Raw genomic sequence first — 57,671 nt, 5'->3', positions numbered from 1 at the left:
GAGAGTTTGGCTTAAATACCGCCAAGCAAGTGTATTTTGACTCGATGTTATTTGCCAACGATGAGTTAATACTTGGCGCGCTAAAAGCGGTGACAGATACATATCCACTTAGAGGTAAACTTACTTTAAGAGATAGCCTTAATGGCGAGAATTACCAAGTTCAAGCCGCTCCGAAAAAGGGCAATGTATGGCTCAGCGAAGGCTTGTTTTATTCCCTTGGCCTTAAAATTGGCGATGTGGTAGAAATAGGGGCAGGGCTGTTTACAGTGAGTAAGGTGCTTATTAGCGAGCCTGATGCCCCTTTCTTCTCGCTGGCGGGGAACAAACGCGTCCTTATTAATCATGATGATATTGCGGTGACTAAAGCCATTCAACCCGGGAGCCGAGTATTCTACCGACTATTATTTTCGGGCTCAGAGCAGCAGCTGGGAGAGTACTACACTTGGCTCAAGCCACAACTCAAAAGCAACCAATCTTGGCAGGGAATAAAAGATAGGCAATCACCTTTAGGTGAAAACTTAGCTCGCTCAGAGAGCTTTTTGCTCCTTGCTGGACTATTTGGGATCATGCTCGCTGCCGTAGCGATGGCGGTTTCTGCAAAGCGCTACTGTGAGCGCCAATATGATCCCGTCGCCATGATGAAAACGCTCGGAGGTAGTCGCAAAACCATCCGCCGTATTTATCTTTTACACCTTTCTTTAGTGACCTTTTTTTCCGTTGTAGTCGGTCTAGCTATCGGTTACGGGCTGCAAAGTGTTGGGGCCGCTTACCTGATTAACTTTATGGATACGGCCCTGCCTGAAGCAGGGTTTAGGCCTTGGCTGTTGAGCATTGCCGTGGGTGTGGTATGCGCAATGATGTTTTCATTAAAACCACTATTAGATTTATTTGACATCCCGCCGCTGCGCGTCCTAAGACGCAACCTTGGAGACACCATCGCGATTAGTCGAATTCATATGGCGCTTTCAGTATTAACAATTTTCGGGTTAATGTGGCTATTTAGTCGCGATATTAAGATCACCGCGATTTTATTCGGCGCAACCTTGCTACTCATGGCCGTGCTATACGTGATCTCACGACTATTATTTTCAGCGGGCAGAAAACTAGGGTTGAGTCCGGGCTCAAGTTGGTCTCTTGCCATTGCCACACTGCAAAAACGTGCCAATGCAAATGCGGTACAGCTTATTAGCTTTGCTCTTGCTATCAAATTAATGTTGTTTTTAGTGGTGCTGAAAAATGACATGATCTCGGATTGGCAGATGCAAGTGCCTGAAGACGCACCCAATGCATTTTTTATCAATATAATGGAACAAGAAATTCAGCCAATGCAAAGCAAACTTGATGAAAGTGGCATCAAGCATGAACATTTTTATCCCGTCTTTTTGGGTCGTGTAAATGCGCTAAATGGCGAAGAGTTTGCACGCAGGGTCTCACTGCAAGAGGGTGAAGAAAAAGACGAAGATGCACGTGATGGGGTAGGGCGCGAGCTCAATCTTACTTGGTTAGATGAATTGCCAGCGGGTAATGAAGTAGTCGATGGCGAGTGGTTTGATGACTCTGATGCGCTTCAAGTTTCCGTCGCTCAAGGGCTTGCCGAGCGGGTAGGGATAAAAGTGGGGGACACGCTTAGCTTCCTAATCAATAGTCAAACAATTGAAGCCAAAGTGACGAGTTTACGTAGTGTCAATTGGGGCTCGCTGAAACCTAACTTTGTGATGATATTCAACGATAAAATCGCCGGCCAATTCCCTGTGACTTACTTTACTGCCGCCAAGCTTGAAATAGCAGACACTAAGGTTATTAGTCAGTTTTTGAAAGCGTATCCAACAATTAGTATGATCGACATTCAGAGCCAGCTCAAACAGGCACAATCGATGATTTCTCAAGTCTCACTGGCGATTAGCTTTGTACTTAGTATCGTGCTTATCAGCGGTTCTTTGGTGCTCATTTCTCAAGTTCAGGCAAGCCTTGCCGAACGTATGCAGGAAATCGTTATCTTGCGCACACTCGGTGCCAGAGGTCGTTTGATAAAACTCGCCACGCTTTATGAATTTTTATTACTTGGCGGATTAGCAGGACTGGTAGCTGCCGTGGTCAGTGACATTGCACTGTTGGTGATCCAAGTTCAAACATTCGATGTGGATGGCCGTTTGCACCCCTATATTTGGCTATTAGGGCCTGCAACTGGCGCAACATTCGTCGCTGTGATTGGTTACTTTATGGTGGCGAACACCATGAAACAAAACACGCAAGGGCTACTACGCAAACTCGCATAAAACTTCGAAAAGACTAAAAAGTGGCTCACCGTTACCATCAGTGAGCCACTCATCTCGCAAAAGCAAAACTCCATCGTCTTGATCTTTACAAACTTCAATTACGTACCTACCTTTAAGTAGGGCTACGCAGTACACATGCGAAACCAAAGGATATTAAAAATGGATAGGATACCGGTTAAAGGCATTATTTTTGACCTAGATGGCACACTAGTGACATCTGAACTCGACTTCTCACTTATTCGGGCGCAAATTGGCTGTCCGGTAGGGCAAGACTTACTCAGTTTTATCAGTACATTGCCTTCACCTTACATGCGTGAAGAGGCTATGAACATCGTCCACCAACATGAATTATGTGACGCACAGCACTGTGAAGTTATTCCTGGGGTTAAGGAGTCTGTTGCGCACCTTTCGAGAATGGGGATCCCGCTTGCCGTTGTGACCAGAAACTTTGCAAAAGCGGCGCGATTGAAGCTTAAAACAGCGGGATTGCCAATTCCATTGATTTTAACGAGGGACGATGCGCCAGCCAAGCCAGACCCAGCCGCGCTGCTGCAAGTTGCTCAGACCTGGCAAGTGCCACCTTATCAATGTGTTTATGTTGGCGATTACCTCTACGATATAGAGGCGGCACATAACGCCAACATGCCGTCATGCTTGTTTGCCCCTAATGACAAACCTCACTACGCAGAGCAAGCAGATGTTGTCATTAGTCACTTTGCGGAGTTAGTGGATGCGCTGTACACGCTAGACATAAGAAGACACCGCTACTTAGCCTAGCGCAATAACATTGAAGCTATCAGTTATGTGTTATTTGGTAGTTTGCCCTTTTTCCCTCAGTCGACTCAAACGACCCTTTATCACCCACGGCAATAGCATCAACATCGCTTTGTACCACTGTAAAATTACTATGTGCTTTACCGTGCTTAAAACGACCATCGTGCATCAATACAACCTTGCCTTGTTGCCCAGAAAAGCACCCGATTACTGCTTCAAAGCCATTAAACTCAACATCTCCTTCTTCGGCATAGTGAAGCTGATAATAAACTTCGCTACTGCCTTCAATTTCGCCTTCGTAACTGAGGCTCACCACGGCTTTGGAGAGTTTGGCACCATCATCAAATTGTTTTTCTGTGGTTTCTTGCCAATTGATAATTTCGTACACACCTGTTAGTTGCATCGCATTTCCCTTAATTTTATAGTAAAAGAGTTTGATCTTGCTCTGCAGTTTCATGCAGCTTGTTTTAAATCTAGCACGCAATTTAAAATTGGTATTGTAAAAACGCGACAACAAACAATGAGCTCTATCCATAACAAGGCAGCGATGAAATCTAACCTTAGTCCAGTCACCGGTGTACTCCACCAACAACAAAGCGCTCCAAACTACCAGCTTAGACGGTATTTCCCATGCACAGAGTTAAAAGGTCTTGTCGAGCAATTTTGGTTTGTCGACTGGTGTTTGCCGGATAATAAAACCCATACACAACGAAACTTACCAGATCCCAACTTTCATTTACTGCTAAGTACCGATGAGATAAAAATTATTGGCCCTGTAAGCAAAGTATACGATTACACAATGCATGGAAAAGGGCAGCTCTTGGGGGTTAAATTTAGGGTCGGTGCCCTAGTAGAACAATTTGATATCACTCCTTTGGCATGTGTCGATAAAACCTTTTCTTTGCAGCATCTTTGCGATATGCCATCGAGTTCGCTTGTTTCTTCATTAACCATGGCAAGTGATGATGCAGAGCGGGTAAAAGTGCTATCACAATTTTTAATGTCGTTTACACTCTCTCAAAGCACAGGTGCTGCTATGGCCGAAGGTATTCTCAACACCTTGCAAGATCACAGCGATATTTTTACGGTTGAGCAACTTGCCAAACAATGCGACATGCCAATACGACAAATACAAAGGCTTTGCCAACACTACATCGGTTTTAGTCCTAAATGGCTAATTCGAAAGTACCGCTTGCACCAAGCACTTGCACTGCTTGAATCCAAAGCGACTACAATGGCAGACATTGTTGCTCAGTTGAACTATACCGATCAGTCACATCTTATTAGAGATTTTAAAGAAATAATCGGTACCACTCCCAATCGTTATCTCAAGCGTCCCTAACAGGTACTTCGCCTCTATGTGTTGTAATGCCCCTTTACAACGCCACAACGCAATGACATTAAGCCTCAATCGCTTTACAAATTAGTGCAATTGTACCGTTTGTCATCGAGACATTTAACGCTTCTCTATCTGGGTGACACTCCATTGCAAGTGCAAAACCATGTAAATAATCAACCAGTAAGCAAATCGCATCTTGTTGTGCCTGCCCCTGTAATTCAAGCGTTTGAGTGATCACCTCAAATCGGGTTTGAAACACTTCAGCTGGACCTACTGAGTCCATTGATAGCAGCACAGTTAACAGCCCTGGATAGTCGTCGAGTAGCTGTAAATAACTTACACTGAGCTTTTGTAGCTCTGTTTGCCACTGTTCATCGCAGCTAGGTTCATATATTTCATCGACTAAAGAGCAGGTCAAAGCTTCGAGCAAAGCCTGTTTGTTTTTAAAGTAGTGATAAATTGCCATCGCATCGACATTTAGGCTGCTCGCCAACGCTCGAATACTAGGCACTTTTCTACTTTCCTTCATCTGCAATTTGGCTGCTTGTATGATCAGCTCCTGACTTAGTGCTTTACCTTCCGCTAACGGTCGGCCACGCTTCTTATCCTTGACACTCATTGTTTACTCTCGCTAAGATAAAATAAATTCTACAGTGTAGAATTTATTTTATCTTGAAATAGTTTAGGGTTCAATTGGAGTATAAAATGGCAAACATCGTCTATATTGGGGCAAGCCTAGACGGCTTTATCGCGGATAAAAACAACCACTTAGATTGGCTACATGATTTACCCAACCCTGAAGGTTCAGACTTGGGGTTCGCCGATTTTATGGCCCGCGTAGATGCCATCATCATGGGACGTAATACCTTTGAGACAATCCAAGGATTTGATTGCGACTGGCCATACAATAAACCTGTTTTTGTATTAAGTAATACGCTTAAAGAAGTGCCAAAAGTTTTTTCAGATAAGGTATCGCTTGTACGGGGTGAACTGACAGATATCGCCGAACAACTGGCTCAGCAGGGCTTTAAAAACCTTTACATTGATGGCGGAAAAACCATACAAAGCTTTCTTCAACAAGATCTCATTGATGAGCTAATTATCACGACCATTCCAACTATTTTAGGTGGCGGAATACCTTTATTCGGAAAATTAAACGAACCGCTTAAATTTAGACATGTGAATGCTGTGAGATATTTAGATTGCGTGGTAAAAAATTACTACGTACGCCAAAGATAACCCTAAGAAGGCGCTTAAAATAAGCGCCTGCAGTATGCAACTAAGCGCACAGCTTATCACCTGACGTAGCTTCCATATCTGCATGCTTTAACTGATATAAATCACGCCAAAGCAGAGGGATGATAATAACGGTTAACGTGATGTTTGAGATAGGCACCGCAAGCCACACCCCATCGACACCAAACCAGAATGGCAATAAATATAAAAACGGCAATTGCACCAACATGTTTCCAAGTGAAATAACCAACGCTTTACCGCCTTTACCTACCGCAACAAAGTACATCGAGGTAAGAAATATAAAACCATCCAAGAATAACGTGGATAGATGCAGCTGCAAACCACGCTCGGCCGCGTTGAGCAAAGCCAAATCCTCACTGAAGAGCCCAAGTACATCCTTCGGAAACAGATAAAACATAGTTACCATCATCACACCAAAACCCAAGCTCACTTTGAGCGCCAGCTTAAACATAGTGTGAATGCGCTGGTAAAGGCCTGCTCCATAATAATAACTGATAGGCGGCTGGACACCATTCGCTACGCCTTCTGCGATAAAATAGTAAATAACGCCAAGGTAACCAACCACAGCGAAGGCCGCCACCTCAACTTCACTGGCAAATATCAGCAACTGCTTGTTATGTAACGCAACGATAAAGCCAAAATACAAAAACATCACCAATCCTGCTGCGCCTTGCTTTAGTATTTCTAGGGCTAGGGGCTGATTAAACGCACCTTTGGGTTTATTTTCTTCACCAGAAGTGAGTAAAAAGTAGAGCGCTGCAAGTGCGACTATCCCTTGTGAAATCAGCGTAGCAAGTGCAGCACCGGGAAGTTGCCATTGCATTTCCACAATCATAAAATAATCGAGCACTATGTTGCCGAGCGCCCCTACAATCAGCAAAGCCGTTGCCAATTCTGGTTTACCATTGTTTCTTAGTAGTAACGGCAACGCACCTGCCGCAATGGTAACCCCAGCTCCCCAATTCAATACCTGTAAGTAGGCCAAACTGGAATGTAAAAGTTCACCCGATGCACCTTGAAGCTCAAGCAAAGTAGGTCCGAATAATACAAGGACAGTCATTGCAACCACAGTCAAGATAGCGATGAGCCAAAAGCTAGTGCCCATCAGCTGCTGCACATCGGTATTGTCGCCAGCGCCACGATATATCGACAGCAAACTGCCAGATCCCATCCCGATTAAAACGCCAAAACCAATAATGATCCCTATAATGGGCCAAGCAAGGTTTACAGCAGCCAACCCCTGAGCACCAAGGTAGTGACCAATAAAAATACCATCGACGATTTGGTACAATCCATTGACCATCATTGCGACAACGGCAGGGATGGTATAACGCCAAAAAGTGCGGGTAACGTTGGTGTCTTTTGTGGGGGTTTTGCTCGCTGAATCTAACAGCATGATGAAATCCTTAAGCAAGAAAAACCGTTATTATCCTTGTAATTGAGATTGGTCAAAGTTAGTATCCATCCGAAATTCGGATAGGTTAATCATTATGCATTGGACACTCGATCAACTTGAAGCCTTTGTTACCGCCGTCAGGTTGGGGTCATTTTCAGCTGCAGCAAGACACTTGGGGAAGGCACAATCTCGGGTCAGCACCGCAATTGCCAATTTGGAAGCCGATCTAGGTTTTGCACTTTTTGACCGCTCCGCCAGACTGCCAGTGTTAAATCAAGCTGGTCTCGATCTGTTTAAAGAAGCTGAAGCGGTGCTCATGCAGTGTCAGCGCCTGCAATCAAGAGCCAATTCTCTTAATAATGGCGAAGAGGTGTCTCTCACCGTTGCCATGGATGAAGCAGTGCCCATCATCGCATTTGAATCATTGTTTGAACGATTAGCTCAGCAATTTCCGCTATTAAAATTAGCCATTATTAATGGTTCCCAAGACGACATTGCACAATGGGTGAGCGCAAAAAGGGCAGAAATAGGCATTTTATTTCACCAAAAACCATTGCCAGAATCGCTGGATTTCACCTCAATTAGCAGCTTTAAACAAATCTTGATCTGCTCCCCTCACCACCCGCTTGCACAACATTCTGCTCCAAGCATTGAGGAGCTAAACCAACATCGGCAGCTCGTTATACGTGACCGCATTGGTAATACTCAGTCACAAGCCATATCTACAAGCCACTGGCATATTGACAGTTACTATTACATCATGGGTTTAGCTATTAGAGGGGTTGGTTGGGCATTAGTACCTGAACATGTTGTCAACACGCCATGGTACATGAACGAACTGGTCGAGCTATCAACCGAACATATTCCTAACCCGCTGGTCGTCGAAATGGGTATCGTGCAACGCAGAGATCAAAGCAAAGGGCCTATCGTGCGATGGCTATACAACGAAACAGCAAGCTTATTTTGACTAAACGTACACTGTCAATTTAAAGCCATATTGGCTCGGCAGAGACTGGCATTTTTTCTACACTGGTGGTTAAATTAACCTGTTTTGGATAAATTACCTTTTAGCAAACGCCAGTAACAAAAGTTCACATTTACATAGTAGAGTGGAATTAATACTGAGAACAAATATAGGAGCACGTAGTCTTAGCATTTAAGACCGCAGTTAGGATACATTATGTTTGATAAAAATACGCTTATTGAAGCTTACGAAAACGTTTTAATTACACTTATTAAAAGGCGCATCAACGAACTAAAATTTTATGTAAATCAAAGCGCTTATTCTCATATGTCGTTATCTGTTGAGTTTTGGCATTACGATGTAAATTGGAATATCTATAGCCTGCCAGAAAGCCGTTTTGAACAACATAAAAACGTTGCCTCAGACGAGTTTATCATCTTATCTGACTTTGAAGATGACTGCGCAGAAGTCAGTAAACTGAGAGACATTTTCGAGAGCTGGGAAGATATAGAACTCGTTGAAGACGAGGACGAGAATATGGATCTGTTGTTCAAGCTTTCTCATGAAGCACTCGCCAAGGCGCTATGCGGAAACGCAGTAAAACCACTATTGTTAGACATCTTTGCTGAAAATAAGGCATTAAAAAACAAACCGCTTAACGAGCTTATCAAAGTAGAAGATCCGGACGGACGTTTCGACCTCAACTTTGTAGAAGCTGTTGCTTAGTAAGCCTAGATAATATGTTTTCCAGACTACTTTGAATAAGCCCCGTAAAGGGGCTTTACACGCTAGTTCATCTTACGTGCTTTCGTGATTGCAGCTTGAATGGCAGCTTTTGCCTGCGGGCTGTTTTTCCAACAAGTTGTTTGCAACATAGAAGCGACCCGCTCAGCTATTTCTTCAACTTCATAAGTCGCAAGTTCACTCAAACTGCAAATACCGATTTCTTCAAAACGCTTTATTACCGTAGGGCCGACTCCTTTGAGGGCCAGTAAGGTGTTCTTTTCACTTTCAGAGAAAACCATAGATCAGCTATCCTTTTCTTTATCAAAACAGTCAACATTAGCGCGATAATATTGAAATCCTATCACTATCTTGGCTTGAGAAGTCTGGATCAACGTAAATATGCATTCTTGTGATCAAGTTATCAGAGAATTCGAACACACTACAAAAACGGCCAGATGAAATTTGATTATCAGGCCAGTGCGTACCATCACGCATCACACCGCCTTCGCGCCCTTCAACAACAACTGTTTTTCCAGACACAATGAAATTAAAATGCGCAATATCGTGCCAAATGCTGTTGAGTGAGCTGCCAATTTTATCGCCAAACTCAAGTAATGCTTGCTTACCAACAGCGTCACCAAACTTTGGAAAAAAGAAAGTCACTTCATCATGAAATAGGTCTAAATAGCTTGAATCTCCAACATCAATCTTTTTAAAGTACTCAGTCACCAATTCAATTAAGGTATTTTTATCCATCGTTTTTTCTTCCTAATCCTTTGCAATTAATTTGTAATCTCACTCTCTTTATTAGGGCAAACAAAATAAAAACAATATAGGTAAGCTGAACTTAGATATTTTAGTAACTTAACTAACCTGAGGTTTGGATAAGGAATGTTCCAACTCATTGTTGCTAAAGCACAACTTAGTTTTCTCCTTATCTAGCCAGAGAGTTTTAGGGAAAACAAGGCGAATTTACGCACCAATAGCTGGCTATTGGAAGTGAATTCAACGCAGTTAGCGCTAAAACTGGCTGCTAGAAAGGCATTAATTATCCGCAGCTCAGGTTAACTAACTTCTTATCCCGAGTTCAGGTTAGGTAATCTCAGTTGAAGAATTTGCGGTGCAAGGCTTGAAGTTAGTATTGTGCATTCCTCGTCTATAAAATAATTAACGTTATTTAATGCAATCAAAATACGCAAAATAAAGTCCGATGACGACAATCAACCTCAGCTTACTTTTCTCTACACAAAGCACGCATTGTATACCTCGAAAGGGAATGGTAACTTATTGATGAATTTACGTTTAAATTTATTGAAAGAGAGCTCAATGTTCAAACTAAGACCGTTCCAAGCCAATGATGTTGACAATATGGTCGTGATTTTGAACGATCCCGATGTCGTTCGGTATTTATCAACAAAAATTCCGCAACCTTACACCGAGCAAGATGCCATGTGGTGGGTAAATGAAGGCAGTAAACAAGGCTATGTTCGGGCGATTTGCGATGGTCAGCAGCTTATCGGCTGTATAGGTGTTAACCCTGGCGGGTTTGAATATGAGCGTTCTGGTGAAATAGGCTATTGGCTCGCAAAAAGCCATTGGCGTAAAGGAATTACTCATAAAGCCATTTTACACATTACGTCAGAGGTATTTAACGAGACCAATATTGAACGGATCTTTGCCGCCGTATTTGACGACAATCATGCATCAATGAAGCTACTAGAGAAGTCAGGTTTTGAGCAAGAAGCGGTGTTAAAACGCGCCATATTCAAAAATGAACGTTTCTATAACAATCATATTTTTACCTTATTAAAACCTTAGATATGTAGCTGTTTAGCTCGACCGTAAGTCGGCTACCCTAGCTGCTAAGTAGCCGATATAAACTTGTTAACCTAATGCAACTAACCTAGACCAAAGTAAGCGCTATCTCTAGCGACTCAATCTGCTTTTTTAAGCTTGGATTGATTTCTTCATCGGTAATAATTGTGTCAATTTCGTTGGCTGTAACAATCTGATAAGTAGCGACTTTATCTAGTTTATGACTCGGTCCCATAATCACAGTGTGGTCGCTCTGACGAATAGTAGCAGAAAGGATCTCCGCTTCTTCTATATAGCTCGCGCTAAAACCGTGGTGAATATGGAACGAGCAAATCCCCATAAAAACAATATCAAAACGGATCCGTTTCACCATTTCGATCGCCGTCATGCCTACCACCCGCATTGCTGGTTTAAACATAGGACCGCCTAATACAATCACATCCACCAGCGAATGATAGGCCAACTCTTTGGCGATCAGTGGACAACCCGTAACCACAGTCAACGGCATATTTTTAGGTAAGTGTTGTGCTAAATAACGGCACGTCTCGCCAGAATCAATCACTATCGTTTGTCCAGGCACGAGCATCGCTAAGGCAGGTTCAATATAACGAATTTTACTGGTATCGGGTTTATCTAAACGCTCGATATAGTCAGGAGTATTATCCTGCAGCGCTAAAGCGCCACCATGAACACGCCGCAGGAGCTTAAGCTCAGCCAGTTTGTTTAAATCCCGACGGATTGTGTCTTCGCTCACATCAAGCGTTTGCGCCAAGGACACTGAGGTGATCCGCCCTTGTAAATTAAGCTGATCGAGAATGAATTGATGACGTTCTGCCAATAGCATTGCATGTTCCTGCATGTTTTTGCGTAATTTTACTTGAAAAAGATCGAGATACAAGCGTATTATTTGCACACACATGCACGGTAAAGCCGATTTAATATCAACAAACGCCTGTTTATGCATGAAACATTATCATAAGGAGTAAAAATGGCACTTAATTCACTCAACCTGAACCATTATCAGGGATTGATATTCGATATGGATGGCACACTTGTTGATTCTGAAGTTGCAGTACGACAGGCCGTCGCGCCTTGGTGTGAGAAACATCATGTCAATTTGGAAATGGTATTAACAACGGGCCGAGGTGCACGTTTCAAAGACTTTATAGAACAATTTACTCCGCATTTAGATAGCCAGCATGAAGTCGAGCTGTTGGAACAAGCTGAAGCCAACCTTGCCCATACCGTAGCAGCCATTCCTGGAGCTAAATCGTTTTTAAGCGAAATAAAAGCACAGCAACGCAAATGGGCCATTGCAACTTCTGCAAATCGCCACAATGCTATTGCACGACTCACCACAGCAGGTTTACCTATTCCTAAAATATTAATTACCGCAGATGATGTTGGGCAAGGTAAGCCTCACCCTGAGCCATTTTTATTGGCGGCCAAACGATTGGGAGTGGCAGCCTCTAAATGTCTTGCATTTGAAGACTCAGATCAAGGGGTAAGATCCGCACTTAGCGCAGGCTGTGACGTAGTCGTGGTTAACCGTTTTTGCACAATTCACCACGACCATATTGTTGCCCGTATCAATCACTATCAGGATATCTACTTATCAGAGGAAGTAAGCGAATGAAAACATGGCTGACAGGCTTTTATCAAACGAAAGATACCTACTGGGATTTCGCCGGTGTATTCTTCGGCGGTATCGGTTTTATCGCATTATTCGGCCAGCTACTTAGCGAACTTGAGCGCCAAGGCCCAACCAACTTGTCCTTTACGTTTTTAATCGGGTATGTGTTGGTGTTTAGTTTTTGGCTGATGTATGGGCTGAGATTTCAGCGAATGGCAATCATTGTTACTAATGTACTTTGCCTACTTTTACAGATCTTAATTTTACTAACTGCGATTTTGCGTTGAGTAGTTGGCAAAGGAGAGAACCTTTCAATAAAAAGGGGGTGGGTGAGTGCCTACCCAAGAAATCACCGATAAAATGTTTAAAAATGGTGAATAAGAAATATAGGATACATTTTGATATCAGCGACTGAGGGCTAGATTACCTTATTACCTCACAAAGCTAGCTTATTAATACTTGTATTGACTAAACTATTCTTTTGGCAAGTTTTACGTGACTATTTAAAAATTCGAGGATCAAATCCAAACTCAAGTTTCTCATGGTTTTTAAAACTTGCTTTCATTGCAGGGTGATTCGGGTTAACAACATAGTTTTTATCTCTTGGTGAAATGGTTGATGGAACCTGTAGGGCAGCGTATTGAGGCTTTACTGCATTTAGAAACTCATCACCAATTTCCTGTGTTTCTTCACCTGCAGGAATGCTTCTCCAAGTTTTAGGTAAATCCTCTTCGTCAAGCTTTACAATAAGTTCATCCGGCACCTCTATACAGTAAAGATCGTATTGATCTACTATCTTTGGATCATTATTTACATGCACAAATACTTCTAGAGAGCACAGCGACTCTGATTCAGCGAAATACAAAGCTTCTGTTCCCTTAGAGTTCCATCTACCGCCATATAGCTTCGCGCCTTCGGGACTAAAAGGCGTGTCCGCAAACTTTTTTTGAGTTAAACGGTAAAGCTTCATTATGAGAAAACCCCGTGTTTAATTCTTCCTATAAGGTCCTTTACAATCTCAAAGTCCACCGTAGTTGACACCATATCGAGCGGTCTCTTGCCACTCAATCCATAGACATTTTCACGAATCCATTCTAATGCTCTTTTCTCATCATTGAATAACTCGGTAGCTAACTTGATTAACATAGCCAACCTATAAATCGCGTCGCTTTCTTGGGTGCTAAAGCGTTCTTCATTTTTAAGTCGGCGCTTGATAGTGCTAACAGGTATATGAGTTACGGTGTGAAATTCATTTTGAGAAAGCTTTGTCATTTCTATAATATTGCGATACACCTTTGGCTTGAATCCCTGATGTACCGCTTCTGTCCGCGCTATATTTGCGTCTTCAATTCCAAGACTAATCCAAAAGTTTGTTTTGCTACTACGCTTGGGCTTAAAGCTTTTTAATTGGGCTGTAGCCATCCTACCTCTCTCATTTTTTCGGCTCATATGACCTAATAATATTGGCTCAAATGAGCTGCATATGCAAACGATAAATTACACCGAACTGTATTAAGTAATCCAAAGTGATGTATGAGATATCGTACTGATAGCTTATATGGTGCGAGCAAAGAGCATAATTGCTATGAGTTAAAAATAGGCATAGGCGACATTGTTTGGTTCATTCTCTATGTAGGTTCAAAAGAATGGACGAGAAGTGGATAAATAAAACAGAGGTAGATTATTTATTGCTAGACTTCCGATATAAGGAGAAAAGTCCTGAATGATATGTCTGTAATAACTGAGCAAAAGCTAGCATGTAAGATCAGACACCACGAACCCTCACCAAATACAACCCAAGCCACACACTTCAATCCAACCACAACTTAGGAGATGCTCGCTCCGATGCAATGGCAAATTGCTCAACCCAATCAATTAATCCCTCAATCGCCATTGGTTTGGCATAAAAGTATCCTTGTACATACTGACAACCAAGGTCTTTTAAGCAATCTAGTTGTCCTTGTTGCTCTACGCCTTCGGCTATCACTTTGAGCGATAAACTCTCCGCCATCGACAAAATCGCGTTGACCAAAACGGCCGCATCTTGGTTTTGATCTATATCTTGAATAAAACCTCGGTCGATCTTTAATATATTGATGGGGAAGCGTTTAAGATAGCTAAGCGAAGAGTAGCCAGTGCCAAAATCGTCAATTGCTAAGTTGACCCCCGTTGCCCGTAGGCTTTGCAGCCAAGCAGTTACGGCTTTATCATCTTCAAGTAAGATGCTTTCTGTGATTTCAAGCGTTAGATTTTCTGGAAGAAAGCCTGATTGCTGTATGATTTGTTTAATGGTAGTGGCGTTAAAGCCAAGTCGATATTGCTGACTCGAGACATTTACCGTCAAATAACAATTCATACCAAGCGCTTTATTTAATCTGCGAATATCATTACATGCCTTAGCAAGTAACCACTCACCTAGAGGAGCAATTAGGCCGCTTTCTTCAGCGACTGGAATAAATTCAGCAGGGGAAATATACTGGCCGAAATCAGTTGGCCAACGCATGAGCGCCTCGACACCATATAATTTACCCGACACCGTATCGACAATAGGTTGGTAATGTACGGTTAAGCGCTGATGTTCAAGCGCAGCTCGGAGCAGCTGCTCCAGCTCAACTCGCCGATTCACCTGTTGCTGCATTTCTTGCGCAAAAAAGTGATACTGATTGCGCCCCGCTTCTTTTGCTTTATACATGGCTAAATCGGCAAGTCGTAATAACTCTTTTTGATCTTTTGCATCACTTGGTAAAATCGCGATCCCGATGCTTGCCCCGGTAAATACCTCAAAGCCGTTGATCACAAATGGTTCACTCAGTGCTTTGACAATTTTATCGGCTACTTGAGCAGCATGATCCGGATGCGCAATTTGGCTCAATAACAATACAAATTCATCTCCCCCAAAGCGGCTCAAGGTATCGCTTTTACGCAGCAGGCCGTTTAAGCGCTTAGCTACGGAGATAAGTAAGGCATCTCCGGCCTCGTGACCCATGGTGTCATTGACACGCTTAAACCTATCTAAATCAATAAATAATACTGCACTTTGATGGTGAGTACGGCTCATGCGTTTAATATCTTGCTCAATGCGCTCAAGTAATAACGTTCTATTCGGCAGTCCGGTCAACACATCGTAATAGGCTTGATATTCAATCTGCTCTTCTTGCGCTTTGCGCTCGGTCATATCAGACAATATGGCAACGTATTGCTGCACAAGCCCTTTGTCATCATGCACGACACTGATTGCTAGCCACTCTGGATATAAAGTACCGTCTTTACGCTTGTTCCAGATCTCACTTGCCCACTGTCCGTGCGAGTTGAGGGTGCTCCACATCTGCTCATAAAAATGTTTGTCATGCTTACCTGAACTTAAAATATTAGGTCGTTGACCAAGCACTTCATGTTCTTCGTATCCAGTAATTTTGGTGAAAGCTGGATTGACCGCGGTGATCTCAAGTTTTGCGTTGGTGGTCATGATCCCTTCTTGCGTTGCATTAAATACCGCCGCTGCGGTTTTAAGCTGTGCACTTGCGCTTTTTTGTGCAGTGATATCTTCTTTGATCGCAATAAAGTTAATGATTTCCCCTTGCTGGTTTTTAATCGGGGAAATAGACGCGTACTCCCAATAGTAATCTCCAGACTTACGGCGATTGTAAAACTCACCACGCCAGACTTTGCCTTGTTTGATGGTTTGCCACAGCGTTTTGTAGTCGGTAAATCCTTGTTTGGAGCCTAGTACTTTGGGTGTTTGTCCTTTCACATCCTCAAGTGAATACCCAGTAACTTGTTCAAACTTAGGGTTAACGTATTCAATGCGAGCACGAGGATCGGTGATCACAATAGAAGAGGGGCTTTGCTCAATGGCATGGCCCCACTTGCGAAGCTCTTCTTCCGCTTGTTTAAAAAGGGAAACATTAACACTCACAAACACTTGGCCATTGTTGTGTGTATTCGTTTGTTTTACCTGTAACCAAGCGCCAGATTCGGTTTGATGCAAATTGGCGTCGGAGTTAAAAATTTCTCCAAACTGCTGCTGCCACTCTTCTAACTTGCGTGGCATTTTTTCGCTATCGGCAATTGCAAAATGATTACGCCAAGCACTGTTACAGAGCAGCAAATTGCCACTGCGACTAAAAAGAGCAAAGCCTTCGGTTAAACGCGCAACGGCATCAGACAAAGTTTGGCTGGTGCTCAGAATTTTATTTTTGGCCACATAAAGCCGATTTGCAAACACAATCAAGAGCAAAAATAGCACAATGGTCAGCAGTAAAAGCAATTCACTTTGATGCTTGGTTTTTTCTATGGTTTCACTGTGATGCTGGCTATATGCCGCGTAAAGGGCTGAAAAAGCTTGATCACTCGGCAAAGACAAAAAGCGTTGTTTTGCCTTTTTTAATTCTGCACTGTTAGCAAGCGCGACGTTAAAATGCTGATAGATAAGCTGCTCTAAGCCACTTTCAGAGTTGATGGTCATTAAAGGCTCTGCGACAAATTCATAGAGCTGACCCAACATTAAATTAGCAAGCATTCTATTGGCGTGGGTTGCCAGTTCGGGCTCACTCTGCTCCAGCTCGATTAGCAACTCGGGGAGATAAAGCAGGCTGTTTTTAATATTTGCTGCCGCTGTTTTAATGGATTCGACTTGCAATACTTTATTGCTGAGTAGCTGACGATAGGCATCAAATTGCTGTCGAATGTCGGGCGTGGCTTCTGCAAATAATGCATCTCGCTGTGGTGTATTCAAAGCGTCGATTGCATGTGCTAATCGCGCTAACTCATCATATTGATTGAGCTGTGCACTAAGCATTTGTAACACCGCGGCATCCAGTTTGGCATCAATACTCTTGGCTTCAAAGAGCAGGGTAACTCGTGCTTGGTGTGTTTGACTGCTGAGCTCTTGTTGCGAGTAAAAATACGCAAACAGCGCAATTGGCGCGCACAGCAGTAACGCTTGCACACCAATGAAGGCCTTATTCTTCATTCGTGGTTTTCCAAATCCATTTCGTGGTGATGTCCTGCTAGGCTGTCAATAAAGGCAACTAGCTTGTTTATATCTGAGTCTGAGATATTACGACCAAGTTGGTATTTGGCCATGGTCGCAACGGCGGCTTCTAGGCTGCTATGACTAGCATCGTGAAAAAAGTATGCTTGTTTGCTAGCAAGTCGCAAGCTCGGTACTTTGAACACAAAGCGATCTTGCTCATTGCCAGTGACATTAAATCGACCATAATCCGCTTTTTGAATTGGTGTATTTCTATCGCCAAAATAATCACCAAAGGTGCCCATTTTGGCAAACATATTGCCACCAACATTGCGCCCTTGATGACAGCTAATGCAACCATACCGTTTAAATAACTCATAACCGGCAATAGCCGACTTAGGTAATCCTATGCTGTTATCCTTAAGCCATAAATCAAACGGTGCATTAAGCGTGATTAACGACCCTTCAAAAGTCGCTATTGCGTCTTTTACCGTGTGTTTCGTTACGCCCTGCGAGTACACTTTAGTAAATTGCGCGACCAGCGTTTTATCTTGATTTAACTTGGCAACGACTTCTGGCCAAGTCATATCATGCTCTTTTGGGTTTAAGATGGGTGAGTCGATTTGATCATAAAGCGATTGCGCACGGCCATCCCACGCTTGACGAATATTTAAAGCCGCATTGTAAACAGTTGGAGTTTTTAGCTCACCGAGTGCGCCATTAACGCCACTGGAAAGGGGCTTTACATCCGCGCCATGACTGGGTAATTGGTGACATGACGCACAGCTGACTTGGTTTCCTCGGGAAAGCCGCTTATCAAAAAAAAGTGATCTGCCCAAGCTGACTTTATCGGCATCAAGCCCTATTGCAGGCTCAAGTGGCAGAATTGGCTCATTTGCAGCTCCCAATAATGGAAACGCAAAAAGTAATAAACTCCAAATTCGCATACACCCCGCCCAAGTTGCCATCTTGGTGTAAAAGATAGCAACATTCGGCATTGCAAATTTTGATTTAAAATAAGCTTAGCAATAGAAGTTATGTGTTTTTATTCACTCACCCCGCACGGCTAGACTTGTCACTTCACTCAGCCAGTTATCAATTACCTCAGGCGTTGCTAAGTGCACAGGGCCAAATAGCGTATGTTGAGTTGGCTCTATACCACAAAATCCTAGTGTCCCATGTTCTAGCTGAGCCATAAGCCCAGCGGCAACTTCTTGCAAATAAGTTTGCGGCGTGTCTGAGGTGAGAATGACTCTTGCGGTTTTATGCGGTAGAAGCTTTTCAATTTCAGTGCCGGCCTCACTGTATTTAAAAGCAAAGCCTGGAAGTAATGCTCTATCTATCAGCCCTTTGAGCTTGGCTGGTAACGCCAACCACCAAATTGGGCTTACTATCACAATGTGCTGCGCCCACAGTAAGTTCTCTTGGAATTGCTTAAGGCATGGCTCTAATGGTTGGCTCGCTTCATAACCATACATCAAATTGATTTCAAAGTGCATCTCACTAAGATCCATTCTGCGTACTTGATGTTGGGTGCTTGCAGCTTGCTCATAACTTGTGGTGATAGCGTGGCACAGGCCTTTGGTTTTGGGGTTACCGTTTAGTAGCAGTATTTTTTTCATCGTCGTTTCCTTATCACATGACTGAGAAACGAGTGTACTGTCTCCCCTTAACGGGAGAGTCAAGTTACTCTACCTGAGACTAGGATAACCTGAGCTGCGGATAATTAATGCCTTTCTAGCAGCCAGTTTTAGCGCTAACTGCGTTAAATTCACTTCCAATAGCCAGCTATTGGTGCGTAAATTCGCCTTGTTTTCCCTAAATCTTGCTGGCTAGACAAGGAAAAAACTAAGTTGTGCTTTAGCAACAATGAGTTGGAACATTCCTTATCCAAACCTCAGGTTAGGATAGTTTTATCTGTGGACATTCATCAAGTGATGCGATGCAATGTTCAATACGTTGTATTTTTTGCTGAAGCTGCGCAACTTGCTCTATGCAGGATGCTTTGAGTTCGACTAAAAATGTGTTGATTTCGACCCAGTTGACTTGCCGCCCTTTAATTTCAATCACTTGCTGTAATTGCTTAATCGACACACCGAGCGATTTTGCTTCTTTTATTAATAACAGCAGATCGACATCCACCTGCGAATAGACGCGATATTTACCAACACGCTCCGGGGTAGGAATAAGCCCTTTCTCTTCATAAAAGCGAATGGCCTTGACTGACAGCCCAGTTTGCTTCGACAGCTTGCCAATATACATTTTTGATTCTCCCAGCTAAAAGCAAAATAACGGTTTACAGCCTCCATAAAAGTTGCAACCATCTAATACCAATTGCACGCTAACAAAAAGTATCGTCAAGGAATAGCAAAAGATGTATCAGTTGTTTTACTACCCTCGTAATGCCAGTTGGGCACCACATCTCGTACTTGAGCACCTACAACTAGAAAAAGAACTGCTCTTGGTCGATAGAAAAACGCAACAACAAAAGTCTGCGACCTATTTAGAACTCAATCCTACAGGACGGATCCCGACATTGGTCGACGGTGACCAAATCATCTTCGAGAGTGCAGCAATTTGTTTGCATTTATGCGAAAAGCACCCTGAAGGAAAACTTATCCCAGCGCCAGAAACCCCACAGAGAGCCACGTTTTATCAGTGGCTTTTTTATTTAACCACGACGGTTCAGCCAGAACTCATGTTGTATTTCTATCCTGAAAAATATCAGCTGTCACCAGAGAGCAGCAAGACCATGTCTCAAGCCGCTGAGCAACGAGTCAGCGACATGTTTGCACTTATCGACAAGCAGTTAGCAACAAACACCTACTTAGTTGGTGAACATCTCACGCTTTGTGATTATTATTTATTTATGCTGGCCCATTGGGCAAGTGGGTTTAATACTGCGCCAAAAGACTATGCACATTTGGGCCGATTTATGCGAATGATGGCACAGCAAAAAGTGGTAAAAAGAGTGTGCGAAATTGAACAAACCGATCTAAATTTTTATTAGCATCCATTACACCAAGGAGGAAAAAATGGAAACCTTAGTGAAAAACTATATCTCTGCCTACAATCATTTTGATATTCCGGGAATGCTAGCTCAGCTCACGGATGATGTCGTGTTTGAGAATCTTGCCAATGGTGAAATTACAACGCGTACAACCAGTAAAATGGAATTTGCAGAATTAGCAAATCAGTCTGCTAAGTTATTTTCAGAACGCAATCAATCTTTAACCGCCGCCACGCAAGACAATGATCTGTTTATTGTTCATGTGACCTACAAAGCTAAATTAGCCCAAGACTTAGCCAATGGCATGAAAGCAGGACAAAGCATCTCCTTGCAAGGCCGCTCAGAGTTTGCGTTCCGCGATGGCAAAATTTGTTTAATAAGAGATATAAGCTAACTCCTTACTCCAAACTCAGGTTATTTAACCTGAGGTTTGGATAAGGAATGAGCTAATTCATTGTTTTAAACTCACCTTAAATAACTTTCTTATCTAGCCAGAGAGTTTTAGGGATAACTAGGCGAATTTACGCACTAATAGCAGGCTATTGGAAGTGAATTCAACACAGTTAGCACTAAAACTGGCTGCTAGAAAGGCATTAATTATCCAAACTCAGGTTTTTAATTTGGCAAAATCAGCGCGCTTTTCTATGCTGGTTTTGCACTTTCATCATTAATTCATTTCGACCTAAGCACTATCTTGAGATCAGCCTAAGACGAATTGAAATAAAACGGAGAACAACAATGGGACTATTAAGTGGTCTGCTCGGTAATGCAAGCGAAGTAGACAGTAGCGAAGTAGATAAGTTATTAGCAGATACATTAATTGCTGGAGAAGAAGTTGCACAAGCTTACAAGGTGATCCGCGACTTGTTTATTTTTACCAACAAGCGTCTAATTTTAATCGACAAGCAAGGCATGACGGGCAGCAAAGTAGAAATGCTCAGCATTCCGTATAGCAAAATCACAAAATACAGCAAAGAATCTGCGGGTCACTTCGACCTTGATGCGGAATTAAAAATCTGGATTGGCTCAGACCCAACACCAATTAGTAAAGAATTTAAAGCGGGCGACAATATCAACCAAGTATATCAGATCATTTCACAATATTGTTTATAGCCGCGCTTGCTGTAAAAAGGCACATGCGTGTTGTGCCTTTCTTTTCAGTAAGTAAATTAAGTTGGTTTTCGCTCTGCACGCAGGTAAAAAACCGCAGAAAAGAGCAAGGAAACAAATACTTGATTCCAAAAGTTAGAGACAAAGGGATCAGCTACAAACTGAGATGCAATATGCCAAATACTGAGGTTTAGCAGAAAACCAAGAGCTAATTTGCTCATTTTGATACTCCAGTTATTGATTCGCAACCGTAAGCTCTACCACTTCTTTCTTGGCCGATATTCGATTTATCAAAAGCACATCGTTGTCGTTAATGTCGGTGAGATAGTCGACACTGGTAGGCACTTCGCCGAGTATGGTAAACGACGTTTTGTCTAAATCATAGGACCAAAGTTGATTGTCTTCATTGACGCCATATATCCCATTGCCGCGCATTACAAAAGATTTTCCTCTGCCGCCTTGATTGTTTAGTGCACTGATCCGCTGAGGTTCAACAGCGCCTATTTGCCAAAACTGATCAAGTCTATCCTTATACACAACTTTACCGTGTTCACTTTCAAGTGCCCACAGCACAGGTTGCTGCGTCAATATTTGAAACGATTGTTGAGCAAAATCATAAGCAGCTAACTTCATTTCTCCCTTTACCCGAATCTGTGTTAGTGCACGTTGTGTTGCACTTTTCCATTGATATAAGCGTAAAACAGGGTAGGCGTGCGGGTAAGATGCCAAGCTGCCATCTAAAGCAATTTGTGTCAGTACACCACTGGCACTGACCAATATGCTTTGGCCATCCTCAGCCCAGTGGATCCCACGAATAAAAGTATCTAACGGGAAGTTAGTCAGTTGTCGCGTGTTATTACCATCGCTTAGCCACACCTGTTCAGTACCTGAGCGTTCCGACCAAAATGCCACTAAGTCTCCATCAGGCTGAAAAACAGCCTGATCTTCACCAAGGTTGGTTCGTGCAAAGCTGGTGTATGTTTGAGCGCCTTGTGCTAACTGTGTCAGTGGTAATTTTACGATATCACCGTCGTAAGGTCCTTTGATCATAAGTACACTTTTGCCATCAGGGCGAAATTCAGGCTGCCTCATTCGATCCGAAAACGGCAATTGAATTTTACTCACAAGCCCGTCATAAGTCAGACTAAATAGCTGACGTCCGGTACTAAAAATCAATTGCTGGTTGAGTGGGTCAAAACTTGGGTAGATATCGTGAAATTTAGTAATTTCCGGCGGCCGCTGGATCTGATGACTAGAGAGCAACTCACCGTCAGGTTTTAGCATATCGATATAATGTAGGCCATCGGCATGAATACTACTGACCGCGATTAAATCATCTTGAGGAGAGTAGGCGTAATCAATCAACGTCCCCTCTTCTACGATATAAAGATCGACACCGCTGTCGTCGTCAATGGAGTAATTAATCAGCTTCCAGCGCTCGCCTTGTTTTTGCTTCAATACCACATTGCCATCATTCAGCCAGATAGGCTTATCAACCACCGAGTTTTTACACTGGAGAATAACTTTTGGCTGCTGAGGGCTTTCCAATGCCTTAGTAAAATCGAGAGTTACAAGGTCGTAGCAGCGCTTTTGTGTAACTGGTTCGCCACTACAAGCGTCGGTGGCCAAAAACAGCAACTGCTCACCATCTTTTGAGAAACTATGCCTGCCGTATGCTCCAAAGCGCTCTGTGAGCAGGATCTCTTGTTGGGTATCCGCCTTTTTAGCCCATATCTTATTATCGCAAAACTTATCTAAATAGCGATGAAAAACAATGTACTGGCCATCTGGGGAATAGCTTGCATCAAATTCTTTGTCGTCAGTTGCGGTCAATGAGCGCAAAGTATCAAAGAACAGTGGTGAAGGTTTTTTGGTGGAAAAATATTGATAGCCAATAGCCCCAAGCAAAATAGTGAAGGCGAGTAAAACAAACACATAAAGGTGTTTATTCCGACTTTGAGTGAGGTGTTTATCTTGTTGCACTTCAGGTTCAAGAACTGGCGTCACCTCGAGTTGCGGCTCAGCATTCGTCAGCTCGCTCGTTTGCCCTCCCCAACGTACTTCACATTCTAAGCTATACCCTTTTTTAGCATGCGTTTGGATGTAAGCTTGCACCTTACCATCATCCCCAAGCGCCTTTCTCAATTGCGCAATACTACGCTGCAAAGTATTAGGAGAGACCACTGTATCTGGCCATACTGTATCAAGCAAAGTATCAAGACTCATCACTTTGCCTTGATTCTGAGCCAAGCAAGTGAGCACCGCCAGAGCCTTTGGTGCAAGCGTTTGACATTCACCTTGGTGTGAAATCTGGTTACGTGATAAATCGACAAAAAAATCACCAACCCAATATTGTTCTACCATAAATCCCCAGTATGCCTAGCGCACGCGCTAACAATGCCAATTATTATAATTATCAGTATAAGGACAAACAGGGTAAAAATAAACAAAATCAAAAACTTAAGATTTAGCGACCTGTAAGCTTAAGGACAGTTAATAAACGTCTATTTCTCACATATGCAGGAGCTTTGTCTACCTCCATACCTGCGTTCGCTTTGGTAAAATACTACCAAAGCGAACAAACCTTAGCGGCTGCTTGCTTTTTATCCAGCTTCATACCAAAATCAATGTAACCAATATTAGTTACTTACTTAAATGTAACCAAATTAAGTTACCTTTATGATATCAATACCTCAAGGTGCGGTGATCACAGCAGACATTGTCGGCTCACAGTCGCTGTCACAACTACAACTTACAAGGCTGCAAAGCGAGTTAAAGAATTACTTAGCTGAAATAGCGACTGCGGAGCAGGGCTATTATAGTTTTTACCGCGGCGACGGCTTTCAGCTTGTGTTGCCAGATGCTACGAAACTGTTCAATGTGGCATTACAGCTACGGTTGTTTTTAATTAGCCGACATAGCGATGCCAGACTCAGCCTTGCGGTCGGTGAAGTTAATATCACAGCAGCAGATTTATCAACCGCGACAGGTGCTGCGCTGGTACTTGCGGGCCGAGGATTGGACGCAATTGGACAAGCAAGACTCAGGTATAACAATGACAGTAATGCCCACTTTGCACTAAATCTGGCATTTGTGGATTTATTACTTTCGAACTTAACCCAAAAACAAGCAGAGGCCGCTTTTATTCATATTTCACACCCTAAGTTGAGCCATGCCGATATTGCAAAACAACTCAACACCAGTCGGGTGAACGTAACTAAATTACTCAATAGCGCACACTACGCTTTATTAGATCAATTTTTAGCAATTGCACGCTCACACCAATAGTCGAATGCTCAACACTTAAATATCACGAGGTGGACTTAATGAACGAATGGCAAGTATTGTTATTGTGGTTAGTAATAGGCCACACAATCACTGACTTTTACCTCCAACCTATGAGCTGGGTGCATGACAGAAATACCCGTCACTATAAGTCCATCAAGTTGTTGTGGCATAGTGTCGCGCATGGCGGGGCTGCACTTGCAATCATCCTACTTTGGCAGTCGACTTTGTTTTGGGGAGCACAGTGGAATGCGCTGCTCTTTGCGCTAGCGGTAGGTATTAGCCACTATTGTATCGACTTAGCTAAATCCTATTCTAGCAAAGGTGTTATTCCTTTTGTGCTAGACCAATGTGCACATATTGCCATATTAGTGGCCGTCACTTGGCACATTGCTGAGCCTGAAATTGCGCTCAGTGCCTTTGCAAAGCCTTTTGCTAATGTCCAGCTGCTAATATTGGTTGTGGGCTATTTAATGGTATTGCATCCTGCATCGATATTCACCAGCATGCTGCTTGAGCGTTGGCAACTCAATAATTCAGCTCTTGATAGCCTGCCGCAAGCAGGAAGTTTAATTGGTCAACTTGAACGTGTATTACTACTGAGCTGCATGTTACTGGATAGCTGGGCTGCTATCGGCTTTATTCTCGCCGCTAAATCGGTATTTCGCTTTGGCGATCTAACCCAAAGCCAAGACAGAAAGCTCACCGAATACGTGATGTTGGGCACGCTTGTCAGTGTGTTGCTGGCCCTCGTGGTCGGCGTCTTAATCAAACCATTTATGCCCATTCAATTGTAATTTAATCAATTCCGCGCCTTGACATTTAACCTAGGGCCTGTTTATATTTCAAGTTTGTTTTTGCAGCAGTTTGATTGGTATTTATACAAGGCAGAGCCTGCGTAGCGTAGTTATTCTATGTGAGTCAGGCGATAAAGACTTTGTGCTCCTGCAAAGTCACCTTACCCCACATCCTTGTGGGGCAACACAGAAGAAATGCTAATCAAGCGCTGCCCTTTGGGTTCACCTGAGTGCGCTTTGTTCATTGTTGCTCAACTTTTGCCTAGATTACTAGGCGGCAAGTCGAGCGTCGCGACCAAAACACACTCAGGAGAACAAAAATCAAACAGCAAAGAACAACAGGCCCTCGTGCCTGCAAAATAAACGTGGGCACGATTTATCGCTAATTATTTGCCTCTATTCGTTTTATTTCCTCATTAGGAGTTGCCATCACAATGAATAACTAAGCCCTTTGTAACTGACGAACTTATTATTAATTTCCAGTGCAAGGCTTATGGTTATCTTTGAGGCTTCTCAGACCAATCTATAGACTCTCATTTTCTATTTTACTTTTTACCGCTTTTACGAGTCTTTGTGCCTTTAGCCTTTTGCACTGCTGCAACTAGGAGCATTAATGATGCCTTGGATACAGGTAAAGCAAGCAAACTTGACGCTTGCAAATGGTCAATGTTTATTTTGCGATGTCGACTTAACAATAGAGCGGCAATTTATTGCGATAACGGGCCCAAATGGGGCGGGCAAATCACACTTACTCAAAGTCTTATCCGGTGAACAGCCTCTAACCTCGGGCGAGCGACAAAGCCATGGAAAATGCTTCTATCTCCCACAAGATGCGACTAACCGCTTTACAACCGTTTCTGAACTACTCGGGCTTAAAGAGAAGCTAGTAGCACTGCATCGAGCCCATCAGGGGTTAGCCTCTGAGCACGATTTTGACTTAATCTCAGATGATTGGCAGTTAGAATCAAGTTGGCAAGCAACACTTGCACCGCTAGAACTCACTTTGGAAACCCCCTTTACAAGGCTTAGTCCAGGAGAGCGAATGCGTGTTTATATTGAGATACTACAATCTCAGCCTGCAATCCTATTACTGGATGAGCCGAGTAACCACATGGACAGCGTCAATAAGCACTGGCTAGCTGAGCAGCTAAAGCACCACAAACATGGTGTGGTTGCCGTCACACACGATCCTATTTTATTGGATGCAGCCGACCATATACTGCACATAAAACAGGGGGAGCTAACTCATCACTCGCTTGGATTTGACGCCTTCAGAGAGACACTCCTTCAAACTCAAGCTCGACAAAAACAACAACATTTGGCAAATCGCGCAGCACAAAAAGCACTTAAACAAGCCATGATTGCAGCGGATCTGCAACATCAGCGGCAGGCCAGTAAAGGAAAAGCACAAGTGCGCGCTGGTGGCCAAAGTAAACTGGTTACTGACTTTAAGTCAGACAGAGGAAGTAAGCGTCATGCCGGACAAACCCATAAAATTCAGCAAGCTCAAGATAGGGTTAAGAAAAATGCAGTTTACTATCGAGAAGACAAACAGCAGTTTCATTTTAATTCAGCTCTGCGAGCGAAAGAAAAGATCCGCTTATGCGAAGCCGAATTGTGCTTTGGACCAGAAAAGACAGTGAACCTTTTTGCGGATACAACACAAAAGCTCAGGATAATTGGAGAAAATGGCATCGGAAAATCGACCTTGCTTAAAACCCTTGCAGGTAAGCTAGAGTTAAAGCGCGGAGAAATCCAGCGCCCTACAACATCTGTTTACTTAGACCAGCACTGCGCTTGGCTTGAACAGGGCCCTTGCGTTTTAGACATTGCCGAGCGCTTACTTGACACGCCACATCAAAATATAATCACCAGTTTTGCAAGCGTTGGTCTGAGTCTAGATAAGATTTCAGGACCTATCACGAGTCTCAGTGGTGGCGAGAGAATGAAAGCGGCCATCGTGCTGGCCGTGCAAACGCAAGACTTTTTACTGCTTGACGAACCAGATAACCATCTCGACCTTGAAGCACAAGAAGAGCTTGCTGCCATGCTCAATCAGCTTTCTTGTGGATTTATACTGGTCTCTCACAATGAGTATTTTTGCAGTCAGCTCAGTAAACTTGAAGCGATGAGGTTAATAACATTATGAAAAATTTACCAATTATTTTCTAGGCTAAGATAAAAAGGTTAAGAATTTCAGATAATTAATTTCTGGTTTGGGATTTGCATTTCTACCTCTATGCAACGTTTTGTCACTGGAGATAATGTGGACTGCAAGGATATTCGATCAGAGTTTCACGAATGTAATCGTTTAGAGGTTGCCAGAAAAAAGTGGGGCCGTGGTTTTTGCTATTTAGATACGGGCAACAACCCCATTCGCTCTAAGGTTATCAAAAAGCGAATAAAGCAGTTGGTGATCCCGCCGATGTGGAAGCAGGTTCAAATCAGCGCTTGCGCTTTTGATAAAGTGCAAGCCGTTGGTTTCGATAGCAAAGGCAAAAAGCAATATATCTATCATCCAAGTTATCAGCTCACCCAGCAACAAGCTAAATTTACCCGTATGGCTCAATTTGCAAAACAGCTACCACAAGCAAGAACGCGCTGTATAGAGCAATTAGAACACGATGATTGGAACCAAGAAAAAGTTGCTGCACTCGCTGTTATGGTGCTTGATTCCACAGGGATCCGTATTGGTAACCAACATTACTATCAACACAATGATACTTGTGGTCTAACCACGTTAAGGCGCAAACACCTGAAACATAACGAAGTAGGGATAACTTTTGAGTTTCAGGGAAAACACGGTAAACAAAGAAAAGTTGACGTATTCGACGAACAACTTTGTCAGTTTATTAGTGAATCCGCCGTACAAACTGGCTACGGGTTATTTCGATATCATTACCAAGGGCGATGGCACGATTTAACCAGCGATGACGTCAACACGCAGATCCACGCGCTACACGGCCCACAATTTACTAGTAAGGATTACCGCACTTGGGTAGCTTCTCGGCTAGCGGTACAGTTCGCATTTGACGTTGCAACGGAAGTCGAAAGTAATCATAAAAAGCGTTTTGATACCCATTTAATCAAACGAGTAGCAAAGGCACTTGGCAACACTCCCAAGGTCTGTCGAGACTACTATATCCACCCTAAGCTCTTAAGCCATTTATGTGAACTCAGCCAAAATCAAACGGTTCCTGATTTTAGTAACGACTTTTGGCAGTTAGATGGCTCGCTCAGCGATTGTGAAGCTTTCATCGTGAAGGTATTAACAGAAGAAAAGGGGGAGGAAGGAACGCCTCCCCCTTTGGGCACTTAGTGGCGTCTCTGTTATGACCACTAAATTAAATGGGCTGAGACGACTGCACGTCTCAAACCACATGGGGACGATGGGTTAAAGCGGTAATACCTCAAGGGTAGTGACATAGCTGCCGGCACGCTTTGTGGCGGGTGCTTGTGCTTTGTCGTCTTCATATTCCACTTCAAACCAATACATGCCTGGCTCAGATAGTGTTAGCGTCACTTCACCTTTGGCATTCGTTGTATATTTGCTTGGTTGACTGTTATCACGGTACTTTTCATCCTGACGTACCACTATCACTTCTGCACCCTTTGCAGGCTCACCATCCATCGTATACTGCAAGGTAATTGGTTCACCGGTGTACAAATCATTAGGGTGAGTAACCGGGTTTAGTTCTAGCCCTTTGCCGGTTGGCTTAAGCGCGGTGTTATTTGGTGCGCCCAAAGTTACAAATACTTCTAATCGTCTTGCAACGTCGGTCACACTTAAATCTTTCGCCGCTTTTGGCACTTCTTTGTTAAAGTCCTCTACTGAGCCAATTTTTCCGCGTCCTGGCCAGTAATGCTTTTCACCGTTTTCATCAGTCCAGCGCGCCACCAGCGAGCGACTTTGATTAAACACTTTGTAAGTGCCTTGCTGATTGAGCTCAATGTCAAACACACTGCGATACTTAAGTTTTGCGGCGTTCTTAAGCTCAACCTTGCTACCAGAAGGAGACAGTGCAGATAGACGATCTAGTGGATAAGCATAATGATCTGGGTTAAAGATCCCGTTGGCGATGGCAGCATCAAACGTGATCCATTCGCTGTCACCAGATACCACGGTGGTACTTGGCTTTATCCATACTCGGTGTGCTTCACTTAACGGGCTATATGCGGCTAAGGCAACTAAGACACCAGAAACTAACGTTGAAATTTTCACGATTAAGGCTCCATTGTTAAAATTGTTGTAGCGAGTTCAGATTTACCTTCTGCAATCACAGTGACAGGCGCAGTGATAGGTAAGGTCACTGGCAGTTTCAATACTTCACGACCTCCAAGCTCACGAGCAGCCTCTACAAACAGCGTGTACTCACCCGCAGGTAAGGCTTTAAACTCATCGCGCCAAGGGGTTAAATCAATCTTTGCCGTACCAGGACGCCTTGTAGCACCAGTCACGCCATCTACAGGCATGGATAGGCTACGACCGCTTCTACGCCACCAAAGGCGTAAGTCTTTTAACCACTTTTCACCCTCTTTATCGGCCATGTTAACGTCATACCAAACAGCAATATCGGCAACTCGCTGTTGTTTGCTGTCTGCCAGCCATACTGCTACATAAGGTGGGTGATATTCCGCAACGTTTAAGCGCGGGATAGTGATTTCAACTTCATCAGCTTTAGCGTGCGCGGGTACCATCAGCACTAAAACAGGTAATACAAAGCCTGCTGCTACGAGCGGCCAAGTCGACTTTCTTCCTCGAGAATGCTTGTATAAAAGCCATAACCCTGTGAGTGAAAACACTACACAAGCTACTGAAAACACATCAATAAACATACGCCATGCAAATCCTGTATTACGTCCTTTGTGAAGATCGTTAAGGTATGATACCCAACCACGATCCGTGATCTCTTGATAAAACTCACCGCTATCAAGGGCGATGCTAAACCAGCCATCGCCACCAGCTCTTGGCAGCGCAACATACAATTCGTACTCACTCCACTGCACTTGCTGTAGTGCAGGTAACGCCGAGCCTGTGTGTGACTGATACCAAGATTGAAAGCTGTGTGGCAGCGCTGTTTGCTCTGCCGCCGCTTTAAGCTGGGTCAACAGAGCGCTTGGCAGCACCGCTTCTTTAGCATATGTAGTAGGTGCAGCTTCTATTTGGCTTGCGTGATTTAAGGTGATCCCAGTCACGGCAAACAGCAGCATTCCCACCAAACACACGGCAGAGCTCATCCAATGCCAAGTGCGCCAATCAAACAGCTTTTTAAGTCGCCGATTCGACGACTTAGCCGCTGAGCGAGCTCGTGTCATTAAAAGCTCCACGCCAATGAAGCCCAATAGCGACGACCATCTTCAAAGTAGCCGTATTCTGCTTCAGTAATTTCTTCATCGAAGAGGTTGTAAATCCCAAATCCAAGCTTAGTTGCTTCGTTCAGTTGATAATTTGCACCTAAATCAGTTAGGTTATACGAAGGTGCGACCAAGCTACTTTGCGAAGGCCCTGTTACAGGCTGGCTTTCTTCACCACGATAATGGAAGCGTAACCACGTGCTCAGCTCATCAGAATACTGATAATTAAGCGAAGTTTGGAACAGATGTTTAGGTAACTGGTTTAACGGGCTACCAGCATACACTCCGGTTTTTTGCTCCGAATCTGTGTAGGTATAGTTTGCGTTAAGCTTTAGTTTTTCCGTCAATTGACCCGAGAAGCTAATTTCACCACCTTGGGTTACGGCTTCATCAACGTTGACATAGGTTGTCGGTAACGAGCCAAACTCGTTAGGGCCGTCCGTGCATTGAGTTAGTGGGCACGAAACCCGTGAAATTTTATCGTCAAACTCGTTATAGAATACCGTTGCTGAGGTGCTGATCCCTTTAGCAAGCTCAACGTATACACCTACCTCGTAATTAATTGAGGTTTCAGGGCTTAAGTCTGGATTTCCATAAATATTGCCACCACGACTCACTTGGCCCCACGCCGCAGTACTTTGACGCAAGTTCGGCGCTCTAAAGCCGGTTGAGATCCCACCTTTAACCGTCACCGCCTCTGATGCAGTATAAACACCGTATAAGCGCGGGCTAACGTGGCCGCCAAAGTTACCGTCTTTGTCGTAGCGTAGGCCCATAGTCAGGGCAAATGGCTCAACGATGCGCCACTCATCCTCAGCAAATACCGACCACTGATCGTTGTCAACTTGCTGCAAATCACTAATGCGGTTACTGGTTTTGTCGGTCAAATCTTCATTAAGATAGGCAACACCGATTGAGCTAGTATGAGACTCGCCAAGCGGTAACGTCCAAAGAGACTGGAAGTCTATGTTTTTGACCGTCATCTCGCGGGATTTATTATCAAACTCTTCATGTTTTAGGTAACTACGAGAGCTACCAAATGACCAATAACCGTTATGCGTCAAAGAGATTGACTCACTATCGTATTCGGTTGTAGTGGACTCAGGACAACCACGGCGGCCACACGGCTCACCTGGCGCAAGCGGTGCTACCGTTTTACCTAGCGTCGCATCAAGCGTTTGTGAAGCAATACCATAATCCAATAACCATTCGTGTTCATCTGATGGTGTATAGGCCAGTTTTACCTTCAGCGTATCTGCATCGCGACCTCTAAAGCCAGACACGATTTCGTCTTCATCTCTGTGCGTAGTTTGGCCGTAAATTTGTACCCCTAAGGTATCTTTGATTAGCGAGCCTGCTGCAAAGAAATTAGCCTGATAAATATCACCTGAGCGACTGTTTTCTTGGCTGGTTGCGTCAACTCTGACTTCTCCATGCCACTCGTCAGGCGTTTTTTTAGTGATAATGTTAATTACGCCGCCAATTGCATCAGAGCCATACAGCGAAGACATAGGCCCGCGTACAACTTCGATACGTTCGATGGCAGCAACAGGAGGCGTCCATGCACCTTCAACACCTGGACCGTCACTATTTGGCCGAGTCTCACGCGAACTTTGTCTTTGCCCGTCGACTAAGATAAGCGTGTACTGACTGCCCATGCCGCGAAGGCTAATATCTTCCCTGTCTCCGCCTCCAGTTACTACAACTCCGGGAACATCTGTCATGGCATCGGTAAGGTCTCGATAAAAGCGCTGCTGTAGCTCCTCTTGGTTGATAACGCTAACAGACGCCGGCGCATTTTTTAGCAGTTGCTCAAATCCAGAAGCGGATACGACGATCACTTCCATCTCTTCTTTTATTTCTGATTTTGCATCACTTTGTGCAAGTGAGGAAAAAGGCAGGGCAGCTGCAACAGCTAAAGAGAGTGGCGCCAAACTACGACAGGCCATCAACATCGAGAAACCTCCATGATAGAATACAAGATAAATAACAATTATTTTCATTTGTAATGTTATGATGATTGCGTATTTTGGAGCAATGCGATTTTTCTTAAAGGTATTTTAAGCAGGGCTTAACAATGAATCAAAAGTTGACTCGCGGACTTAAAGTGTTCGCCAAAACAGTAGAAGCAGGCAGTATGAGCAAAGCCGCTGACTTATTGCACATGACCACCTCAGCCGTTAGCCAGCAGATCAGTAAATTAGAGCAAGACATAGGCCTAAGTTTATTTAATCGTAATACTCGCAGCCTAACACTCACTGAAGCTGGTACTATCTATTACAAGTCCGCGATACAAATACTGCAAACCGCAGAACAGGCAGAGCATGAACTTGAGTTATTACAACATACGCCATCTGGCATATTGAAGATTTCTGCCCCCATCGGGTTTGGAGGAGGGCTACTCAGTATGCCACTGCGCTATTTGAGTGAACAGTTTCCACAAATAAAAGTCGATTTGATCCTGACTGACGAGCCCATTGACATCATTACTGAAGGTGTCGACTTGGCTATCTGTATAGGCCCTTTACAGGACTCAAACCTCATTGCTCGTCATCTTGCTGACTGGCAACTTATCCCCTGCGTTAGTTGCCACCATCCATTGGCACAACTCAATATATCGCACCCAGAAAGCTTAGCGCCTCACGCTTTGATTGGTCATTCGAGTAGCAAACAAAACCCCTATCATTTGAGCCATCAACAAACTCATCAGCAAGTGGCGCTGCCAACAGCACGTTTTATGGTGAATAATATGCAGGCTTGCATTCAGCTCACGCTAGATGGCATCGGCTATGGTGTTTTACCTGAACCAGAAATTAGGCACCACCTTTCATCAGGTAGACTAAAAAGATTGTGTACTGAGTGGTCATTAAGAGAATATAGTGTTTATGCCGTGACGCCACACCGCAATACTGTTGCAGCAAAAACAACCGCTGCAATTGAAAGCCTAAAAGAGTGGTTTACCCAAGTTTCCAACGACAGCCAAGTCTTTGTTGGCGACTTTAGTTTTATTTAACCTAAGTTTTGATTAGTAAAAAATAGCAAGCCAAATAGTTGGCTCTAAAGTGTCTGTGTAGCTTACTTTGTGCTTTTGGTGTGCGGGAATGTTAAGGCTATCACCCGCTTTTAAGGTTATCGTTTTACCGTCACCAAAGATTAGTTCAGCGCAGCCCTGCAACACCAGCACCCACTCGTTTTCATCTTGGTCATAATATCCAGAGCTAGGAGAGGTATGGCCGTTTGATACTATCCGTTCAATACGAATACTTGAATGAGAAAGTACCGTCTCAAAAACTTCTTCAGTTAAATCAGCTGGAATATCTTTTAGAAAGTTCATAAGCTTGAAACTAGGGCCTAGCAATTAGTCAAGGATAGAGAAATAATTTGCCGCAACAAGCACATCCATTTATCTAGTAGCGGCAAATTGGGAGAATGGTACAACTTGATCGATAGAAATGTTCAATACATCGCTCTCAATCTTTCAAAACAATCCATCAGGCGATTAGTGATACCAATTGAATTAATTCTCTAATCAATTTGAAGGGTGAAATAGCATATTAGCTTCGTTAAAAATTTCTCATTTAGAACAACTAAATAGCAAAATTTTTGCCTTGCTACTAAAGCTATTTCCCCGCTTCAAGATAGATCATTTACTTAATACAACTGGTATGAAAACCACCCAACTTTAGCGACTCCACTCGGACCTCTTGCCTAGCTGTACAGTCGCCATTAAAGTTACATAATTCAACAATATTTGTAAAATATAATTTAACATTAAATGAATAAGTTTGGAGTTTTCTAAAATCCCTTGAGTTCCACACGCCATGGAGGATCCAGTCGATTTTCTCCTGCCCAGTACAATTTTATCTTGTTCCCTGCGGGATCAAACAATATGGCTTCTCGCCACAGGTAGCGCTGTTCAGTCGGGAGCTGCTCAAATAAAATACCTCGAGTCTCTAGCTCTGAGACCCACTCATCTAACTGTTCATGTTCAAAGTAAATAACTGCACCATTGCTGATAGGGGGCACTTCTAGCGACAACGAGAAGGTTGCATTACCTTCAGGACATTCAAATCGAGCATAATGCGGCGTATCAACAATTTGAGTAAAGCCGAGCGTTCGATAGAATTGACAAGCTGCAGTCATATCATCGACAGGCAGCGTAACTTGATTGAGGTTCATGATTGTTTTTCTTACTACAGTGCACTTTTTAAACATTTTGCCTTAAACGTAAAAAAATACCAGCCTAGATTAGGCTGGTATTACAATCATCACATCTTAATGCAAGTTACAAAGCAAATGTTCTCGACACAGAAAGTACAATACGTTCATCTGCCGTATCCCAATCTAGGCTCGTATTTTCAGCCGCCACTTCAATATCAAACCCTTTAAATGCAGTTTGATAAGCAAGGCGATAGTGATTGTAAGATTTATCGTTACCATCCCACGTATATTTATCGCCATCCAATGAATTGGAGATATCAAAGCTTGCTCTTAGTGCATGACCTTCTGCAATTTCAAAAGTATGTGCTACCATCGCAATAGTGTGACCCGCTTCGGTACCAAAATAATCCCAGCTGTACCAGAAATTAAATTCGGTTTGGCCAAATTCACTGGCGTAACCAAACTTAGTATAGATCTCTGGATAGTTACCGTCGCTTGAGTTGTCACCACCATGATAAGAATAGTAAGCAATACCATAGTCAACGCTCCAGCTTTGGTTCAGCTCGACGAAGCGACCAACGTAAAAGTCCCACTCTAGATCTGTGTCACCACCAAAATCGACGTTAGACGCCCAGCTTCCAGCATATACACCGTTTGAAAAGGCTTTATCTATACTGCCTTGTAGGGCTGGGTCATTTTGCGTTTGACTCACACCGTTAAAGGTATAATCAGATACACCCGTTAGGGTTGCAGACCAGTCTGCCGCCGCATAGTTAGACGCGAGTAAAAGTGGTAGTGCACAAAGTGTTTTCTTTAAGGTTGTCATGTAGTTGTATCCCTAGTTTACTGATTCAATTTTTCTAAAGTCGATAAGGTTGTCTTTTGGCGAGCTATCAATCTTGCTCACAGTTTTGTATTTGCTATAAGCAATGTAACCAAAACATGAGAAGAACAAGCCTATAACTAACGCACCAACCCATTGGATCTGTAAAAAGTTTAGTTTAAATAACAGCGTAAGCAGTGATAACGCCACGATATTAAATAAAATATAGTTTCTTTTTCCTAAACGGCTAACTGTAAGGTTTAGGTTGTCTGTATATAGGCGGATCAAAGAGTCGAGTGAGTTAATTACAAACACCACGCCAACGAAGACCATTGCAAAGTTTTTAATACCCGCAGTAGGGATCCCAGCCTCATGGTAGTGATAAAGCACACTAAACCATGCAGCGATTGGAATAGACGGGAAAATCAACATCGCCGCTAGCACTTGATAGGTTTTCAAGCCACCGACAAAACGCGATGTGAATTGCCCTATCATGATGCTCCACGCAAACCACCAAAACAGATAAAACTCGTGATAGTCATTCAGTGGCAACACAAACTGATCTAAATTGGTAAAGTAACCGCCGATCAGTGCCAAGTTGTTGGTATAGCTCGACATTGAACTGTCACCAAAGACAAACGCTGACGCCCACATAAAGGCGATTAAACCGATAAAGACCCATGTTGTCGTGATGCTTAAAAAACGCACGTACTTAAGGCTAGTGCTTGAGTAAACCGCAAAAGCAATCGCCGCAAACACAATCAGATAGAAACTAGGAATAATCGACTCACCGTCGCCTAAACTGGGTAAATACCAAGGTAGATTAGACAACAATAAGAATGCAGTAAACGCACAAGTACCGATAATAACTAGGTTATTAATGAATTTAACCCAAGGAATTTCAAAGAATTTTACCTTGGGCTCTATTACGCAGAAATAAAAGCACGTAAGAAAGTAGAACCCCCAGATTAAAAATCCCCAAAAACCAAACTCTATGGCCAGCGGATTAGTAAATGCATACTCTGGGCTTGCTTTTATGTCTGCGTAACCCGCAAACTCCGTAAGCGGAAACATGATGAGGCCAACATCTAGGCCAGAAGTAAATAAGATTGCAATAAAAGTGAACGTTCTAACCGGTGTAACACCAACGCACTGTAAATTCCCCCACTTCAATAAGATAAAGGCAATTGCCAATAGGGTGAAAATGATGCCTGCACTAAGCCATACTGTCATTGTCACCCTCCCAAAATTGATAGAAGTAACTCATTTTTTCTCCGTTGTTTTTATTTACATTATTCCCGCATTAACGCAGTGCAAACGATTTGCACTGCGTGCCACTGCAGGTCTCATATGGGGCACGAACTTTCCCATACGAGTGGCGAAACTAGATCTCCGAACTACGTTGAACCTGTTGCCAGTTTTGTGTCATAGCAACGTTTGCTCCCTCAGCGGCAAGTGGTGAATTGCCTAAAATCATATCCGCTGCTTTTTCCGCGACCATAATAGTCGGCGCGTTGAGGTTGCCATTTGGAATGGTTGGGAAGATAGATGAATCCACAACGCGTAGCCCCTTTACACCGTGCACACGGGTTTGTGAATCTACAACCGCCATTTCATCCTCACCCATTTTGCATGAACAAGAAGGGTGATAAGCACTTTCTACCGCTTGACGCACGAAAGCATCAATTTCTTCATCGGTTTGGATATGCTCACCTGGTTGGATCTCGCTTTGTCTAAAGTCATCAAACGCACTTTGCTCGATGATTTCACGAGTCAACCTGACACAAGCTCTAAAGCCTTCAATGTCTTCTTGTTCTGCCAGATAATTAAACTGTATTTTAGGCGCAACCGTTGGATCTGCTGATTTAATCGTTACTTCACCACGGCTCTTTGGTTTATTGTGGCCGACATGAACTTGGAACCCATGACCATCAAAGGCACTCTTTCCATCGTAGCGAATCGCCGCAGGTAAAAAGTGGTACTGAAGATCTGGCCACTCAACGCCCGCTTTCGAACGAATAAAAGCACAAGACTCAAAGTGGTTGGTCGCGCCAAGACCTGACTTATCAAATAACCATCTTGCACCGATCAAGCCTTTAGAAATTAACCCCAACTTGCCATTCAAGGTGATGGGCTGCTTACACTTGTATTGGAAATAAAACTCCAAGTGATCTTGAAGGTTTTTGCCCACTCCGGGTAAATGGTGTTTTACTTCAACGCCTGCGGCAGTCAACGCTTCTTTATCGCCAATGCCAGATAATTGTAATAAGTGCGGTGAACCGATTGAACCCGCACTCAAAATGACTTCTTTTGCAGCATTCGCTTTTTTCAGGTTTCCTTTCACACTGTATTCAACGCCTGTAGCGGTTTTGCCATCTAACAGTACTTTTTGTACCAAGGCACCCGTGACTATGGTGAGGTTACTGCGATGTTTAATTGGATCTAAATAGGCGCGACTTGATGAACAACGCTTACCACCTTTTACGGTCATATGCATTGGCCCAAAGCCTTCTTGCTGCTCACCGTTATAGTCTTTAGTAAACGCATAACCCGCTTGCTCACCGGCGCTAATAAAGGCGCGATAGAGCGGGTTTGCCATTTCATTACCATTATTGGTGCCAAGCGGACCTTGCTCACCACGGTACTCGTCGCCACCTAAATACCAAGATTCAGCGCGCTTGAAGTAAGGTAAACAAGACTGATAATCCCAACCTTGAGCACCACTGTCTTGCCACTCGTCAAAGTCTTTAGCATGACCTCGAACGTACACCATGCCATTGATTGACGATGAACCACCAAGTACCTTGCCGCGAGGACAATGCATAACGCGATTGTCTAAGTGCGGCTCTGGCTCAGTATGGAACTGCCAAGCATATTTATCGGTATTCATTGGAATAGATAGCGCAGTTGGCATCTGAATAAAAATACTCTTATCACTACCGCCAGTTTCGAGTAGTAGCACTTTGTGCGCTGGATTTTCCGATAGGCGGTTTGCAAGCACACAGCCTGCAGAGCCTGCACCTACGATAATATAATCAAAATCAGTCATCATACTCCTCGATTAAAATGGACTTTCAATATCGCTCATACCAATATACACAGACTTAGTCTGGGTATATTGATCTAGCGTCTCGATGCCATTTTCGCGGCCAATGCCCGACTGCTTATAGCCTCCAACGGGCATTTCAGCGGGTGAGTTGCCATAACTATTGATCCAACAAATGCCAGCTTCTAGCTGGTGGATGACACGGTGTGCACGTTGAATATCTCTACTAAATACACCCGCGGCCAAACCTAAGTGGGTGTTGTTTGCACGTTGAATGACTTCTTCCTCGTCATCGAATACCAATACCGACATCACTGGGCCAAAGATCTCTTCTTTCACTATGGTCATGTCATCATGACAGTCGATAAATACGGTCGGTGCGACAAAGTAGCCGTTTGGCGCGGTTTCAGGACTAAGTGCCTCACCACCGGTCAGTACGGTTGCACCTTCAGCTTTGCCTTTTTCAATGTAATCCATCACCAGTGTGTGATGCTGCTTTGAGATTAGGGCGCCAAGATTTACGTTTGGATCGAGCGGATCGCCCGCGATGATATTTTGTTCGGTACGCTGCTTTAACTCAGCTAAAAAGGCGTCGTAAACCTTACGCTGTACAAATACGCGTGTGCAGTTGGTACACACTTCACCTTGGGTGTAAAAGTTGCCCAACATCGCGGCACTTATCGCTTGAGAGATATCAGCATCTTCAAAAACGATAAGCGGTGATTTGCCGCCTAGCTCCATCGTCACTTCTTTTAAATTGCTTGCCGCACTTTGCATTACTTTTTTGCCAGTACCCACTTCACCGGTGAACGATACTTTTTCAATATCAGGGCTGGTAGTTAGCCATTGGCCCACCTCAGCGGCACCTTGTACCACATTGAATACGCCCGCAGGGACACCGGCTTCAATAAATATTTCGGCCAGCTTAATCGCGCCTAGTGGTGTTTCTTCCGATGGCTTGAAAATGAGGGCGTTACCAGCGGCAAGTGCAGGGCCTGATTTCCAACACGCAATTTGCAGTGGATAATTCCACGCGCCAATGCCTGCACAAATCCCCAAGGGCTCTTTACGAGTATAGAAAAAGTCCCCTCCCACAGGCTGCTGAGTGCCAACTTGAGCGGGAGCCAACCCTGCAAAATATTCAATCACATCAGCGCCAGTTTGAATGTCTACACATTCCGCCTCTTGCCAAGGTTTACCTGTATCTAACACCTCAATCTTGGCAAGCTCATCGTTGCGCTCGCGCAGCAGAGATACCGCTTTATGTAAAACACGACTACGCTCAATTGGCGCCATCGCTGACCATAATGCAAAGCCCGCTTTGGCACTTTCAATCGCAGCTTGCTGAACATGACTATCGGCAACCTCTACCTCGTAGATCACTTCATCCGTTGCTGGATTTTTTACTGCAAACTTTTCGCCTGAGTGGTTTGCCAAGAACTGGCCATGAATAAAATTTTGATATACAGGGACTGTCACATTATCCTCCAAACTGCTTAATAAGTGATTGAATGTAGCGTTTTGCGAGCGTTTCACTGTGATGAAACGCATGATGGTCAGCTTTGCTTAGCACCGCTCTTAACCAAAGTCCGTCAATCATACCGGCGGCAAGCTCAGCCGCTTCTTTTGCCTGTGCTCGCGGCATAAAAGCAGCAAACGAAGTCGCTAGGTTACTCTGCAGACGGCGACTGTTAACGCGCTGTAGTCGGTGAAGTTCATCATCGTGCATAGATTGCGCCCAAAAACTCAACCAGGTACGCGTCGTATTTGACTGCTGCTGTACCATGGCAAAGTTAGCTTCTACGATATACATGAGTCGCTGCTCGGCACTACAACCACCGCAGGTTTTGTCCAACAAACTGTATTTCAAGTTGTTTAATAGATAGCGCACGGTTGCTTCGATCAAGCCTTGTTTACCACCAAAATAGTGGCTGATGATCCCCGATGAGAGACCCGCTCTTTTACTGATACTATTAATAGTGGTTGCTTGTAATCCTAACTCGGCAACTGACTCTAAAGTGGCGTCAATTAGCTGCTGACGACGAACAGGTTCCATTCCGACTTTTGGCATAGCTTTTTATTAATTGACCGTTCAATTAAAATAAAGCTTAGGGTGATAAAGATGAGACTTCAAGGTTGACTTTTTGTAAAAAGCCAAATTTTTGACGTTTGTACCTAGGTTAATCCCATGATAGCTAAGGGGTTTTAAAGGATTACAAAAAATCTTAAAAAATTTTAAAAAATCTGAGATTTTGCAGGTATTTGCGATAATTTACCGTTTTGATGTGACAATTTGATTAAGTTTGGTTTGGCTATAAAACAACCAAAACCGAACCAAATGATGGAACTGAGTACGACTAAACATCCTTGCTAGTCAAGATTTGAAAGCAGTAACGGTTGGTAACTAGGAAACCTATTTGAGACAGTGGAAACCCCAAAAGACGCGTTTGACTGATAACTCGCTACTAACAATTCAATCTTAGGTTTAAGCGCTAAGATCGCCTCATCAATTTTACTTTTCAGCCTCGCACTAAAAACATTTTTACGCAGCAAAAAGTGTACTTGGTTATCATGTACCACGTAAGGCCAAGCCTGCGCAGCGTCAAGCCCTCGCTCTTTGATAAAATAGTTCCCCGTGATCACATCATCCACAATAAAATCAACGCGCGCTTTCATTAGCATTTCAACCCGCCGTTGCGCACTGGCAATACTCACAAATTGATCTTTATAGCGGGGATCTTGTTTAAGCTTATCAAGTTCCTCTCCATAGTAAGATCCGATGCTCAACCCTATGGTTTTCGATTGCTTTAGTAATGAAGCTAAATCGGCAAGCGCTGTGGGAGGTGATAACGAAAATAATCGCATACGTTCAAAACGGTAGGGCAGAGAGAAATCTCCGTATGCTTCTCTATCTTTAGTGTAGCTAACCATTACTGCGACATCTATCACTCCTTTTGACATTTCTTCAAAAGTGCGAGCGCTGGAAGGGAGGCGAATATAGGTGGTACACACGGCAACATGCTGGAACACCATTTCGGCAATGTCTACGTCTAGGCCCCAAGGTCCAAGCTCATCAAATACAGTTAATGGCGGCCAATCGGCAACAACGCCGATATTCACCGTTTTACTGCATTCGCTTGCACTGGCAGGGGGGATTACCAAGCCCCACACCAATATAGCCATGCCAATCAAGTTATTCACTGATATGTACTGCTTAACCATGACACCTCGTGAGCAAGTCTATGACAATCGGCCTTATAACATGACGGCTCTGTTCATTGCATAGGCACTATCTTTAGTAGTAACAATATATTTACCTAAAGCCTAGATTACAATGCCTAATTATTAAACTATTTAAGTCAAAAAGCGTATCTGTGCTCACAGAAACAAAAAAGCGTGACGTAAACCCCCTTTACATCACGCTTGTTTTGGCACTTCATGGCTGATATTCGAATACCTCTTCAATAGAGACATTAAATACATGCGCTATCTTAAATGCTACCTCAAGCGAAGGGGAGTATTTTGCAGCCTCGATCGCCATAATCGTTTGTCTCGTAACACCCACTCGCTCAGCAAGCTCTTTTTGTGTCATTTCACCGCTCATAAAACGTAGCATTCTGATTTTGTTTTTTATTGGTAAATCAGCCATACACAGCTCCCAAACGAGCTTTGACGAGCTGAGTTCCATAACCGACCAATTCAGCCAGCAAAAATGCAATCACTAAAATATGAAGTGGTGAAAATGGTAGTTCAAAAGGAAGCGCTTGCGACCAATTTTGCGCTTCAGCAGAATACTGGAAAATAGAGATACACACACCAACCTGAAGCACCCAGTAGGCAGGTTTGCATCCAGATAGCGCAATCAATTTTTCACGCTCATCTAACGGCTTATCCATATCTTTATCGCTAACAAAGCTCAGTAGCAGCTGACCTGCAATAGATGTCACGATAGAAATAACAATCACCTTAAGCAACAATCCTGATACCCAACTCGGATCTTGACGTAACTGCTCTGTAGCCGCTGTTATTTCGCCTAAATAAAAATACAAGATATAACCTGTTACCAAAAACTCTATCGCAATCGTTAAGTCACGGAAACTCAACGAGTCTAAAAACGCTTTAATCTTATTGTTGCTTTCCATGTTACCCTCACTTTACTCAAGGTTAAGTATTTTTTACATTGAAAGCGTAAACTTTGCTCAACAACAAGTCAAATATTTTTTACTTTAAGTAAAGTTTAAATAACCAACCTGAACTCGGGATAAGAAGTTAGTTATTAAACTAAAATCCCTAAGCTCAAAAGTGTAATATCACTCTAGCCAGAAGTTATTTCTTAATACAAGGCAAATTTGTGCGTCAATAGCTGGCCTATTGCAAGCAAATTTAACGCAGTAGTAAGGGGTAACAGCTGCTAGAGAACAAGTTGTTATCCCGGGTTCAGGTTAACTAGAAACGCTTTCGAAATTCGCTTGGTGTTAAGCCCATACATTTATTAAACACCTTACGGCAGGCTGTCGTATCCTCGTATCCTACCTGGTGCGCAATCCAATCAAATGGCTTGCTCGTGCTTTCTAATAAATCACACATTTTCTGCACCCGAAACCGTTGCAGATATTGATTTGGATTGAGTCCGAGCACCTTAGCAAAACGTCGCTGTAAGGTTCTTTGCGTAAGTAGAGCGATATCAGCTAGTTCTGTAATTGAAATATTGTGACCATAACGGGTGTTAATATATTGCTGAGCGCGCAGCACAGCATCGTCACCATGTTGAAAGTTTGGCTGAAATTGATGATAGTAGCTCTGCTCCCGCTGAGCCGTATCTACGACAAGCGTTTTGCCTAACTTGCGCATGACCAAGTGACCACTATATTTTTTGACTAGCTCTAATCCAAGATCAAGCCATGACATCATACCGCCAGCCGACATAATATCATTGTGATCGATTAAAATTTTTCGTGTATCAATAGGCTGGTTAGGAAAGTGCCGTTTAAATGCCTCAGTTAACCCCCAATGCGTGGTAAGTAAGCGCTGATGACTTAGCCCCGAGGCCGCAAGTATAAAAGCCCCCGCACAGGCAGAGGCGATAATTGCACCTTGTTGGTGCTGCTCGGTTAACCAAGCAAGTAATTGAGGTTCAGGTTTGAGGTAATAATCAGAACTAACACTCGGCGGCAATAACACAATATTGTAATCCCCCTTTACAGCACTACTAAAGGTGACAACATGTGTTGTAAAGCGGGTATCCTGTGACTCTTCGATACAAATTCTATCAGCTAGAAAAAACAGCTCTTCTAGACCATACACAGCCGACTTCATCGCGTGAGGATAGTGACAAATCGCCACTTTGATTGGTTTCATCTACATTGTCGAATTTGAACTCAAAAATGTCATTTTAGACACTCCAGTCAAAGTTACAACTCCAGCACAATACCTCTGCAAATTAACTAACGAGGTAAAAAAATGAACAACAGCGCACTATTGGTGATCGACATTCAAAATGACTACTTTCCTGGAGGGCTTTTCCCGTTATGGAATACCGAAAATACACTAGCAAACATCAATACTGCTATCAAAAAAGCAGCAGAGCAAAACATGGAAGTCGTTTATGTCCAGCACATAGCTAATCCAGAGCAAGGAAAAGCACCATTTTTCAATACCAACACTAGCGGTGTCGAGCTTCATAATGGCCTACGCCAAGCGCAAGAAAACGGCCACCATATCGTAAAGTCCTATGCCGACAGCTTTGAGCAAACCTCCTTAAACGATTTGCTCCAATCTAAAGGTATCGACACTTTATATATCTGCGGCATGATGACACAAAACTGTGTAACCCATACCGCGCTATCGAAATCGGCGGAGCAGTACAATGTCAACATTCTCAGTGATTGCTGCACTACCCTAGATGAAATGATCCACAAAATTGCACTCAACGGTGTTTCAACACGAGTACCTTTGATTGCCGTGTCGCAAATATAGCCCATGCTCGTCGTGATAAATCACGACACAAGCAGAAAAACCAAAAAGGCTGGATTGACCAGCCTTGATTTGAGTGACATCGAAATGAAAAGAGACTAATTAGCCTGCTGCTTATAGGCTTGTCGATAGGCGTGAAGTAGCGGCTCGGTGTAACCATTGGGTTGTACTCGGCCTTCAAATACCAAAGATAACGCCGCTTTATAAGCAAGGTTTTCACTAAGCGGTTTATGGTCGTTGAGCATTGGTTGGTAAAGGCTGTCACCTTCGTTTTGACCATCTACTACAGCCGCCATGCGCCTAAAAGTTTTTTCCACTTGCTCTTCGCTACAAATGCCATGATATAACCAGTTAGCGATATGCTGGCTTGAGATCCTAAGCGTTGCTCTGTCTTCCATTAATCCAACGTGATTGATATCAGGCACTTTTGAGCAACCTACGCCTTGTTCTATCCAGCGCACCACGTAGCCCAAAATGCCCTGCGCATTATTGTCTAATTCGGCTTGAATATCCTCCGCAGACAAATCGTTTTCTAACATCAACGGGGGCGTAAGTAAGTTATCGAGCGATGCTTGCTGACGTGTTTTTATCTCAAGTTGGCGTGCAAACACATCCACATAGTGATAGTGCATCGCATGAAGCGTTGCTGCAGTAGGAGAGGGCACCCATGCAGTATTAGCACCAGACTCAGGATGGCCTTGCTTTTGCTCCATCATCAGCGCCATTTTATCTGGCATTGGCCACATTCCTTTGCCTATTTGTGCCTTTTTCCTAAAACCGGTTTTAAGGCCAATATCCACGTTTTGATCTTCATAGGCCGCTATCCAAGACTGTCCTTTAATTGCCACTTTGGGCAATACAGGGCCCGCCAGCATTGAGGTATGAATTTCATCGCCTGTTCTATCCAAAAAGCCAGTATTGATAAATACTACACGCTGCTTAGCAGCAGCAATACACGCTTTTAAGTTTACCGAAGTACGGCGCTCTTCATCCATAATCCCCATTTTAATGGTATTTTTGGGTAGCGAGAGCAGCGCTTCAACTCGGCTAAATAGGGTATCAGTGAAAGCGACTTCTTCAGGCCCGTGCATCTTTGGTTTCACGATATTGATACTTGCTGCCGTCGAGTTTTTGAACGGACTATTGCCTTGTAAATCATGCAGCGCAGCCGTGCTTGTCATGATGGCATCTAAGATCCCTTCAAACTGCTCGTTACCTTCTGCATCCAGTACCGCTGGCGTTGTCATTAGGTGGCCAACATTGCGCACAAACATCATAGAGCGACCTTTTAGTGTCATACGCTGGCCTTGTGTATCTACGTAACTTCGGTCGGCATTTAGCGTCCGAGTCAGCGATTGACCTGACTTTTCGAAGGTCTCACTCAAGCTCCCTTTCATCAAGCCTAACCAATTTTGGTATACCAATACTTTGTCTTGTGCATCCACCGCCGCAACTGAGTCTTCACAATCCATGATTGTCGTAAGTGCAGCCTCAAGGACGACATCTTTGATCCCAGCTTTGTCTGCCTGTCCGATCGGATGGTGTGGATCAATTTGGATCTCAATATGCAGATCATGGTGGCGCAACAATACCGCGCTTGGATTTTGTGCCTCCCCCTGATAACCCACTAGCTGATCAGACTTTTGCAGTGCAACTTGGGTGCTGTCGTTGAGTGTAATCACCAAATTGCCGTCTAGAATCGCGTAGTTCGTACTTTCTATGTGAGAGCCTTCTGCCAACGGCAGCGCTTTATCGAGAAATTGCCTAGCATAAGCCATGACTTTAAATCCGCGATTCGGATTATAGGCTTGAGTACGCTCAGCACCATCCTCTTCACCAAGAACATCCGTTCCATAAAGCGCGTCATACAAGGAGCCCCAACGCGCATTCGCCGCATTGAGCGCAAATCTTGCGTTACTGACAGGCACCACTAACTGAGGACCGGCTGCGCTCGCAATTTCAGGCTCTACATGCTCGGTTTCGATGGCAAAATCTTCAGGCTCAGGCTGCAAATAACCGATAGATTCAAGAAATGTCCGATATTCTGCCGATTGCCAATCAGGATGAGAGAGATGGTAATCGTCAATTTGCTGTTGCAGGGTATCGCGTTTGTTGAGTAACGCTTGGTTTTGCTTCCCAAGTTCCGAAAAAATATCCGCTACGCCTTGCCAAAATTGATTGACCGCGATCCCCGTACCGGGAAGTAGAGATTGCTCAACAAAGTGCGCCAGTGGAGTCGCAATTTGGAAGCCTGAATGAGTGACATACTTGCTCATGGAGAGTCCTTGATTAACATTTTTTGAACGGGATAGGTCAAACATAAAACAATTTTTGGAAAAACGAACCCCTTTTCCCATTCACAAAAAATATACTCGTAATAACAACTATAAATTTAAAAAATCTGTTTTATCGGCCTAGTGTTTAATTAAGCCCGCAGCCAACCACTCTCACACCGGTTGGTTTCGTGTAACAAACAACCAGAATTTAATTTGATTTATAGTACCCGTTCAAAGGAAGCTAATTATGTCTCAGTATCAAACTCAGTTAGATCATTTCTCTAGTCTATGCCAAAGCCAAGGAAAAACTTGGCAGTCTATCAGTCCTGAGTATGCCAGCCGTATGCACCTACAAAACCGTTTTAAAACCGGTTTGGACATTGCAAAATACACGGCAAAAGTGATGCGTGAAGACATGGCAGCGTACGACGCAGATAGCAGCCAATACACGCAATCGCTTGGTTGTTGGCACGGTTTTACCGCGCAACAGATGATGATGGCAGTAAAGCGTCACAATAAAACCACAAAACGCTCTTACGTATACCTAAGTGGCTGGATGGTTGCAGCGCTGCGCTCAGAATTTGGCCCACTACCTGACCAAAGTATGCATGAAAAAACAGCGGTTCCTGCTTTGATTGAAGAGATCTACACCTTCCTCAAGCAAGCCGACGCACGAGAGCTAGATCATCTCTACAAAGATCTTGATGCAGCGAGAGCAAAAGGCCAAGATACAACAGAGATCCTTAGCAAAATCGATAACTTCGAAACCCATGTCGTGCCTATCATTGCTGATATTGATGCCGGTTTTGGTAACGAAGAAGCAACCTACCTATTAGCTAAACAAATGATTGAAGCGGGTGCTTGTGCAATTCAAATCGAAAACCAAGTATCGGACGCAAAACAGTGTGGCCACCAAGCAGGTAAAGTAACGGTTCCTCATGAAGACTTTTTAGCCAAGATTAACGCTGTACGATATGCTTTCCTTGAGCTTGGTGTTGAAGATGGCGTTATCGTCGCCCGCACTGACTCATTGGGTGCAAGTTTGACGCAAAAAGTGCCAGTATCAAAAGCGCCAGGCGACCTTGCGAGCCAATACACTAGCTATTTAGACACCACGCCAGTTACCTCGGCCGCTGACTTACAAGAAGGTGAGATGGCAATTAAATTGAGTGGCGAACTGCAAAAGCCAGTTCGCTTAGACAACGGTTTATACCAGTTCAGAGCAGGCACAGAAAAAGATCGTGTAGTACTAGACTGTGTAACCAGTCTTCAATCAGGCGCAGATCTATTGTGGATTGAAACCGAAAAGCCAAATATCGAGCAAATTGCCGAGCTAGTTAACCGAGTTCGCGAACAAGTGCCTAACGCTAAGCTTGTGTACAACAACTCGCCATCGTTCAACTGGACATTAAAATTCCGTGAACAGGTATACCAACAATGGCAAGAGCAAGGTAAAGACTTATCGGCATACCCAAATCCAAGCGCGGATGCAAAAGTATTGATGGCGCCAGAGTTAGACGCAACCGAGTTGGCAACCGAAGCCGATTTACTGGTGCAAAACTTCCAGCGTGACTCGGCAAGAGAAGCGGGAATTTTCCATCACCTTATTACACTGCCAACTTACCATACAGCAGCGCTCAGCACTGATATTCTGGCTGAAGGCTATTTTGGTGACGCGGGTATGCTTGCCTATGTGCGCGATGTGCAACGACAAGAAATCCGTCGCGAACAAGCATCAGTTAAACACCAAGACTTGGCAGGCTCTAATATCGGTGACACGCACAAAGAGTATTTCTCTGGTGAGAACGCACTCAAAGCAGGCGGTGAAGCCAACACCATGAACCAGTTCTAACACTGGATTTAGATAACGACTTATATAGTTCCTTAATCAGCAAGGGCCGTCAGGCCCTTTTATCTATTGTGGATCAGATTTTTACTAGCCACTGGTAACTGAGATCACGTATTTACCAACGCCAGTTATTCAGATCATATTTTTACTAACCTAGACCTATTTGAGATCAGAATTTTATTAACTCAATACCTAACGATCCCGATCTTTACAGTAAAGATCTAAGATCCAGACAAAAAAGAGCGCATTTGTGACTTTTTTCACTTTCACAAACCAAAATTTTACTAACTAAACCAGCGACAGGTCACATTTTTACTAACTTACTTAGTAAAATTTTGTTCTGAGTTTATTTTGACTAAAAATCAAAATATGACTAACCTCAGATTTATAAGCACTTCATTCTGCTGTAAACCCCCTTTACACTTTCCATATTTACCCCACTTTTCCATGTAAAACTATAAAACTGATTACAGTACATTGAAGTTGATACATGACCCCCATTAAGAACTTAATAAAAGCAGTAGCACTGCTTACAGCGATGCATTGCCTGGCAGGGAATACAGTTATCAAGGAAATAGAAGATTTAGAAAAGGCAGGGAAATACACCGAAGCCTTAGTTAAAATTGAAACGGCCAGCGTCAGTGAAGAAGAAGAAACGCGATATCAAGCGATTTATTTGCAGGCCATGATTTATCGAAAGCAAGACTTATATGAGAAATCAATATCTACTCTTAGCTATATCGAAAAGCAGTTTTTCCTTACCGAAGCGCGCAAGTATGATTTATACAGAGAGATAGGCATTAACTATCGTAACTTAAGCCAGCTTGAGCAGGCCGAGTCTTTTTACTTAAAAGCGCTCGCTTCAGCCGAGGCAATGGATAAATCAAATTTAGTGGCGCAAACCTATAATAATCTAGGTGTTGTTGCCGACCATAGAAATCTGCTTGCGCAATCTATGCAATATCACTTAAAAGCCTATGAATTACTAAAAGGAACTGATCAGTACGAAAAGCAAGGGGCTAACTTTTATAATCTCGGTGATATTTCTGTGCGTATGGGGGATGAGGAAAATGCAGAGTATTTCTTTCAACAAGCTCTCGTTGCAGATAAAGCTTCAAAAGAATTACGCAACGTCGCAGGCACGGCCCTTCGCTTGGGAGAGCTGAAGTTTAAGAACGGTAAAACGGACGAAGCATTAGCGCAAACAAAAGAGGCCATTGAATTTCTAAAAGAACTCAATGCTAGGGTTTCACTCGCTAGGGCATATCGAAACTCCGCATTGATCCATATAGCCAAGGCAGACTTAGACAATGCCCTGTCGGATGCACTTGCAGGCATTGAATATGCCACTCAAACCAGTTCAACACTGCAACAATTTTACGCCTACCTGACGGAGTTAGAAGTTAGGCTAAAACGTAAAGAATTAGCCAAAGCAAAAACACTACTCACCAAGCTGGACGCCCTAACCGAAATAGAAACGGCAGAGGTGCTGCTCGAAAAATATCATCGCCTTAAAGCGATAACGCTTGCTGCACATCATGAATACGCCCAAGCTTTTCAATTTATGAAGTCGACTTCAAAGCTACAGACTCAACTTCATGAAACATTACTAGAAAAACAAGTAAGTACCTATAAAGCCAGTATTGACGCGCTTATTCAATCTCAACAACTGGAGCAAGCACGCTCTGCACAAGCCATAACCGAGGTTAACTTACAAAACGCCAAGCTATCCACACAAATGTGGGTGATCACTGCAATCTCAACCTTTTTAGCTGGATTATTTCTAGTCGGATTTTTTGTCGTCAAGCATAGAAATGCGGCGCTAAAAGCAAAAATGTATCAATTGAATATTGAGCATAAAGATAAAATGCTGGCCGATATTTCCCACGAGTTACGCACGCCACTCAGTGTCTTAAAACTCCATATAGAAGCGATGGAACACAATCTTATTGATGACAGCACACTTGCGTATGCCAAGATCAACAACAAGATAAATCAGCTAAATGAATTGATCTCGAACGTATATCAATTGTCTCAAGCAGATCATGACGCGCTAGTGATCCATCCCCAGCAGCATGGCGCGAAAACGGTTATCCAAAGCTATGTGTACGATATTGAAAGATTAGTAACAAGTAATCAGCTGCAATTTATCGCCGACATTCACGTCGATGATATGAGTATTTACATTGATAAACCAAAGCTAGATAGGGTTATCGATAATCTTGCTAAGAATGCATGTTTATACACAGATAAACCCGGCAAGGTAAGGTTTAAAGCTGTGGTCAATAAACAAGAACTATTCCTACAAGTAGATGATAGCTCACCAGGCGTATCTGAGGCCGAGCAGAACAAACTGTTTGAACGCTTGTACCGTGTCGAGGCATCGAGAAGTCGTGCAACAGGAGGCTCAGGTCTTGGCTTATCTATTTGTAAGAGCTTAATTGAAGCGATGAATGGAAAAATCACAGTGAAGTCAGGGAAGTATGGCGGTTTGTGTATTCAGATAAACTTACCTCACGCGGTAGATGTACCAGCATAAAGTACAAAAGGCTAAGCAGATGCTTGGCCTTTTGTCTTTCTGAGCTTGCTTAGAAACGGTAGCTGATATTGCCATACACAAAACGACCATCGGTGTTATAGGCCGAGAACGCAGAGTAAGGGAAGATCTGGTTAAACGTTGTATAACCAATATTACTAACAGTATCTTGAGGATATTGATCAAATAAATTGTTAGCGCCTACAGCAAACTTCCAGTTGTCACCTAGGTTATAAGCCACTTCTAAATCAGTGATCCATTTAGCGTCTAATACTTCATCGCCTTCTACTGCGCTAGAAGAGTCCACCGTTTCACCATAGCGTGTGGCACGTAATGTCGTCTGCCAATCGCCAAATTGCCAAATTGCAGCTAAGTTCCACTTATCTTTTGGTGTTCCATCTTCAAATCGTGCAATTTCACGACGAGCAAAGTACTCATAGCTGTCACCAAGGGCTTCAAGCTCAGCAGGGTTTGCTTTTACATGCGTCACTTCAGTGTCATTGATGTTTACCGCGGCACTTAAACGCAGATTACCGTAGTCGGCAAGATCAAAACTGTACGTTGCTACGATATCCACACCTTGAGTGCGCGAGTCGATAGCATTAGTGAAGTACCTTACACTTTGCGTATTAAGCTCACCCGCTTGCTGCAAAATATTAATGACCTCAGGACCGCCCAAGTTCTCAGAAAGGACGATGCGATCGTCGATGTCAATTCGATAGGCATCCACAGTAAATGAGAACGCGTCTAGTGTGTAGACAAAGCCCGCCGTCATATTGACCGACTCTTCAGGTTCAAGCTCTCGAGCACCCAGCGCTTTTGCAGCTGGCGTATCAACAGGGAAGTGGCCAACTTCACTCGGTACGCCATTTTCAAATACCGTAGCAATTGATTTATAGGACGTTTGAGCCAATGAAGGCGCTCTAAAACCTGTGCTTACTGCACCACGTAGTGAAAAGTTATCCGACACCACATAGCGCGATGCCAGTTTACTGGTGAAAGTGCTGCCAAAATCACTGTAATCTTCAAAACGACCCGCCAAGACGATATTCCAGTCCTGCGTTAAGTAGGTATCAAACTCTGCGAATAAAGCGATGTTATGACGAGATTCATCGACAGCACTTGCTGGTGAGAAACCAGCGAGCACCTGCGCACCACCAGCTGCAACGGGATTGCCTTCTGCATCAAGCACGGTGAGGTAAGACGCTTCTTCACCGACTTCAATTTCATAGGTTTCGCGGCGATATTCTGCACCAATCGTGAAAAATACGTCATCCGGTAAGCCCAAATCCAATGCCGTTTTAGCATCAGCATTCACAAGCCACTGCGAATAAACTAAAGCGCCGTTATTAAACTCAGTCGGACTTGTTACCCCCATCGAAGTATTCAAACTATTTACGACACCCAAAGCGAAGTCATTCACACCATAGTTTGTACTGATATCGTAATCCCACTCACCTTGAGTGCCTTTTACACCAACCGCAAAAGAGTAATCATCTACATCGCTGACGATTTGAGGCAAGAAACCATCTGGGTATACCGCAGTTAAGTTGCGGCTGTCATTTGCGCGACGATAGAAACCACCGGAGTTACCTTCACGTGTTGAGTAGCTACCAAATGAATAAAGTTCGGTTTCCGCATCTAGGTTGTAACCCGCATTATAAAATAGTGCAAAGTCTTCCACTTCAGCTTTACCAAAACGGTGGTTGTAGCGATCAAATGAAAACTCTCTTGAGTCAAGTTGACCATTTTCATCACGAGCATATTGCTCTCTTGGATCGAAGCCTGAACGATTAGTTGGTTTTTTATCTCTATATTCGGCAGACAGATTAATAAAACCATCATTACCTAAAGCAAAACCAACGTTGGCACCAATTGTTGTAGTACCGCCATCATTACGCTTGCGGTCATCTCCAAGCACAAAGTCTAAATCGCCCGCAGCGTTTGCACGGGTTTGTAATAAGTCAGGGACACCTGCCATCTGCGTATCGTGCTCACCATAGGTCACACTAATACTGCCGCCTTCTTCGGCATCTTTAAGCACAATATTAATAACGCCAGCAATGGCATCTGAGCCGTATTGAGCAGCAGCGCCATCACGCAGTACTTCTATACGCTTAATCGCGGCAGCTGGGATAGTATTTAAATCAACCGCCGTTGAACCACGACCAACGGTACCATTTAAATTCAATAATGCGCCAGCATGACGACGCTTACCATTAACCAGCACTAAGGTGTGATCCGGTGCTAAACCTCTAAGCACTGCCGGACGGGCGTGATCCGTACCATCCGCCAGCGTTGAATTTGGGAAGTTAAAACTTGGCACGAGCGTAGTTAGTACTTGGCTCAGCTCCAGCTGACCGGTACTTTGCATATCTTCTAAAGAAATCACATCTACCGGCACCGTGCTCTCGGCAATACTACGAAGACTTCTTCGCGTACCAGTGATTTCGATGACTTCAACACTTTCTTTGGCTTCAGTGTTGTTACTTTCTGCTTGCGCATGAATTGAAATAGTTGAAAGAAGCGCAGCACCGACAGCCAACGAGATTGGCTTGCGAACAGCGTTTTCCAGCTTGTTATTAATAAATTGCATAGTTTGTCCCGTGAATATGTTGAACGCAGAGTCTGTAAAAGACCGATTATTACTTAATTTAGTCGATATGAAGATAAATCAAGACTGAATAGGTACCCAAGTAAATAACACAAATTCGGTACGACACCCATTAGACTTAAGACTAAAATGTTGGTACTTACTAATTCAATACCACCCTAAGATTAAGCAACTCTCATCAGAAAAGATGCGAATTTTAGAATTATTCTTTCATCGACAATAAAGAATTTTTAGATCTAACTTATACCTCATAAGGGCACTGGTCTGATGTTTACTCACTCCATCTTTACTCCACATTGAAGCGCTTAAATACCAATATGCAGAAACGGAGAGTACCAATGACACAACGGACGCTAAAACATGCTGAATGGTTGAAAATTGTTGAATCTAGAGCGAACCAGCAGCAACTTCAAATAAAGCCAAAAAATAAACTATCACCAGCTGTGATTTGGACTTTTGTACTAGCCACTATTATTTCACTGATAAGTGCATGGGCATTTGTTACCGAAACGCCTGAGGCACCCACTCAGCAGCTTAGTAAAGAATCCCAAATGCGTATCAACCGCTACTTTACCAAACAGTATATGGTTGGAAGCTGGCAGTTCTCACATTTAAAAACCAGTAAAGATGACATCAATGTGTTTATCCGTATCCCGACTAAATTAGCATTAACGGGACAGGCACTGAAGGGTTATATCGAGCAGTCACTATGCCCACCGGCCAATAGCAATGTTTGGCGTGATGTCAGCCAGTTTGCGCTTTATATGCACTTGTATTCGGATACGCCACGCCACAGTGACTATGCCAAGTGCAAGACACCTTAATCATTTCAGGTTAAATTCTTTTATCTTTCGTTCAAAGGCCCAATGGGCCTTTTTTGTTTTTTTGGATTTCAAGCGTTATTTCGAGCTATCGTGGTTGCCAAGCTGACTTACCGGCTCGAGCTCAAGTTTAGCTTTTTCTTCGAGTTCTTCGGGTAGCTCCTTGACTACGGCAACGCCTAGTTCTTTAAATTCAGAAGCTTGCTTAATTAAGTTGCCTTTACCCATATATAACTGAGAAAATGCTCGCTCGTAGCTCTCTTTTGCTTTATCAAGCTGCTTACCCACCCCTTCCATACTATGTAAGAAGCTATTGAGCTTGTTATAAAACTTCTCAGCTCGAAGCGCCAGCTCTCTGGTATGCTTGCTTTGCTCTTCAAAACGCCATAACTGTTTAACGATATTAAGACTGGTTAAAAGCGTTGTTGGCGTTGCCACCAATACATTGTTTTGTAAAGCGTCCTGATAAAGCGTTGGCTTATGCTTAACCGCCTCAACAAATGCAGATTCCACAGGGATAAACATGATGACCACCTCTGGGGAGTTAAGACCTGGTAAGCGCTCATAAGATTTACTACCCAACTCTTTGATCCGTGCAGTGATGGCTTCGGTGTGTGCCACAATGGCTTGACTCGCTTCACTATCGGTTGTGGCATTAATATACCTTGTATAGGCATTCAATGAGGTTTTAGCGTCAATTACCAGGTGACGAGATTGCGGTAAGTAAACCACGACGTCAGGGCGAAACTTGCCTTCGTCGGTATTAAAGTTGACTTCTCGCTGATAGTCGTAACCCGGACGTAGCCCAGCGCTATCTAGCACATTTTCGAGCATGAGTTCGCCCCAGTTGCCTTGTGCTTTCTTTTGCCCTTGTAACGCCGTGGTCAAACGATCTGCTTGCTCGGTCATGGCTTTATTGTTGGCTTGTAAGTGCAGCAATTCGGTTTTTAATGACGCCCGTTGCTTCAGCTCTTCACTATGAATGGCTTCCATTTTATCTCTAAAGCCCTTTAATTCACCTTGTACTGGCTGCAGCAACTGCTGGATTTTTTCTTTGCTTTGATGACTAAAGCGCTCGCTTTTCTCATCAAATATTTGATTCGCGAGATTGTGAAACTCTTCTTTCAGCTGGCCCTTCGCTTGCTCAAGCTGCGCGAGCTGCTGCTCAAAGCTCAGTTGCTTTTGCTCCAGCAAGGTTTGCAGATTGGCCATTTCAACTTCTAGCTCATGAGCATGCACTTGAATTTCTTCCTTGGCATCGAGCTCTCGCTGCCACAGCTGCTGATATTCAGCGGCTTGCCGTTGACGCTCAGCTAATCTCGCTTGCAGTTGCTGCTGTTGGCCATGACTTTGTAGTTGCTGCGCTCTTAATTGCTCAGCGAGTTGCTCAGCTTGGCTTAGTTGCGACCTAAGTGCTTGCTCGGAGGCGAGTTGATTATTGAGTTGATTCTTGAAAGTGCTGCGCATAACCCAAACGACGGGGAGTAGGGTAGCCGCACCGCCTGCAAATAGCGCAAGACTATACCATGCAGGCGTATTGGAGAGCATTGACCAAAGCATATTGAGATCTCATCGGTTCTTCTGCTTTGATAATACCTTAGATATAAATTTCAATCACTTAGTCATTCAGTGATCTGTTGACCATTGTAGCGATATCCGGCGCCATATACCGACTCTACAATTTTCGGAGATAAATCTAATCCTTTGATTTTCTTTCTGATATTTTTAATGTGGCTGTCGATTACGCGATCCGAAATATCAAAGTTATCAGGCTGAATATAATCAAGAATTTGCTGTCTTGAAAAGACACGGTTTGGTGCGTCATATAAAAGCGCAAAGACGTCAAACTCAACTTTGGTTAAGCCTAATGTACTGCCATTCAGTTTAACCGTTAATTCTTCCCGATTTACTTCGATAGGCTTTTGATACGCATTGGTGTTCACACAACGACGTAAGATCGCTTTCATGCGCATCACTAACTCAGCGGCGCTAAAAGGTTTACATACATAATCATCTGCGCCGACTTCTAAGCCCTGTAAACGATCCGCTTCTGCCACTTTGGCAGTCAGCATCACAATTGGTACTTCAGAAAATGCTCGAATTTGACGCATACACTCTACGCCATCTTGGTTCGGCAACATTATATCCATCAAGATTGCATCTGGTTGATTTAACTTTACCCAAGGTACAACTTCGGCACCGTCTGCAATATGAAACATTTCAAAACCGGATGCTCTAAAAAACAACAGCACCTGCTCTGCAATATCTTGGTCGTCTTCGACAAGCAAAATTCTTGATGAGGTAGACATAGGATTTATTTACTCTTTGCTTTTAACTTCTTCAATTGTTGTCTAACTTGGCGCTTTAACTTATCTGAAAGCGTGTCATCGAACAGTAACATGGTAAGTATACTAGACAAGTCTTCTGAACTCGCAACTTCATTAAGTAGATCATAGTCAGATTCTGATTGCGTCTCAATAAAGTTTAAGTGTGAAATTGTCGCGTCGTAGCAAAGCATAACGTTATCCTAATTGGTCTATGGCGTTTCTCCGTTGTAGTTATTAAAGCGCGAGATTATGGAATAAAAATGGAGTGAGAGATGTTTTAGGTCCTGTTGACCTTTGCTGTTTGATTTTTGTTCTTCTGAGTGTGTTTTGATCGCGACGCTCGACTTGCCGCCTAGTAACCTAGGCAAAAGTTGAGCAACAATGAACAAAGCGCACTCAGGTGAACCCAAAGGGCAGCGCTTGATTGGCATTTCTACTATGTTATCGCCAGACTTACATAGAATGACTATGCTACGCAGGCTCTGCCTTGTATAAATACCAGTCAAACTGCTGCAAAAACAAACTTGAAAGATAAA

At 43.5% G+C, this 57,671-nt stretch carries 55 protein-coding genes (1 of these 55 cut by a window edge); 21 read left to right on the top strand and 34 right to left on the bottom strand.

Annotation, left to right across the window (positions count from 1 at the left end; all coding sequences use genetic code 11):
• Together L3V43_RS08540 and L3V43_RS08535 are read left to right on the top strand one after the other, a co-directional pair.
• Nucleotides 1-2,276: the 3' portion of an FtsX-like permease family protein gene (locus L3V43_RS08540; RefSeq protein ID WP_237116219.1), read on the top strand. Its footprint begins 226 nt before the window's first position; the window shows 2,276 of its 2,502 coding nt (coding positions 227-2,502); the start codon falls outside the window, past its left edge; the stop codon is at nt 2,274-2,276.
• Between the two features lie 159 nt (nt 2,277-2,435).
• On the top strand, nt 2,436-3,053 hold the full coding sequence (locus L3V43_RS08535) for an HAD-IA family hydrolase (RefSeq protein WP_237116220.1): 618 nt from the start codon (nt 2,436-2,438) through the stop codon (nt 3,051-3,053).
• A gap of 19 nt (nt 3,054-3,072) precedes the next feature.
• On the opposite strand, the gene L3V43_RS08530 is transcribed toward L3V43_RS08535, so the two are convergent.
• Entirely contained in the window at nt 3,073-3,453 is a 381-nt protein-coding gene (locus L3V43_RS08530; protein ID WP_102058177.1) for a DUF3224 domain-containing protein, read from the bottom strand.
• 144 nt (nt 3,454-3,597) lie between these two features.
• Between L3V43_RS08530 and L3V43_RS08525 the strand changes: the two genes are divergently transcribed.
• On the top strand, nt 3,598-4,392 hold the full coding sequence (locus tag L3V43_RS08525) for a helix-turn-helix domain-containing protein (RefSeq protein ID WP_237116221.1): 795 nt from the start codon (nt 3,598-3,600) through the stop codon (nt 4,390-4,392).
• A gap of 58 nt (nt 4,393-4,450) precedes the next feature.
• Here the strand turns inward: L3V43_RS08525 and L3V43_RS08520 are convergent, their stop codons facing one another.
• Nucleotides 4,451-5,008 carry a TetR/AcrR family transcriptional regulator gene (locus tag L3V43_RS08520; protein ID WP_102058175.1) on the bottom strand — a complete coding sequence of 186 codons (558 nt, stop codon included), beginning with the start codon at nt 5,006-5,008 and terminating at the stop codon, nt 4,451-4,453.
• Between the two features lie 86 nt (nt 5,009-5,094).
• Between L3V43_RS08520 and L3V43_RS08515 the strand changes: the two genes are divergently transcribed.
• Nucleotides 5,095-5,628: a dihydrofolate reductase family protein gene (locus tag L3V43_RS08515; protein WP_102058174.1), complete on the top strand. Its 534-nt coding sequence runs from the start codon at nt 5,095-5,097 to the stop codon at nt 5,626-5,628.
• A 40-nt stretch (nt 5,629-5,668) separates the two neighbouring features.
• Here the strand turns inward: L3V43_RS08515 and L3V43_RS08510 are convergent, their stop codons facing one another.
• Entirely contained in the window at nt 5,669-7,042 is a 1,374-nt protein-coding gene (locus tag L3V43_RS08510; RefSeq protein ID WP_237116222.1) for an MATE family efflux transporter, read from the bottom strand.
• 94 nt (nt 7,043-7,136) lie between these two features.
• Here L3V43_RS08510 and L3V43_RS08505 point away from each other — a divergent pair, with 94 nt between their 5' ends.
• Nucleotides 7,137-8,009, top strand: a complete 873-nt coding sequence (locus tag L3V43_RS08505; RefSeq protein WP_237116223.1) for a LysR family transcriptional regulator — start codon at nt 7,137-7,139, stop codon at nt 8,007-8,009.
• A 213-nt stretch (nt 8,010-8,222) separates the two neighbouring features.
• Nucleotides 8,223-8,732 (top strand): hypothetical protein, encoded by a 510-nt coding sequence (locus L3V43_RS08500; RefSeq protein WP_102058171.1) that lies wholly within the window; start codon nt 8,223-8,225, stop codon nt 8,730-8,732.
• A 62-nt stretch (nt 8,733-8,794) separates the two neighbouring features.
• Here L3V43_RS08500 and L3V43_RS08495 read toward each other — a convergent pair whose 3' ends face one another.
• A complete protein-coding gene (locus L3V43_RS08495; protein WP_010605577.1) occupies nt 8,795-9,031 on the bottom strand; it encodes a helix-hairpin-helix domain-containing protein in 237 nt (78 codons plus the stop codon).
• Nucleotides 9,032-9,068: 37 nt separating this feature from the next.
• On the bottom strand, nt 9,069-9,488 hold the full coding sequence (locus L3V43_RS08490; RefSeq protein WP_010605576.1) for a nuclear transport factor 2 family protein: 420 nt from the start codon (nt 9,486-9,488) through the stop codon (nt 9,069-9,071).
• A gap of 570 nt (nt 9,489-10,058) precedes the next feature.
• Between L3V43_RS08490 and L3V43_RS08485 the strand changes: the two genes are divergently transcribed.
• A complete protein-coding gene (locus tag L3V43_RS08485) occupies nt 10,059-10,550 on the top strand; it encodes a GNAT family N-acetyltransferase (protein WP_029215811.1) in 492 nt (163 codons plus the stop codon).
• Between the two features lie 85 nt (nt 10,551-10,635).
• On the opposite strand, the gene L3V43_RS08480 is transcribed toward L3V43_RS08485, so the two are convergent.
• Complete coding sequence (locus L3V43_RS08480) at nt 10,636-11,391, bottom strand: DeoR/GlpR family DNA-binding transcription regulator (protein ID WP_010605574.1); 756 nt, start codon at nt 11,389-11,391, stop codon at nt 10,636-10,638.
• Nucleotides 11,392-11,535: 144 nt separating this feature from the next.
• Here L3V43_RS08480 and L3V43_RS08475 point away from each other — a divergent pair, with 144 nt between their 5' ends.
• Entirely contained in the window at nt 11,536-12,183 is a 648-nt protein-coding gene (locus tag L3V43_RS08475) for an HAD-IA family hydrolase (protein WP_174169129.1), read from the top strand.
• Nucleotides 12,180-12,467 (top strand): hypothetical protein, encoded by a 288-nt coding sequence (locus L3V43_RS08470; RefSeq protein ID WP_019647463.1) that lies wholly within the window; start codon nt 12,180-12,182, stop codon nt 12,465-12,467. The genes L3V43_RS08475 and L3V43_RS08470 overlap by 4 nt, the downstream gene beginning before the upstream one ends.
• Nucleotides 12,468-12,679: 212 nt before the next feature.
• On the opposite strand, the gene L3V43_RS08465 is transcribed toward L3V43_RS08470, so the two are convergent.
• From L3V43_RS08465 to L3V43_RS08440, 6 genes are all read right to left on the bottom strand, one after another.
• On the bottom strand, nt 12,680-13,150 hold the full coding sequence (locus L3V43_RS08465; RefSeq protein WP_069021034.1) for an RES family NAD+ phosphorylase: 471 nt from the start codon (nt 13,148-13,150) through the stop codon (nt 12,680-12,682).
• Nucleotides 13,150-13,602 (bottom strand): antitoxin Xre/MbcA/ParS toxin-binding domain-containing protein, encoded by a 453-nt coding sequence (locus tag L3V43_RS08460; protein ID WP_010376128.1) that lies wholly within the window; start codon nt 13,600-13,602, stop codon nt 13,150-13,152. Before L3V43_RS08460 ends, L3V43_RS08465 begins: the two co-directional genes overlap by 1 nt.
• A gap of 388 nt (nt 13,603-13,990) precedes the next feature.
• Nucleotides 13,991-17,152 carry an EAL domain-containing protein gene (locus L3V43_RS08455; protein WP_237116224.1) on the bottom strand — a complete coding sequence of 1,054 codons (3,162 nt, stop codon included), beginning with the start codon at nt 17,150-17,152 and terminating at the stop codon, nt 13,991-13,993.
• Entirely contained in the window at nt 17,149-18,099 is a 951-nt protein-coding gene (locus tag L3V43_RS08450; RefSeq protein ID WP_237116225.1) for a cytochrome c peroxidase, read from the bottom strand. Before L3V43_RS08450 ends, L3V43_RS08455 begins: the two co-directional genes overlap by 4 nt.
• A gap of 102 nt (nt 18,100-18,201) precedes the next feature.
• Complete coding sequence (locus L3V43_RS08445; RefSeq protein ID WP_102058167.1) at nt 18,202-18,774, bottom strand: NAD(P)H-dependent oxidoreductase; 573 nt, start codon at nt 18,772-18,774, stop codon at nt 18,202-18,204.
• A gap of 280 nt (nt 18,775-19,054) precedes the next feature.
• Nucleotides 19,055-19,414: a MerR family transcriptional regulator gene (locus tag L3V43_RS08440; protein WP_102058166.1), complete on the bottom strand. Its 360-nt coding sequence runs from the start codon at nt 19,412-19,414 to the stop codon at nt 19,055-19,057.
• A 112-nt stretch (nt 19,415-19,526) separates the two neighbouring features.
• Between L3V43_RS08440 and L3V43_RS08435 the strand changes: the two genes are divergently transcribed.
• The 3 genes from L3V43_RS08435 to L3V43_RS08425 all read left to right on the top strand — a co-directional run bounded on the left by L3V43_RS08435 (nt 19,527) and on the right by L3V43_RS08425 (nt 21,275).
• Nucleotides 19,527-20,162, top strand: coding sequence for a glutathione S-transferase family protein (locus L3V43_RS08435; protein WP_237116226.1), 636 nt, complete (start codon nt 19,527-19,529; stop codon nt 20,160-20,162).
• Nucleotides 20,163-20,187: 25 nt separating this feature from the next.
• The gene (locus L3V43_RS08430; protein ID WP_010605566.1) at nt 20,188-20,556 is read left to right on the top strand and encodes a nuclear transport factor 2 family protein; all 369 of its coding nucleotides are present in this window, start codon (nt 20,188-20,190) and stop codon (nt 20,554-20,556) included.
• 344 nt (nt 20,557-20,900) lie between these two features.
• Complete coding sequence (locus L3V43_RS08425; RefSeq protein WP_010605565.1) at nt 20,901-21,275, top strand: PH domain-containing protein; 375 nt, start codon at nt 20,901-20,903, stop codon at nt 21,273-21,275.
• Between the two features lie 56 nt (nt 21,276-21,331).
• Here the strand turns inward: L3V43_RS08425 and L3V43_RS08420 are convergent, their stop codons facing one another.
• Nucleotides 21,332-21,493 (bottom strand): hypothetical protein, encoded by a 162-nt coding sequence (locus L3V43_RS08420; protein WP_237116227.1) that lies wholly within the window; start codon nt 21,491-21,493, stop codon nt 21,332-21,334.
• A gap of 13 nt (nt 21,494-21,506) precedes the next feature.
• Entirely contained in the window at nt 21,507-23,636 is a 2,130-nt protein-coding gene (locus L3V43_RS08415; RefSeq protein ID WP_102058164.1) for a winged helix-turn-helix domain-containing protein, read from the bottom strand.
• Between the two features lie 315 nt (nt 23,637-23,951).
• Between L3V43_RS08415 and L3V43_RS08410 the strand changes: the two genes are divergently transcribed.
• The 4 genes from L3V43_RS08410 (at nt 23,952) to L3V43_RS08395 (ending at nt 28,673) form a co-directional block, all read left to right on the top strand.
• Nucleotides 23,952-24,560 (top strand): hypothetical protein, encoded by a 609-nt coding sequence (locus L3V43_RS08410; RefSeq protein ID WP_237116228.1) that lies wholly within the window; start codon nt 23,952-23,954, stop codon nt 24,558-24,560.
• A gap of 38 nt (nt 24,561-24,598) precedes the next feature.
• Complete coding sequence (locus L3V43_RS08405; protein ID WP_174169137.1) at nt 24,599-25,354, top strand: DUF3307 domain-containing protein; 756 nt, start codon at nt 24,599-24,601, stop codon at nt 25,352-25,354.
• Nucleotides 25,355-25,967: 613 nt separating this feature from the next.
• Entirely contained in the window at nt 25,968-27,503 is a 1,536-nt protein-coding gene (locus tag L3V43_RS08400) for an ATP-binding cassette domain-containing protein (protein ID WP_237116229.1), read from the top strand.
• A gap of 90 nt (nt 27,504-27,593) precedes the next feature.
• Complete coding sequence (locus tag L3V43_RS08395) at nt 27,594-28,673, top strand: DNA topoisomerase IB (protein WP_237123930.1); 1,080 nt, start codon at nt 27,594-27,596, stop codon at nt 28,671-28,673.
• Between the two features lie 75 nt (nt 28,674-28,748).
• On the opposite strand, the gene L3V43_RS08390 is transcribed toward L3V43_RS08395, so the two are convergent.
• The 3 genes from L3V43_RS08390 to L3V43_RS08380 are packed head-to-tail and all read right to left on the bottom strand — an operon-like array spanning nt 28,749 to nt 32,664.
• Entirely contained in the window at nt 28,749-29,576 is an 828-nt protein-coding gene (locus tag L3V43_RS08390; RefSeq protein WP_237116230.1) for a DUF4198 domain-containing protein, read from the bottom strand.
• A gap of 2 nt (nt 29,577-29,578) precedes the next feature.
• The gene (locus L3V43_RS08385; protein ID WP_237116231.1) at nt 29,579-30,670 is read right to left on the bottom strand and encodes a PepSY-associated TM helix domain-containing protein; all 1,092 of its coding nucleotides are present in this window, start codon (nt 30,668-30,670) and stop codon (nt 29,579-29,581) included.
• Entirely contained in the window at nt 30,670-32,664 is a 1,995-nt protein-coding gene (locus tag L3V43_RS08380; RefSeq protein ID WP_237116395.1) for a ligand-gated channel protein, read from the bottom strand. The genes L3V43_RS08385 and L3V43_RS08380 overlap by 1 nt, the downstream gene beginning before the upstream one ends.
• 122 nt (nt 32,665-32,786) lie before the next feature.
• Here L3V43_RS08380 and L3V43_RS08375 point away from each other — a divergent pair, with 122 nt between their 5' ends.
• Nucleotides 32,787-33,722 (top strand): LysR family transcriptional regulator, encoded by a 936-nt coding sequence (locus L3V43_RS08375; RefSeq protein ID WP_102058157.1) that lies wholly within the window; start codon nt 32,787-32,789, stop codon nt 33,720-33,722.
• A 12-nt stretch (nt 33,723-33,734) separates the two neighbouring features.
• Here L3V43_RS08375 and L3V43_RS08370 read toward each other — a convergent pair whose 3' ends face one another.
• From L3V43_RS08370 to L3V43_RS08320, 11 genes are all read right to left on the bottom strand, one after another.
• On the bottom strand, nt 33,735-34,043 hold the full coding sequence (locus L3V43_RS08370; protein ID WP_237116232.1) for a cupin domain-containing protein: 309 nt from the start codon (nt 34,041-34,043) through the stop codon (nt 33,735-33,737).
• Between the two features lie 461 nt (nt 34,044-34,504).
• On the bottom strand, nt 34,505-34,888 hold the full coding sequence (locus L3V43_RS08365; protein ID WP_102058155.1) for a VOC family protein: 384 nt from the start codon (nt 34,886-34,888) through the stop codon (nt 34,505-34,507).
• Between the two features lie 106 nt (nt 34,889-34,994).
• Nucleotides 34,995-35,696, bottom strand: coding sequence for a TorF family putative porin (locus L3V43_RS08360; protein WP_010605551.1), 702 nt, complete (start codon nt 35,694-35,696; stop codon nt 34,995-34,997).
• A gap of 12 nt (nt 35,697-35,708) precedes the next feature.
• On the bottom strand, nt 35,709-36,926 hold the full coding sequence (locus tag L3V43_RS08355; protein ID WP_102058154.1) for a choline transporter: 1,218 nt from the start codon (nt 36,924-36,926) through the stop codon (nt 35,709-35,711).
• Between the two features lie 151 nt (nt 36,927-37,077).
• A complete protein-coding gene (betA, locus tag L3V43_RS08350; RefSeq protein ID WP_237116233.1) occupies nt 37,078-38,745 on the bottom strand; it encodes a choline dehydrogenase in 1,668 nt (555 codons plus the stop codon).
• A 9-nt stretch (nt 38,746-38,754) separates the two neighbouring features.
• The gene (gene betB / locus L3V43_RS08345; RefSeq protein ID WP_102058152.1) at nt 38,755-40,218 is read right to left on the bottom strand and encodes a betaine-aldehyde dehydrogenase; all 1,464 of its coding nucleotides are present in this window, start codon (nt 40,216-40,218) and stop codon (nt 38,755-38,757) included.
• 1 nt (nt 40,219) lies between these two features.
• The gene (gene betI / locus L3V43_RS08340) at nt 40,220-40,810 is read right to left on the bottom strand and encodes a transcriptional regulator BetI (protein ID WP_102058151.1); all 591 of its coding nucleotides are present in this window, start codon (nt 40,808-40,810) and stop codon (nt 40,220-40,222) included.
• A gap of 299 nt (nt 40,811-41,109) precedes the next feature.
• Complete coding sequence (locus tag L3V43_RS08335) at nt 41,110-41,961, bottom strand: transporter substrate-binding domain-containing protein (RefSeq protein ID WP_235367160.1); 852 nt, start codon at nt 41,959-41,961, stop codon at nt 41,110-41,112.
• A gap of 214 nt (nt 41,962-42,175) precedes the next feature.
• A complete protein-coding gene (locus tag L3V43_RS08330; RefSeq protein ID WP_045988593.1) occupies nt 42,176-42,388 on the bottom strand; it encodes a helix-turn-helix transcriptional regulator in 213 nt (70 codons plus the stop codon).
• Nucleotides 42,381-42,881: a hypothetical protein gene (locus L3V43_RS08325; RefSeq protein WP_102058149.1), complete on the bottom strand. Its 501-nt coding sequence runs from the start codon at nt 42,879-42,881 to the stop codon at nt 42,381-42,383. The genes L3V43_RS08330 and L3V43_RS08325 overlap by 8 nt, the downstream gene beginning before the upstream one ends.
• Before the next feature lie 304 nt (nt 42,882-43,185).
• A complete protein-coding gene (locus tag L3V43_RS08320) occupies nt 43,186-44,097 on the bottom strand; it encodes a helix-turn-helix domain-containing protein (RefSeq protein ID WP_237116234.1) in 912 nt (303 codons plus the stop codon).
• A gap of 102 nt (nt 44,098-44,199) precedes the next feature.
• Here L3V43_RS08320 and L3V43_RS08315 point away from each other — a divergent pair, with 102 nt between their 5' ends.
• Nucleotides 44,200-44,715 carry a cysteine hydrolase family protein gene (locus tag L3V43_RS08315; RefSeq protein ID WP_237116235.1) on the top strand — a complete coding sequence of 172 codons (516 nt, stop codon included), beginning with the start codon at nt 44,200-44,202 and terminating at the stop codon, nt 44,713-44,715.
• Between the two features lie 95 nt (nt 44,716-44,810).
• Here the strand turns inward: L3V43_RS08315 and L3V43_RS08310 are convergent, their stop codons facing one another.
• Nucleotides 44,811-46,988: a malate synthase G gene (locus L3V43_RS08310; protein WP_237116236.1), complete on the bottom strand. Its 2,178-nt coding sequence runs from the start codon at nt 46,986-46,988 to the stop codon at nt 44,811-44,813.
• A gap of 247 nt (nt 46,989-47,235) precedes the next feature.
• Here L3V43_RS08310 and L3V43_RS08305 point away from each other — a divergent pair, with 247 nt between their 5' ends.
• Entirely contained in the window at nt 47,236-48,840 is a 1,605-nt protein-coding gene (locus tag L3V43_RS08305) for an isocitrate lyase (protein WP_237116237.1), read from the top strand.
• Between the two features lie 487 nt (nt 48,841-49,327).
• A complete protein-coding gene (locus L3V43_RS08300; RefSeq protein WP_237116238.1) occupies nt 49,328-51,376 on the top strand; it encodes an ATP-binding protein in 2,049 nt (682 codons plus the stop codon).
• A 49-nt stretch (nt 51,377-51,425) separates the two neighbouring features.
• Here the strand turns inward: L3V43_RS08300 and L3V43_RS08295 are convergent, their stop codons facing one another.
• The gene (locus tag L3V43_RS08295; protein WP_237116239.1) at nt 51,426-53,969 is read right to left on the bottom strand and encodes a TonB-dependent receptor; all 2,544 of its coding nucleotides are present in this window, start codon (nt 53,967-53,969) and stop codon (nt 51,426-51,428) included.
• A gap of 356 nt (nt 53,970-54,325) precedes the next feature.
• Between L3V43_RS08295 and L3V43_RS08290 the strand changes: the two genes are divergently transcribed.
• Entirely contained in the window at nt 54,326-54,811 is a 486-nt protein-coding gene (locus L3V43_RS08290; RefSeq protein ID WP_102058142.1) for a hypothetical protein, read from the top strand.
• A gap of 75 nt (nt 54,812-54,886) precedes the next feature.
• On the opposite strand, the gene rmuC is transcribed toward L3V43_RS08290, so the two are convergent.
• From rmuC to L3V43_RS23800, 4 genes are all read right to left on the bottom strand, one after another.
• Nucleotides 54,887-56,368 carry a DNA recombination protein RmuC gene (gene rmuC, locus L3V43_RS08285; RefSeq protein ID WP_237116240.1) on the bottom strand — a complete coding sequence of 494 codons (1,482 nt, stop codon included), beginning with the start codon at nt 56,366-56,368 and terminating at the stop codon, nt 54,887-54,889.
• Nucleotides 56,369-56,430: 62 nt separating this feature from the next.
• Nucleotides 56,431-57,117 (bottom strand): response regulator, encoded by a 687-nt coding sequence (locus L3V43_RS08280; protein ID WP_010605535.1) that lies wholly within the window; start codon nt 57,115-57,117, stop codon nt 56,431-56,433.
• 5 nt (nt 57,118-57,122) lie between these two features.
• Nucleotides 57,123-57,326 (bottom strand): hypothetical protein, encoded by a 204-nt coding sequence (locus tag L3V43_RS08275; RefSeq protein ID WP_010376203.1) that lies wholly within the window; start codon nt 57,324-57,326, stop codon nt 57,123-57,125.
• A gap of 18 nt (nt 57,327-57,344) precedes the next feature.
• Nucleotides 57,345-57,566, bottom strand: a complete 222-nt coding sequence (locus L3V43_RS23800; protein WP_323054423.1) for a hypothetical protein — start codon at nt 57,564-57,566, stop codon at nt 57,345-57,347.
• Nucleotides 57,567-57,671 lie beyond the last annotated feature (105 nt).

It is taken from the genome of Pseudoalteromonas sp. L23 (genome assembly GCF_021728455.1).
Lineage (GTDB): Bacteria > Pseudomonadota > Gammaproteobacteria > Enterobacterales > Alteromonadaceae > Pseudoalteromonas.
This window is presented reverse-complemented; position numbering and strand designations above follow the sequence as displayed.

Excerpts from the sequence above, each read along its gene's own strand:
- L3V43_RS08435 (WP_237116226.1), top strand. The coding sequence starts at position 19,527 with ATGTATCAGTTGTTTTACTACCCTCGTAATGCCAGTTGGGCACCACAT.
- L3V43_RS08470 (WP_019647463.1), top strand. The coding sequence starts at position 12,180 with ATGAAAACATGGCTGACAGGCTTTTATCAAACGAAAGATACCTACTGG.
- L3V43_RS08315 (WP_237116235.1), top strand. The coding sequence starts at position 44,200 with ATGAACAACAGCGCACTATTGGTGATCGACATTCAAAATGACTACTTT.
- L3V43_RS08515 (WP_102058174.1), top strand. The coding sequence starts at position 5,095 with ATGGCAAACATCGTCTATATTGGGGCAAGCCTAGACGGCTTTATCGCG.
- L3V43_RS08445 (WP_102058167.1), bottom strand. The coding sequence starts at position 18,774 with ATGAAAAAAATACTGCTACTAAACGGTAACCCCAAAACCAAAGGCCTG.
- L3V43_RS08440 (WP_102058166.1), bottom strand. The coding sequence starts at position 19,414 with ATGTATATTGGCAAGCTGTCGAAGCAAACTGGGCTGTCAGTCAAGGCC.
- L3V43_RS08310 (WP_237116236.1), bottom strand. The coding sequence starts at position 46,988 with ATGAGCAAGTATGTCACTCATTCAGGCTTCCAAATTGCGACTCCACTG.
- L3V43_RS08495 (WP_010605577.1), bottom strand. The coding sequence starts at position 9,031 with ATGGTTTTCTCTGAAAGTGAAAAGAACACCTTACTGGCCCTCAAAGGA.
- L3V43_RS08335 (WP_235367160.1), bottom strand. The coding sequence starts at position 41,961 with ATGGTTAAGCAGTACATATCAGTGAATAACTTGATTGGCATGGCTATA.
- L3V43_RS08520 (WP_102058175.1), bottom strand. The coding sequence starts at position 5,008 with ATGAGTGTCAAGGATAAGAAGCGTGGCCGACCGTTAGCGGAAGGTAAA.
- L3V43_RS08300 (WP_237116238.1), top strand. The coding sequence starts at position 49,328 with ATGACCCCCATTAAGAACTTAATAAAAGCAGTAGCACTGCTTACAGCG.
- L3V43_RS08490 (WP_010605576.1), bottom strand. The coding sequence starts at position 9,488 with ATGGATAAAAATACCTTAATTGAATTGGTGACTGAGTACTTTAAAAAG.
- L3V43_RS08280 (WP_010605535.1), bottom strand. The coding sequence starts at position 57,117 with ATGTCTACCTCATCAAGAATTTTGCTTGTCGAAGACGACCAAGATATT.
- L3V43_RS08325 (WP_102058149.1), bottom strand. The coding sequence starts at position 42,881 with ATGGAAAGCAACAATAAGATTAAAGCGTTTTTAGACTCGTTGAGTTTC.
- rmuC (WP_237116240.1), bottom strand. The coding sequence starts at position 56,368 with ATGCTTTGGTCAATGCTCTCCAATACGCCTGCATGGTATAGTCTTGCG.
- L3V43_RS08410 (WP_237116228.1), top strand. The coding sequence starts at position 23,952 with ATGATATCAATACCTCAAGGTGCGGTGATCACAGCAGACATTGTCGGC.
- betA (WP_237116233.1), bottom strand. The coding sequence starts at position 38,745 with ATGATGACTGATTTTGATTATATTATCGTAGGTGCAGGCTCTGCAGGC.
- L3V43_RS08415 (WP_102058164.1), bottom strand. The coding sequence starts at position 23,636 with ATGGTAGAACAATATTGGGTTGGTGATTTTTTTGTCGATTTATCACGT.
- L3V43_RS08295 (WP_237116239.1), bottom strand. The coding sequence starts at position 53,969 with ATGCAATTTATTAATAACAAGCTGGAAAACGCTGTTCGCAAGCCAATC.
- L3V43_RS08530 (WP_102058177.1), bottom strand. The coding sequence starts at position 3,453 with ATGCAACTAACAGGTGTGTACGAAATTATCAATTGGCAAGAAACCACA.
- L3V43_RS08305 (WP_237116237.1), top strand. The coding sequence starts at position 47,236 with ATGTCTCAGTATCAAACTCAGTTAGATCATTTCTCTAGTCTATGCCAA.
- L3V43_RS08500 (WP_102058171.1), top strand. The coding sequence starts at position 8,223 with ATGTTTGATAAAAATACGCTTATTGAAGCTTACGAAAACGTTTTAATT.
- L3V43_RS08400 (WP_237116229.1), top strand. The coding sequence starts at position 25,968 with ATGATGCCTTGGATACAGGTAAAGCAAGCAAACTTGACGCTTGCAAAT.
- betI (WP_102058151.1), bottom strand. The coding sequence starts at position 40,810 with ATGCCAAAAGTCGGAATGGAACCTGTTCGTCGTCAGCAGCTAATTGAC.
- L3V43_RS08395 (WP_237123930.1), top strand. The coding sequence starts at position 27,594 with ATGCAACGTTTTGTCACTGGAGATAATGTGGACTGCAAGGATATTCGA.
- L3V43_RS08455 (WP_237116224.1), bottom strand. The coding sequence starts at position 17,152 with ATGAAGAATAAGGCCTTCATTGGTGTGCAAGCGTTACTGCTGTGCGCG.
- L3V43_RS08355 (WP_102058154.1), bottom strand. The coding sequence starts at position 36,926 with ATGACAGTATGGCTTAGTGCAGGCATCATTTTCACCCTATTGGCAATT.
- L3V43_RS08510 (WP_237116222.1), bottom strand. The coding sequence starts at position 7,042 with ATGCTGTTAGATTCAGCGAGCAAAACCCCCACAAAAGACACCAACGTT.
- L3V43_RS08320 (WP_237116234.1), bottom strand. The coding sequence starts at position 44,097 with ATGAAACCAATCAAAGTGGCGATTTGTCACTATCCTCACGCGATGAAG.
- L3V43_RS08535 (WP_237116220.1), top strand. The coding sequence starts at position 2,436 with ATGGATAGGATACCGGTTAAAGGCATTATTTTTGACCTAGATGGCACA.
- L3V43_RS08380 (WP_237116395.1), bottom strand. The coding sequence starts at position 32,664 with ATGTTGATGGCCTGTCGTAGTTTGGCGCCACTCTCTTTAGCTGTTGCA.
- L3V43_RS08360 (WP_010605551.1), bottom strand. The coding sequence starts at position 35,696 with ATGACAACCTTAAAGAAAACACTTTGTGCACTACCACTTTTACTCGCG.
- L3V43_RS08385 (WP_237116231.1), bottom strand. The coding sequence starts at position 30,670 with ATGACACGAGCTCGCTCAGCGGCTAAGTCGTCGAATCGGCGACTTAAA.
- L3V43_RS08450 (WP_237116225.1), bottom strand. The coding sequence starts at position 18,099 with ATGCGAATTTGGAGTTTATTACTTTTTGCGTTTCCATTATTGGGAGCT.
- L3V43_RS08485 (WP_029215811.1), top strand. The coding sequence starts at position 10,059 with ATGTTCAAACTAAGACCGTTCCAAGCCAATGATGTTGACAATATGGTC.
- L3V43_RS08465 (WP_069021034.1), bottom strand. The coding sequence starts at position 13,150 with ATGAAGCTTTACCGTTTAACTCAAAAAAAGTTTGCGGACACGCCTTTT.
- L3V43_RS08370 (WP_237116232.1), bottom strand. The coding sequence starts at position 34,043 with ATGAACTTTCTAAAAGATATTCCAGCTGATTTAACTGAAGAAGTTTTT.
- L3V43_RS08425 (WP_010605565.1), top strand. The coding sequence starts at position 20,901 with ATGGGACTATTAAGTGGTCTGCTCGGTAATGCAAGCGAAGTAGACAGT.
- L3V43_RS08505 (WP_237116223.1), top strand. The coding sequence starts at position 7,137 with ATGCATTGGACACTCGATCAACTTGAAGCCTTTGTTACCGCCGTCAGG.
- L3V43_RS08330 (WP_045988593.1), bottom strand. The coding sequence starts at position 42,388 with ATGGCTGATTTACCAATAAAAAACAAAATCAGAATGCTACGTTTTATG.
- L3V43_RS08405 (WP_174169137.1), top strand. The coding sequence starts at position 24,599 with ATGAACGAATGGCAAGTATTGTTATTGTGGTTAGTAATAGGCCACACA.
- L3V43_RS08275 (WP_010376203.1), bottom strand. The coding sequence starts at position 57,326 with ATGCTTTGCTACGACGCGACAATTTCACACTTAAACTTTATTGAGACG.
- L3V43_RS08480 (WP_010605574.1), bottom strand. The coding sequence starts at position 11,391 with ATGCTATTGGCAGAACGTCATCAATTCATTCTCGATCAGCTTAATTTA.
- L3V43_RS08525 (WP_237116221.1), top strand. The coding sequence starts at position 3,598 with ATGAAATCTAACCTTAGTCCAGTCACCGGTGTACTCCACCAACAACAA.
- L3V43_RS08375 (WP_102058157.1), top strand. The coding sequence starts at position 32,787 with ATGAATCAAAAGTTGACTCGCGGACTTAAAGTGTTCGCCAAAACAGTA.
- L3V43_RS08475 (WP_174169129.1), top strand. The coding sequence starts at position 11,536 with ATGGCACTTAATTCACTCAACCTGAACCATTATCAGGGATTGATATTC.
- L3V43_RS23800 (WP_323054423.1), bottom strand. The coding sequence starts at position 57,566 with ATGCCAATCAAGCGCTGCCCTTTGGGTTCACCTGAGTGCGCTTTGTTC.
- L3V43_RS08365 (WP_102058155.1), bottom strand. The coding sequence starts at position 34,888 with ATGAACCTCAATCAAGTTACGCTGCCTGTCGATGATATGACTGCAGCT.
- L3V43_RS08460 (WP_010376128.1), bottom strand. The coding sequence starts at position 13,602 with ATGGCTACAGCCCAATTAAAAAGCTTTAAGCCCAAGCGTAGTAGCAAA.
- L3V43_RS08290 (WP_102058142.1), top strand. The coding sequence starts at position 54,326 with ATGACACAACGGACGCTAAAACATGCTGAATGGTTGAAAATTGTTGAA.
- L3V43_RS08420 (WP_237116227.1), bottom strand. The coding sequence starts at position 21,493 with ATGAGCAAATTAGCTCTTGGTTTTCTGCTAAACCTCAGTATTTGGCAT.
- L3V43_RS08430 (WP_010605566.1), top strand. The coding sequence starts at position 20,188 with ATGGAAACCTTAGTGAAAAACTATATCTCTGCCTACAATCATTTTGAT.